The organism is Pseudomonas lini (genome assembly GCF_030812475.1).
In the GTDB taxonomy this organism is placed as follows: Bacteria; Pseudomonadota; Gammaproteobacteria; order Pseudomonadales; family Pseudomonadaceae; genus Aquipseudomonas; species Aquipseudomonas lini_A.
In genome coordinates, this window is sequence record NZ_JAUSSR010000022.1 from 1 (window position 1) to 57,087 (window position 57,087).

Consider the following 57,087-nt stretch of genomic DNA (forward strand, 5'->3'; position numbering starts at 1 on the left):
ATCTGCGGCTTGGGGGGGGGGCGCTGCCCCCGCCCCCCCCCGCCGCGCGCCCCGCGCCCCGGCCCCCCCCCCCCGGCGCCTCCCCCCCCCCCTGTGGGAGCGAGCCTGCTCGCGAAGGGGCCATCAGCCGCACAGCTGCATGACCCGATATCCCATAAACAAAAACGCCGCGATCTCTCGCGGCGTTTTTGTTTGTGTTGCTTCTTAGCCCAGGTTCTTGCCGAGCAGCGCGTGATACAACTCGCTGTCACCCAGGATCCCCACCACCTTGTTGTTATCGTGCAGCACCAGCTTGTTGCCGGTCTGGTAACGAATCTGCAGCGCATCGCGCATGCCGATGTTGGAGTCGACCAATGTCGGCCGACGGCCCAGGCCTTCCACCGCTTGCCCTGGAATCCAGTTCTGCAGGTCCAGGCTTGCACCGTTCTGGCGTGCGCCCTTGATGGTGTTGCCTTCGGCCAGGTCCAGCCACGAATCGCCACCTGGATCCAGGCATACCGAACCGTTGATGCGTTTGCAGTTGTCCAGGGTACGCATCAGGCTGCGGCCGCACAGCACGTTCAGCGGGTTGGTGTGGGCGACGAAGGTTCGCACGTAGTCGTCCGCCGGGTTGAGGACGATTTCCTCGGGTTTGCTGTACTGGATGATACGGCCGTCTTTCATGATCGCGATACGGGTGCCGAGCTTCAGGGCTTCATCGAGGTCGTGACTCACGAACACGATGGTTTTGCTGAGCTTGTTTTGCAGTTCCAGCAATTCGTCCTGCAGGCCCTGGCGGATCAGTGGGTCGAGGGCCGAGAAGGGTTCGTCCATCAGCAGAATGTCGGCGTCCATCGCCAGCGCGCGGGCCAGGCCCACACGTTGCTGCATGCCGCCGGACAGCTCGTCGGGCTTCTTGTTGCGCCACTGGGCCAGGCCCACCAGTTCGAGTTTTTCATCGACCAGTTTTCTCCGTTCCTTCTCCGGACGACCCTGCATTTCCAGACCGAAACTGATGTTCTCGCGAACGGTCAGCCAAGGCATCAGGGCGAACTTCTGGAACACCATCGCAATGCGCTTGGTGCGCATCATTTTCAGTTCCGCCGGGGTGCAGGAAGCGATGTCGATCTGCTTGCCTTCGTGCTCGACGAACAACTTGCCACGGCTGACGGTGTTGAGGCCGTTGATGCAGCGCAGCAGGCTGGACTTGCCGGAGCCGGACAGGCCCATCAATACGCAGATTTCACCTTTCTCGACGTCCAGGCTGGCCTTTTCGACCCCAACGATCTGCCCGGTCTTTTTCAGAATCTCGTTACGGGTCATGCCCTGATCCAGCAGCTTGAGTGCTTCGCGTGGATCCTTGGAGAAAATTACGTCGACGTTATCGAAGCGAATAATGCTCATGCGTCACCCCCTACTTTGGCGTCGGGTTGTTTGCAGATACGGTCGAGCATGATCGCCAGCAGTACGATCGCCAGGCCTGCTTCGAAGCCCAAGGCGATATCAGCAGTGTTCAGTGCGTTGACCACGGGTTTGCCCAGACCGTCGGCGCCCACCAGTGCCGCGATCACTACCATCGACAACGACAGCATGATGCACTGGGTGATACCGGCCGCGATGCTTGGCATGGCGTGAGGCAATTCAATCCGTGAGAGCAACTGACGTCGCGAGCAGCCAAAGGCCTTGCCAGCGTCCATCAATTCTTCCGGGACATCGCGAATGCCCAGGTAGGTCAGGCGGATGGGCGCGGCAATCGCGAACACCACCGTGGAGATCAGACCCGGGACCACACCCAGACCGAAGAGGGTCAGGGTAGGAATGAGGTAAACGAAGGTCGGCACGGTCTGCATCAGATCGAGTACCGGTCGCATCAGTGTGTAGAACATCGGCTTGTGCGCGGCGACGATGCCCAACGGCACGCCGATCAGTACGCAGACCAGGGTGGCGAACAGCACCTGGGCAAGGGTTTCCATGGTTTCCTGCCAGTACCCCAGGTTCAGGATCAGCAAGAAGGAAGCGATGACAAAAACGGTCAGCCCCCACTTTCGTTGGATGAAGTGTGCGATGAGCGCGATGAGGCCGATCAATGCCAGCGGGTTGAACCAGGTCAGCGCGAAAGTCACGCCGTGGATCATCGTTTCCAGTGACAAGGCGATGGCATCGAAGGTGCTGGCGCCGTTTTGCGTCAACCATTCAACAAAGCCTGCAATGTACTGGCCTAAAGGTATTTTCTGATCAATCAGCATGGTAGTGAACGTCCGCATGCAAGGAAATAAACAGCCCGGGGAAGTTACCTTCTCCGGCGTAAGCGATTACTGTGCGAGCTTGGCTTTGACGGCCTCCAGGCCTGGTTTACCGTCAATGGTGGTCACGCCAGCGAGCCAGGTATCGAGGACCTGTGGATTTTTTTTCAGCCAGGCCTTGGCGGCCGCGTCAGGCTTCATTTTGTCGTCCAGGACGTTGCCCATCAGCGTGCTTTCCATGTCGAGGGTAAACACCAGGTTTTTCAGCAACTGCCCCACGTTGCTGCATTCCTGAACGTAGCCCTTGCGGGTGTTCGTGTAGATGGTCGCCTGGCCGAAATTGGGGCCGAAGAACTCGTCGCCGCCGGTCAGGTACTTCATCTTGAATCGGGTATTCATCGGGTGCGGTTCCCAGCCCAGGAACACCACGGAGGTGTTGCGGCGCTGGGCGCGATCGACTTGCGAGAGCATGCCTGCCTCGCTGGATTCGACCACCTTGAAGCCGGCGTCTTTCAAGCCGAAGGCGTTCTTGTCGATCATGCTCTGAATCAGTCGGTTACCGTCGTTGCCCGGTTCGATGCCGTAGATCTTGCCGTCGAGTTCTTTCTTGAACTTGGCGATGTCGGCGAAATCCTTCAGACCCTTGTTATACAACTCTTCGGGGACGGCAAGTGTGTATTTTGCGTTTTCCAGGTTGGCGCGCACGGTGTCCACGGTGCCGGCATCACGGTAAGCCTTGATGTCGTTTTCCATGGTCGGCATCCAGTTACCCAGGAATATGTCCATGTTCTTGCCATCGGCCAGGGATTTGTAAGTCACTGGCACGGAAATCATCGTGGTCTTGGTCTTGTAGCCCAGGGCATCGAGCACGACGCTGGTGGTGGCGGTAGTCACGGTGATGTCAGTCCAGCCGACATCAGAGAAGTTTACGGTTTTGCACTGGGCCGGTTCTGCGGCTTGCGCCAGAAACGGCAGACTCAGCATGGCGGCCAACAACAACGGCGGGGAACCTTTCATGAATGGACTCCTTGGTGTTTTTTTTGGCAGTGTTCCGACTGGACCACCGCACTTAATTAGGTTGCGGTTGGATGGCGTTTTGGAGACATCTTTACCACGGTGCCTTGCAATCGAGTCGATACGATCATGTACCAGTGAAAATCTGACGCCTACAGGGTGCGTCGTATCCAGTACAGGGAGGGTCGCATCCAGTATCGGTGACGTCGCTTACAGCTTTTTTCAGCCCTGTTCGTTGCTTTGAACCGCAAAAAAACGGCGAAAACACAGCGTAAAACGCATGCGGCGTTGGTGGACAAGAGTACGTCGGTGTCAGACGTCGAATGACAAGGTAAAAGCCGGATGATGCAGCCATACCGGCGGATTGCAGCTTGAGCGTAGCAGCTCCGTCGCCAGGCGCTTTTGCGTCTGGAGTTGGCACATCCAGGAGTTCGGCAGTAATGGCTATCAGCGTTTTCGACCTGTTCAAAATCGGTATTGGCCCTTCCAGTTCGCACACCGTCGGACCCATGCGGGCCGCGGCGTTGTTCGTGCAAGGTTTGCGTGAGCAGGGGCTTTTGGAGCGAGTGCGGCGTGTGGAAGTCCAGCTGTACGGGTCGCTGTCGGCCACCGGCATCGGCCACGGCAGCGACAACGCAGTGATCATGGGGCTGATGGGCGAGTGGCCGGACGCGATCGATCCGTCGCAGATCGGACTCCACATTGCCAGCCTGCGCGAGTCCGATACGCTGTTGCTCGACGGGCGCTTGCCTGTGCCGTTCATCTGGGCGCGGGACATGCGCCTGATCGACGAAAACCTGCCATTCCACCCCAACGCCATGACCCTGGTTGCCGAAGGCGATGAGGGTGAGCTGCATCGCGATACCTACTATTCCATCGGCGGCGGGTTTGTCGTCGATGAAGCACAAGCCAGCAGCGGTGTGGTGGACCTGGATAGCACGGTGTTGCCGTACGACTTCTCCAGCGCCGCCGAGCTGCTCAGTCTGTGCAAGCAACACAACCTGCGTGTTGCCGAATTGATGATGGCCAACGAGAAGGTCTGGCGCAGCGAAGAAGAAATCCGCGCCGGCCTGATGAAACTTTGGCGCGCGATGCAAGATTGCGTCGAACAGGGCCTCAAACACGAAGGCATCTTGCCCGGCGGCCTGAACGTGCGTCGGCGCGCGGCCAAGCTGCACCGTAGCCTGCAGGAGTTGAACAAGCCTAACGTGATTGGCTCGACGCTGAGCGCCATGGAGTGGGTGAACCTGTTCGCCCTGGCGGTCAATGAAGAAAACGCCGCTGGCGGACGCATGGTCACGGCGCCGACCAACGGCGCGGCGGGAATCATTCCTGCGGTGCTGCATTACTTTATGAAGTTCAGCGAAGTGGTGACTGACGCCAACGTAGTCGACTATTTCCTTAGCGCGGCGGCGGTGGGGATTCTGTGCAAAAAGAATGCTTCGATTTCCGGCGCGGAAGTCGGGTGCCAGGGCGAGGTCGGCTCGGCTTGCGCCATGGCGGCGGCCGGGTTGGCGGAGATTCTCGGTGCCACGCCGGAGCAACTGTGCAACGCGGCGGAGATCGGTCTGGAACACAACCTTGGTCTGACCTGCGATCCGGTGGGTGGGCTGGTGCAGGTGCCGTGCATCGAGCGCAATGCGATTGCGGCGGTGAAGGCGATCAACGCGGCGCAGATGGCGCTGCGGGGTGACGGTCAGCACTTTATCTCGCTGGATCGGGTGATCCGGACCATGCGCGATACCGGGGCCGATATGCATGACAAATATAAAGAGACGTCGCGGGGTGGTTTGGCGGTCAGCGCCGTCGAGTGCTGACACGCCGCAACCCCCTGTAGGCGCTGCGGTGCGACGATTCGACTTGCCAGCGAAGAGGGTGTGTCAGTCGCTATTAATAGCGAATGTGCCGCCGCCTTCGCCGGCAAGCCGGCTCCTACAGGTGTAGGCGGTGTATCTGACACAACGCGCCGCCGGTTCGCCGGCAAGCCGGCTCCTACAGGTGTAGGCGGTGTATCTGACACAACGCGCCGCCGGTTCGCCGGCAAGCCGGCTCCTACAGGTGTAGGCGGTGTATCTGATACAACGCGCCGCCGGTTCGCCAGCAAGCCGGCTTCTGCAGATAGCGTCAGACCAGTCAAAATTGCTCGCAAAATGCACACACAAAGTTAAACGCGCCATTTTTTGGCGCGTCGCTTACAGATAAGTCGTCAACCCGAGAACCTGCTTCAAAACCAGCCCTGACCGCTCGTCACCTGTGCGTGTGGTGACACTCTCCCAAGCCCCGCCGCAGCCCTGTTCCCACAAGTGATACCGAACTGCTCACACGCAACCCTACGTAGCGCTTGCCGCCCTTGTTGGCACTAAAATCCCACATTCTATTTGCGTCATATGCAGACACATTCCGACGTCGTTTTCAGGATTTATTGAACGCGTATTCAATTTTAGGCATGACAATTGCTCTGTCATTACAAAGCCCGTCTCCCACGCGAGAACGATGGCAATAACAAGAGCCGCCTGAGGCCATCACCCGCTTTGTGTGAGGAGATACCGCGATGACGACGTTCAACTCCGGGGCCCAACCCCAGAACCGTGCGCCACAATCCATCGGCTTTCTGCTGCTGGACAATTTCACGCTTATTTCTTTGGCCTCCGCAGTAGAACCCCTGCGCATGGCCAACCAATTGTCCGGTCGCGAGCTGTATCGCTGGACCACGATCACCGTCGATGGCGGTCAGGTCTGGGCCAGTGACGGCCTGCAGATCACCCCTGATTGCTCCATGCACAAAGCGCCGCCTCTTGACACCATCATTGTCTGCGGCGGTATTGGCATCCAGCGCACCGTTACCCGCGAACATGTGTCGTGGCTGCAAAGCCAGGCGCGTCAGTCCCGCCGTCTCGGCGCGGTCTGCACCGGCAGTTGGGCCCTGGCCTGCGCTGGCCTGCTGGACGGCTTCGATTGCAGCGTGCATTGGGAATGCCTGGCCTCGATGCAGGAAGCCTTTCCGCGTGTCGCCATGAGTACGCGCCTGTTCACTCTCGACCGTAACCGTTTCACCAGTTCCGGCGGCACCGCGCCGCTGGACATGATGCTGCACCTGATCAGCCGCGATCACGGTCGTGAACTGTCGGCCGCGATCTCGGAAATGTTCGTCTACGAGCGCATTCGCAACGAGCAGGATCACCAGCGTGTACCGCTCAAGCACATGCTCGGCACCAACCAGCCGAAGCTGCAGGAAATCGTCGCGCTGATGGAAGCCAACCTGGAAGAGCCGATCGATCTCGACGAACTGGCGGTGTACGTCGCCGTGTCCCGTCGTCAGCTGGAGCGGCTGTTCCAGAAGTACCTGCACTGCTCGCCATCGCGTTACTACCTGAAACTACGCCTGATCCGCGCCCGGCAGCTGCTCAAGCAAACGCCGATGTCGATCATCGAAGTGGCATCGGTGTGTGGGTTCGTGTCTACGCCGCACTTCTCCAAGTGCTACCGCGAATACTTCGGCATTCCGCCACGCGACGAACGCGTCGGCTCCAACACCACGCAACAAGTGGCGATGATGCCGCTGCCGCAGGCACTGGTGCTGTCGCCATTATCCGGTCCGTTGTCGGCGTTGAGTCAGGCGCGCAACGAGTCGACTTTTGCCAGCGTAAGGCTCTAGTCCGAGGCGCCTGCATCGCGGGCAAGCCCGCTCCTACAGGTTGTGCGCCGATGCATCAATTGTGTGGACGACGCACAACCACTGCGGGAGACCGAGGCGCCTGCATCGCGGGCAGCCTGCTTCTACAAGTTGTGCGCCGATGCATCAATTGTGTGGACGACGCACAACCACTGTGGGAGCGGGCTTGCCCGCGAAGGCGTCCTGTCAGGCGCTACGGCTCTGTTGATATTCCGCCAATGCCGGCAGCAATTGCTTGTCGATAGCCTGGCGCACAGCCGGCAGGATGGTCGCGCTGCTGGTGTACATCTGTTTGACCATGGTCCGCAGCGTCATCGCCCGTTCATCGTTCAAACCCCGCACCGCACACTCGCAAGCCTGCTCTGCGGTGGAGCCGCTCGGTACGTTAAAACCCAACGACTTCAGTTGGCCCAACAGGTCTTCCTGGTCAATCAAATCGGTGTGCATCATGACGCAATCCTTCTTCGGGGAACGTGGTCTTGGCTCGATTCTGGTTGGGGCTCTGGGTGGCGGCAAGGGCAATTTGTCGCAATGACCGCAATGGCTATGAACATGTCGTTTTCGGCTAACTTGCCAATTAGCGGAGGAGGCACACTGGATTCAGCTGGCTACACGAAGGTTTGGTCACCCTCGCGCAACGGCTCCTCAACAGTTACCCACCTCTGCCCCGATCCTGTCACGGCTTGATCGGGGTTTTTTTTGTGTGTGAATCAGTAGGGAATTTGGTGTCTGGACTGACGCCTTCGCGAGCAGGCTCGCTCCCACAGGGGATTTGTGCACGACGCAAAACCACTGTGGGAGCGAGCCTGCTCGCGATGAACGATGAACGATGACGCGGTTTAACGTTGCAACACGAGGATTCGCGACAGCAGCTCATCCCGATCAACATAGCAACCCTGGAAATGCCGCGCGCCGGTGCCCGGATCGAAAGCATTGCGGGCATGGAGGGTACGGCGATTGTCGAAACACCACAGCTCCCCGGGATTGAGCCTTTGCATCAGTCTGAATCGAGGCTCACGGGTCATGGCAATGAACCGGCGATAAGCGCGATACAGCTTCGGCATCTGCTCCACCGATGCATCGAACGGACCGCGCAGGAAGTTCGCCATACGGATTTCCGACACCTGCCCACATGCGTCCAGCGCGATAATCGGCGCGAGGCGGCGGTAGTCGCTGTGACGATCCTTGTTGCGAAACTCCACGGGGATTTCACACAAGGCTTGAAACGCTTCGGGATCTTCCTGGCGCAGGGCTTCGGCGATGGCGAACCCGTCGACGAAAATACTCTCGCCACCCTCGGCGTCATTGACCAGGCAATGCAGGAATTGCAGCCCAGGTTGCAGCTCCCGGGTCGGCAGGTCGCTGTGCAGCGGCAGGTTGAAGGCGGTGTAGGCATTGCTGTCGGCATCAGCTTTGGATTGCACGTTGAACAAAACGCCGAAGTTGCTCTCGCGGATGAAGGAAATCCGCTGGGCAATCAGCTTCAGCGAGCCGGGTTCGGTGGGCACGCCACGGACCTGGGTCAGGCCGATGTCGCGTACCGCCAACAGCCACTGCAACAAGGCGTCGTTGTCGTTCATCAGCGCCGGGTAGTCGAACACCGGCAACGGTAAGTCGCCGTGCCAGAGCCTTGATTGCGGTTTGCTGGCGCGGCGTTCGGTACGGGACTCATCGTCATAGGCGTGGGCCCGTAGCCAGCCCGGATCGAAGCGGCTGCGGTGGCCGTCCTGCCATGCGACGCAGAGGCAGCCTTGGGCGTCGACGCTCGTCTCTGCAGCAACAAGATCTTCTTCCACGTCGACGATTTCCAGCACTTGCTCGCGGGTCACCGTGTAGACGCACAGCGGACACGGGCAATTGTCCCGCAGCCATTGGTGATGAAAGGGGCTGACACGGTCGTCGGCCCATTTCACCATGACGCGATCCGTCAGGGCTTGCACGCCAGCCAGCGCGCTGATCAGCGGGTAAGTACGGAAGTCGGCAAAAGCGGCGGCGGTGTTCAATGGCGATCTCCTTGGTCGGTGGTGGTTGTTCGGTGGAGGCTATTTTGCCTGTGGCAGCGCGATCACCCGCCCAATGCAGGCGGGGGCGGGCAAGTCGGCCTGCTCGGCGACGATGGCTTGCAGCTTGCTCAAGGTCTCTTCACTGAACGGCGCGGATCGCGGGCCGGCAAGGTCGACGTGCAGCAGCATTTGCTCATTGCCCGCCAGTTCCTTGTCATCGCCCGGCAGGTGCAGGCTGTGGTAGAGGTGCAGGCGTTTGCTGTCGTGGCCGATGATCTGTGTGTGCACTTCGACATCGGCATCGAGCTTCACTTCGTGCAGGTAATTGAGGTGCAGTTCGAGGGTGAACAGTGAGTTGCCGCTGGCTTCGCGGTTGTTGCTGTCCATCCCCAGGCGGTCCATCAAGGCGTCGGTGGCGTAGCTGAAAATCAACAGGTAGAAGGCATCGCGCAGGTGGCCGTTGTAGTCGACCCAGTCGGGGATGATTGTGGTCTGGTAGGTGGTGAGGGTGGGCATGATGATTGATCCAAGATGTGTGTTGACTGGACTGCCGTCTTCGCGAGCAGGCTCGCTCCCACAGTTGATTTGAGGTGTGAATACAATCTATCTCACCCAGCAAATCCCCTGTGGGAGCGAGCCTGCTCGCGATGAGGGCAGACCTGCTGGCCCATAAACGTGAGGGTTACTCGCTAAACGCCATCCCATGCTTCTCTTTGGTGGTTTTCACCGCCTCGAGCACCGCCAGCAGACAATCATCACGATAGCGCTCCAATGCCGAAATGCTGTGCGTGCCCAACTGATCACGGGTGCCATCCACCACATCATCGATCAACTTGTCTGTCAGTTCCGGCGCCGGCAAATAGGTCCACGGCAACTGCAATGCCGGACCGAACTGCGCCATGAAGTGGCGCATGCCCGCATCGCCACCCGCCAGGGTGTAAGTCAGGAACGTACCCATGAACGACCAGCGCAGGCCCGCGCCAAAACGAATGGCATCGTCTATTTCACCGGTGGTCGCCACGCCATCGTTGACCAGATGCAGGGCTTCACGCCACAGGGCTTCGAGCAGGCGGTCGGCGATAAATCCCGGCACTTCCTTGCGCACATGCAGCGGACGCATGCCTAAGGATTCGTAAACTTTCATCGCTGCCTGCACGGCTTCAGGTGCAGTGTGTTTGCCACCCACCACTTCGACCAACGGCAACAGATAAACCGGGTTGAACGGGTGCCCGACGACGCAGCGTTCCGGGTGGGTCGAGCTTTCGTAAAACTCACTCGGCAACAGCCCTGAGGTACTGGAGCCGATCAGGGCATTCGGTTTGGCTGCCGCGCTGATTCTGCTGTGCAGTTCCAGTTTCAGGTCCAGCCGCTCAGGGGCGCTTTCCTGAATGAAATCCGCGTCGCGAACGCACTCTTCAATGGTGGCGACAAAGCGCAAGCGATCCTGTGATGCGCCGGGTGCCAGGCCTTGTTGTTCCAGTGCGCCCCAGGCATTGGCGACGCGTTTGCGCAGGGCGGCTTCGGCACCGGGCGCCGGGTCCCAGGCCACCACATCGAGGCCGTGGGCCAGGGCGCGGGAGACCCAGCCGCTGCCGATGACACCGCTTCCGAGGGCGGCGAAAGTTTTGATATCAGTGATAAAGCTCATGGCAACTTCCTAAAGGGTTCGGTGATCCCTCTGTAGGAGCCGGCTTGCTGGCGTAGGCGATTTCAGCACCGCAGAAAGTTGCGGCGGATGTACCGGCCTCTTCGCTGGCAAGCCAGCTCCTACAGGGGTTTTGTGTGTGGGTTTAGCCGCGCTGGGTCAGGCCCATTTTTGCCCGGCCTTCAGCGGGGGTCAGCACGCGGGCGCCGAGGCGGCTGAGGATTTCCGAGGCGCGTTCGACCAATTGGCCGTTGGTCGCCAACACGCCCTTGTCCAGCCACAGGTTGTCTTCCAGACCGACCCGCACGTTGCCGCCGAGCAACACTGCTTGGGCGGCCATCGGCATCTGCATGCGACCGATGCCGAACCCGGCCCAGACCGCGTCGGCCGGCAGGTTGTCGACCATGGCTTTCATGGTGGTGGTGTCCGCCGGGGCCCCCCACGGGATGCCCAGGCAGAGCTGGAACAATGGGTTGTCCAGCAGGCCTTCCTTGATCATCTGCCTGGCGAACCACAGGTGACCGGTGTCGAAGATTTCCAGCTCAGGCTTCACGCCCAGCTCTTGAATGCGTTTGGCGCCAGCGCGCAGCTGCGCCGGGGTAGACACATAGATGGTGTCGCCGTCGCCGAAATTCAGGGTGCCGCAATCGAGGGTGCAGATTTCCGGCAGCAGTTCTTCAACATGGGCCAGGCGGGTCAGCGGGCCGACCAGGTCGGTATTGGGACCGAACTCCATCGGGTTCTCGCCCGCACCGATTTCCAGGTCGCCGCCCATGCCGGCGGTGAGGTTGACGATGATGTCGACGTCGGCCTCGCGGATGCGCTCCATCACTTCGCGATACAGCACGACGTCACGGCTGAATTTGCCTGTTTGCGGGTCGCGAACGTGGCAGTGAACCACGGTGGCACCAGCCTTGGCGGCTTCCACGGCCGCCGCGGCGATCTGTTTCGGGGTGACCGGCACGTGTGGGCTTCTGGCGGTCGTGTCGCCAGCACCGGTGAGTGCGCAGGTGATGATGACGTCGTGGTTCATGAGACGGGTTCCTTGCAGGCGTGATGATTCCGTTCGCAGCCCGGTGGGGCTGCGAATCGGTGGTTCAATCGGGTTTATTGAGTGGTCAGTTGCAGGTTTTCAGCTGCTGGTTTGCCATCGAAGGTGGTCACGCCTTCGAGCCAGCGTTGCTTGTCTTGCGGGTGATCCTTCAGCCATTGCCTGGCCGATTCGAAGGCGTCCTTGTGCTCCAGCAGCGGCTGCATCATCCGGCTCTCGTCTTCGGCGGTGAAGGTCAGGTTGCTCAGCAGACGACCGATGTTCGGGCACTGCTCGGCATAGTTCGGCGAGGTGACGGTCCAGACCGTGGCCATGCCTTCGTTCGGGCCCAGGGCGTCTTCGCTGCCAGTGAGATAAGTCATCTGCACGTTGACGTTCATCGGGTGCGGCGCCCAACCGAAGAACACCACCGCTTCCTTGCGCCGCACGGCCCGATCCACCGCGGCGAGCATGCCGGCCTCACTGGACTCGACCAGCTGGAACTTGCCCAGGCCAAACTGATTCTTGGCGATCATCGCCTTGATCTGGGTGTTGGCGCCCGAGCCGGGCTCGATGCCATAGATCTTGCCGCCCAGTTCTTTCTGGAACTTGGCGATGTCGGCAAAGGTTTTCAGGCCCTTGTCGGCGAGGTAAGTCGGAACGGCGAGGGTGGCGCGGGCATCTTTCAGGCTTGGGGCTTCCAGAACCTTGACTTGATTGGCCTGGACGAAAGGCGTGATGGTCTGGGTCATCAGCGGGTTCCAGTAGCCCAGGAACAGGTCCAGGCGCTGGTCGCGGATCCCGGCGAAGATGATTTGCTGGGACGCGCTGGTTTGTTTGGTGTCGTAGCCGAGGCCGTCGAGCAATACTTGGGTCATCGCACTGGTCGCAATCACGTCGGTCCAGTTCACTACGCCCATGCGCACGTTCTGGCACGCAGCGGGTTCGGCCGCCATGACACTGGCGCTCAAGAAGGCGGTACCGCTGAGTGCAAGAACACAGCTGCTGATCAGTCGTTTCATGTCGGGTTCCTCGGCAAACGTTATTGTGGGTTCCGGCATCTGCGTGCCGGTGATGCCAAGTTACGCAGCATGGCCCCCGTGAAAGCGCACTGCGGCGACCAGCTCTTGCACTGCGGCGACCTGTACTCTTGAATGCCGCGTGCAACTGGCGTATCAACGTTCAAACGCTTCCCGCCTCTCGTTACCTGCCAGTCGAGTGCGCTCCATGTCCCAGGATTTCTACTTCTTGTTGATGCCGGGTTTCTCGGCCATCGGGTTCATCTCGGCTATCGAGCCGTTGCGGGTCGCCAATCGCTTTCGCGGCGAGCTGTACCGCTGGCACGTGCTGAGCGCCGACGGTGGCGCGGTATTGGCCAGCAACGGCATGTCGGTCAATGCCGACGCAGCGCTGGAGCCGCTGAAAAAAGGTGCAACCCTATGGGTGGTCGCCGGTTTCGAACCGCTGAAATTCGCCACCCCGGCACTGGAACACTGGCTGCGCCGTCTGGACCACGAAGGCGTGACCCTCGGCGCCATCGACACCGGCAGCTTCGTCCTCGCCGAGGCCGGCCTGCTCGATGGTCATCGCCTGACCTTGCATTGGGAGGCCATTGACGCCTTCAAGGAGTCCTACCCGCAACTCAGCGTTACCCAGGAGCTGTTCGAGATCGACCGTCGCCGTATCACTTCAGCGGGCGGCACCGCTTCCATCGACCTGATGCTCGACCTCATCGCCCAGGCCCACGGTCCGGAGCTGGCGATCCAGGTCAGCGAACAATTCGTACTCGGCCGCATCCGCCCGCGCAAAGACCACCAGCGCATGGAAGTCGCCACGCGTTATGGCATCCGTAACAAGAAGCTGGTGCAGGTGATTGGCGAGATGGAGCAGCACAGTGAACCGCCGCTGAGTACGCTGGAACTGGCGGAGTCGATCAAAGTGACGCGCCGGCAGCTGGAACGCCTGTTTCGCCTGCATTTGAATGACACGCCGAGCAACTTCTACCTGCGCCTGCGGCTGGAAAAGGCCCGGCAGTTATTGCGTCAGACCGACATGAGCGTGCTGGAGGTGAGTATCGCGTGCGGATTTGAATCGCCGTCGTATTTCACCCGCAGTTATCGGGCGAAGTTTGAGCGGTGCCCGCGGGAAGACCGGCGACAAAGCCTGAAAGCATAACGCCGCTCCTGTAGGAGCCGGCTTGCCGGCGAAGGCGGCGTAACAGTCAACATTGATGTTGAATGTGATGGCCTCTTCGCTGGCAAGCCAGCTCCTACAGGATGTGTGTCATTACTTTTTCATCAGCGCCGAACACGCCGCCTTGTACGCCTCATGCTGATACTTGTTCAACGTCGCCGGCAGCTCAAAACCGAACTTCTTGTTCTGCGCATTGATCGTCTGCGGCGACAACAGCGTCACCTCGCAATTCTCCAGCATCTGGAAAACCCCTTCGATCTTGAACGTGGTCGGCCCACCGGCAAATTCGCCTTTCTTGCTGCGTTTCTTGATCGCGATCCGATCGATGGAGTTCTCGCGCACAAACGACGCCACTTGAGCCGCAAATACTTTGACGTTTGCCGCCTCGTCGTCATCCTCCAAGGCGATTTTCTTGGTGGCCAGGGCGACATGGCTCAGCGCCAGACCGTCGAGGGAGGCCACCGCGATAATCGCTTCGCTGCCTTTGATTTCGATGCCGCAGATGTTCATTTCAATCCCTTTTCCGATAGTGGCGCGCAGCTTACAGCTCTAACTGGTTGGCGGTGATGCCAAACGCCGCGGCAATTTTTTCTCGGGTCGTTCTGCGAGGCTTGGCGACGGTTTCTTGCTGAGCGAAGGCCGGCTGGGAAATGCCCATGCGTTTGGCCACTTCGTCCTGTGTGAGGCTGAGGTGTTCGCGCCAGGCGCGAATAGGCGTTGCACCGTCGACGATAAGACCGACTACTTCGTGTGGGATCAAATTATTCTCCATGCTTATGTTCTTACTCCTGCCCGATCGACTCCAGAAACTCCGACCGCTCATCACTCATCCGCGCCACGCAATCATTCTGCGCAATAGTGAAGGCCTTGCTGCCGCTGGTCGCCGGGAACGCCTCGACGGCGCAATCCGCATCCCGGGTTTTCAGCCACTGTTGCTGGGCCGCCTTGAGCTTGGCGGTGACGTCGGTCAGTTGCGCCGGGTTCTTGCCGTAGAGCACCTGCATGCGCTCGGTGAGGCTTTTGTAGTTCTCGCTGAGCAGATCTTCTGCAGCGGTTCTGCTGTAGGCCGAGCACTCCAGGGTCTGTATTGCGTTTTCGACGGCGTCGCAGGGGTTGTCATCGGCCTCTTCAGCCGCCTGCGCGCCGGTCGCTATCAGTGCCAAAGCCAGGAAGATCGATTTCATTGCGCCGCCGCCCCTAAATCCAGTGAAAAATCCAGTGATGCGAAGGATTCTGGCGCAAGCGGCCGGGCTTGAACAGGTGGGTTATCCGGCCAGTGGGCGACCCTTTGTCGCGGATTGACGCTTTCGGCAATTCCCTTGTCGTTTTTGCACCCGGCTGCCGGTGCACCGAGGCATATGCTGGCCCCAAAGCGCCGGCACACGATTCGGCGCATGAATCGCTAATAGGGGACAGCCTGATGAGCCCAGCCGAATTGCACGCCGACAGCATCGTTATCGACGGGCTGATTATTGCCAAGTGGAACCGCGAGTTGTTTGAAGACATGCGCAAGGGCGGCCTGACCGCGGCCAACTGCACCGTATCGGTGTGGGAGGGCTTCCAGGCCACCGTCAACAACATCGCCGCCAGCCAGAAATTGATCCGCGACAACAGCGACCTGGTGATTCCGGTGCGCACCACCGCCGACATCCGTAAAGCCAAGGAGCAGGGCAAGACCGGCATCCTCTTCGGTTTCCAGAATGCCCACGCCTTCGAAGACCAGATCGGCTATGTCGAAGTGTTCAAGCAACTGGGCGTCGGTATTGTGCAGATGTGCTACAACACCCAGAACCTGGTCGGTACCGGTTGCTACGAGCGTGATGGCGGCCTGTCGGGTTTCGGTCGCGAGATCGTTGCCGAAATGAACCGCGTCGGTGTCATGTGCGACCTGTCCCACGTCGGTTCCAAGACTTCCGAGGAAGTCATCCTCGAATCGAAGAAGCCGGTCTGCTACTCCCATTGCCTGCCGTCGGGCCTGAAAGTCCACCCGCGCAACAAGTCCGATGAAGAGCTGAAGTTCATTGCCGATCACGGCGGTTTCGTCGGCGTGACCATGTTCGCCCCGTTCCTGGCCAAGGGCATCGATTCGACCATCGACGATTACGCCGAAGCCATCGAATACACCATGAACATTGTCGGCGAAGACGCCATCGGCATCGGCACCGACTTCACCCAGGGCCATGGCCAGGATTTCTTCGAATACCTGACCCATGACAAGGGCTACGCCCGCCGACTGACCAGCTTCGGCAAGATCATCAACCCGCTGGGCATCCGCACCGTCGGCGAGTTCCCGAACCTGACCGAAACCCTGCTCAAGCGCGGCCATTCCGAGCGCGTGGTGCGCAAGATCATGGGCGAGAACTGGGTCAGCGTCTTGAAAGATGTCTGGGGCGAATAAGCCACCGCACCTCTGAATCCTTTCCCCCGGCCGTCCGCGCCGGGGGCAACACCAAAATTTTTCTGGAGTTAAGTTTCCATGGCCAAGATCGCCCCACAATTACCTATCGAAGTCGACAGCGAAACCGGTATCTGGACCTCCGACGCCCTGCCGATGCTGTATGTGCCGCGCCACTTCTTCGTCAACAACCACATGGGCATTGAGGAAGTGCTGGGCGCCGACGCCTACGCCGACATCCTCTACAAGGCCGGCTACAAGTCCGCCTGGCACTGGTGTGAAAAAGAAGCCGAGTGCCACGGCCTGGAAGGCGTCGCGGTATTCGAGCACTACATGAAGCGTCTGTCGCAACGGGGCTGGGGCCTGTTCAAGATCCAGGACATCGACCTCGACAAAGGCACGGCCAGCGTCAAGCTCGAACACTCCGCATTTGTCTATGTGTACGGCAAGGTCGGCCGCAAGGTCGATTACATGTTCACCGGCTGGTTTGCCGGTGCCATGGACCAGATCCTGGCTGCTCGCGGCAGCAAGATCCGCACGGTCGCCGAACAAGTCTACGGTGGCTCCGAAGAAGGCCACGACGACGGTTTGTTCACCGTCAAGCCGTTGTAAGTCGAGGATTCCGCCATGGCTTTCGAAGCAATGTTCCAGCCGATCCAGATCGGCAAACTGACCATCCGCAACCGCGTGCTCAGCACTGCGCACGCCGAGGTCTACGCGACCGACGGCGGCATGACCACCGATCGGTATGTCAAGTATTACGAAGAGAAAGCCAAGGGCGGGATCGGCCTGGCGATTTGCGGCGGTTCCTCCGTGGTGGCAATCGACAGCCCGCAAGAATGGTGGAGTTCGGTGAACCTCTCCACCGACCGCATCATTCCGCACTTCCAGAATCTCGCCGACGCCATGCACAAGCATGGCGCCAAGATCATGATCCAGATTACCCACATGGGTCGTCGGTCACGCTGGGACGGCTTTAACTGGCCAACGCTGATGTCGCCCTCGGGCGTGCGCGAGCCGGTGCACCGCGCTACCTGCAAAACCATCGAGCCGGAGGAAATCTGGCGGGTGATCGGTAACTACGCGCAGGCCGCGCGCCGGGCAAAGGCCGGTGGGCTGGACGGCGTCGAACTGTCCGCTGTGCACCAGCACATGATCGACCAGTTCTGGAGCCCGCGCGTCAACAAGCGTACCGATGAATGGGGCGGCAGTTTCGAAAACCGCATGCGGTTCGGCCTGGAAGTGCTCAAGGCCGTGCGGGCCGAAGTCGGGCCGGATTTCTGCGTCGGCATCCGTCTGTGCGGTGACGAATTCCACCCGGATGGCTTGTCCCACGAGGACATGAAACAGATCGCCAAGTATTACGACGATACCGGCATGCTGGACTTCATCGGCGTCGTGGGTTCGGGTTGCGACACCCACAACACCCTGGCCAACGTGATTCCGAACATGAGTTATCCACCGGAGCCGTTCCTGCACCTGGCGGCCGGTATCAAGGAAGTGGTCAAGGCACCGGTGTTGCACGCGCAGAACATCAAGGACCCGAACCAGGCGACCCGTATCCTGGAGGGCGGTTACGTCGACATGGTCGGTATGACACGTGCCCACATCGCCGACCCGCACCTGATCGCCAAGATCAAAATGGGCCAGATCGATCAGATCAAGCAATGTGTCGGCGCCAACTACTGCATCGACCGGCAATACCAGGGCCTGGATGTGTTGTGCATCCAGAACGCGGCGACATCCCGTGAGTACATGGGCCTGCCGCACATCATCGAAAAAACCACGGGCGTTAAACGCAAAGTCGTGGTGGTCGGTGCCGGCCCTGCCGGTATGGAAGCTGCTCGTGTGGCCGCCGAACGAGGCCACGACGTGACCCTGTTCGAGAAAAAGGAATTCATCGGCGGGCAGATCACCACTGCTTCGAAAGCACCGCAACGGGACCAGATCGCCGGTATCACCCGCTGGTATCAGCTGGAACTGGCGCGCTTGAAAGTCGACCTGCGCCTGGGCGTGGCGGCTGATGCGCCGGCCATTCTCGACCTGCGTCCGGACGTAGTCGTGCTCGCCGTCGGCGGTCATTCCTTCCTGGAGCAGAACGAGCACTGGGGCGCGGCCGAAGGCCTGGTGGTCAGCAGCTGGGACATTCTGGATGGCAAGGTGGCACCGGGCAAGAACGTGCTGGTCTACGACACCATTTGCGAATTCACCGGGATGTCGACGGCTGACTTCCTGGCCGACAAAGGCAGCCAGGTCGAGATCGTCACCGACGATATCAAGCCCGGCGTGGCGATTGGCGGCACATCGTTCCCGACGTACTACCGCAGCATGTATCCGAAAGAAGTGATCATGACCGGCGACATGATGCTGGAGAAGGTCTACCGCGAAGGCGACAAGCTGGTCGCGGTACTGGAAAACGAATACACCGGCGCCAAAGAGGAGCGGGTGGTGGACCAGGTGGTCGTGGAAAACGGCGTGCGTCCGGACGAAGAGATCTACTACGCGATGAAGGAAGGTTCACGCAACAAGGGCCAGATCGACGTCGAAGCCTTGTTCGCGATCAAGCCGCAACCTTCGTTGAGCCAACCGGGTGACGGTTACTTGCTGTTCCGCATTGGCGACTGTGTGGCTCAGCGCAACGTACACGCGGCGATCTACGACGCGCTGCGGCTCTGCAAGGATTTCTAAGAGCTTGTGGATAACCCTGTAGGAGCGAGCTTGCTCGCGATGACCGTGAACGATGACGCGTACAGTCTGATTTAACGCGGCGTTCTCCGGTTTTTCGCGAGCAAGCTCGCTCCCACACAGGGCATCGCGCAAGGCATCCAGGTAGTTTGGCCTGCAAGACCGTGCGGTCTTTGGGAGCTCCACCATGTTGAACACCCTTCTTCCAATCCTGTTGTTCGCTGCCCTGGGCCTGGCTGCCCTGGGCGCGTTGCGGCGGGTGGCTATGTGGCGCCGGGGCCGGGCTTCGAAAGTCGACCTGATTGGCGGCCTGTTCGCCATGCCCAAGCGTTACATGGTCGATTTGCACCACGTTGTCGCGCGGGACAAATACATCGCCAATACCCACGTCGCCACGGCTGGCGGCGCGGTGGCGTCCATTGTACTGGCGATTCTGGTTCACGGTTTCGGCCTGCATAACCGTATCCTCGGTTATGCACTGCTGTTGATGACGGCAGTGATGTTCGTCGGTGCGATATTTGTCTACCTGCGTCGCCGCAACCCACCGGCTCGCCTGTCAAAGGGCCCGTGGATGCGCTTGCCGAAAAGCCTGTTGGCATTCTCGGTCAGCTTCTTCCTGTTGACCCTGCCGGTCGCCGGCATCCTTCCGGAAAACTTCGGTGGCTGGGTAGTGGCAGCGATCCTCGGCCTCGGTGTGCTGTGGGGCGTTAGCGAACTGTTCTTCGGCATGACCTGGGGCGGACCGATGAAGCACGCCTTCGCCGGTGCCCTGCACCTGGCCTGGCACCGTCGCGCCGAGCGTTTTGGCGGCGGTCGTTCCACCGGCCTGAAACCGCTGGACCTGAACGACCCGAGCGCGCCACTGGGCGTGGAAAAACCCAAGGACTTTACCTGGAACCAGTTGCTCGGCTTCGACGCCTGCGTGCAGTGCGGTAAATGCGAAGCCGCGTGCCCGGCGTTCGCCGCCGGCCAGCCGCTGAACCCGAAAAAGCTGATTCAGGACATGGTGGTCGGACTGGCGGGTGGCACCGATGCCAAGTTCGCTGGCAGCCCTTATCCAGGCAAGCCAGTCGGGGAGCACGCCGGTAACCCGCATCAACCGATCGTCAACGGCCTGGTGGACGCTGAAACCCTGTGGTCCTGCACCACCTGCCGCGCCTGTGTCGAGGAATGCCCGATGATGATCGAGCACGTCGATGCGATCGTCGACATGCGCCGCCATCTGACCCTGGAAAAGGGCGCGACCCCGAACAAGGGCGCCGAAGTCCTGGAAAACCTGATCGCCACCGACAACCCGGGCGGTTTCGCCCCGGGCGGACGGATGAACTGGGCGGCGGACCTGAACCTGGACCTGCTCAGCGAGAAGAAAAAGGTCGACGTGCTGTTCTGGGTCGGCGACGGTGCGTTCGACATGCGCAACCAGCGCACCCTGCGCGCCTTCGTCAAAGTACTCAAAGCAGCCAAGGTCGACTTTGCGGTACTGGGCCTCGAAGAACGCGACAGCGGTGACGTGGCCCGACGCCTGGGCGACGAAGCGACCTTCCAGCTGCTGGCCAAACGCAACATCCAGACCCTGGCCAAATACAGCTTCAACCGCATCGTCACCTGCGATCCGCACAGCTTCCATGTGCTGAAAAACGAGTACGGCGCCTTCGACGGTAACTACCTCGTGCAGCATCACAGCACCTATATGGCGGAAATCATCGGCGCTGGCGCCCTGAATCTCGGCCAGCACAAAGGCAGCAGCGTGACGTATCACGACCCTTGCTACCTCGGCCGCTACAACGGCGAATACGAGGCGCCACGGGAAGTACTGCGCGCCCTCGGGATTGAAGTGAAAGAGATGGAACGCTCCGGTTTCCGCTCGCGCTGCTGCGGCGGCGGTGGCGGCGCGCCGATCACCGACATTCCGGGCAAGCAGCGGATCCCCGACATGCGCATGGAAGACATCCGCGAAACCGGCGCCGAACTGGTGGCCGTGGGTTGCCCGCAATGCACCGCGATGCTCGAAGGCGTGGTCGAACCCCGTCCGCTGATCAAGGACATTGCCGAACTGGTCGCGGATGCCTTGCTCGAAGAAGCTGCACCGAGCAAGCCCAATGCGCCGGCCAAACGTGTAGAACCTGCGGAGGCCCACTGATGAGCGACATTATCCGCCGCGATCCACGCGCCGAATGGATCGCCCGCAACCGCTTGCATCCGCTGCATGCGGCAATGCAACCGGTGCAACACAGCTGGATGGGGCCTAACGGCGTCATCCGCAAGAATCCCCATGGCATCGGTTTCATCGGTCCCAACGGCATCAAGCGCATCGACCGCAGCGGCGCTCAGCAGGGCGGGGCGAGCAAGCGCTCGGCCGCGGTTGAAGTGCAATTGCCGTTGCATCAGGTGCCTGCACCTGCGTTCTACATCAGCGTGGTGCCGGACATGGTCGGTGGCCGCTTGAGCAGCCATGACCGCGACCTGCTCGGTCTGGCGCATCAACTGGCCGGCAACGATGGCGCGGTATTGGCCGTAGTCTTTGGTGAACACAAGGAAAATGCTTTCGCCACCGCGGGCGTCGATCGCTTGCTGGTGCTCGATGGCGATGAATTCAGCGGTTATGCACCAGAACAACGTGTCCAGGGCCTGAGGGCTGTGGATAACCAATTCAGTCCGCGCCACTGGTTACTGCCGGACAGTCGCACCGGTGGCGGCGAACTGGGTCGACGCTTTGCTGCCGCACTGGGCGAACGCCCGGCCACGCGGGTCTGGCAGGTCAAGGACCAGGAATGCATCGGCCGCGCCGGTGCGGGATTGCAAGACCTTGCGCGCCCGGCGGCACGCCTGATTCTGGCCGCCGTGGAATGCGCCGAGCCGGTCAGCGAAACCCGTCACGAAGTATTGCCCGTGGAGTTATCCACAGATGTCGCCCGCAGTTTGTCGCGCATCGAAGACCTGGGCGCGGTGGCAGTCGATCCGGCCGCGATTCCGATGGCCGAAGCCGAGTTCATTTTCTCCGGCGGCAATGGGGTCAGGGACTGGGGACTTTTCCACAGGACCGCCGAAGCGTTGGGCGCGACCGAAGGTGCCTCCCGGGTGGCGGTGGATGACGGCTTCATGGCCCGCGACCGTCAGGTCGGCGCGTCCGGCACCTGGGTCACCGCTCGGGTCTATGTGGCGGTGGGGATTTCCGGGGCGATCCAGCACCTGCAAGGCATCGGTGCCTGCGACAAGGTGGTGGCGATCAACCTCGATCCGGGCTGCGACATGATCAAACGGGCCGACCTGTCGGTGATCGGCGAGAGCGCCGAGATACTTCAAGCCTTGATCGCGGCGGTAGAGGCCTACCGCAACGAAGCCAAGCGCGATGCGGCTTAAGGGAAGGAAAGGGTTATGAGCACGAAAATCATCAGCCTGGTGTCCATCGGCGCCCACCCGACCTCCGGCCGGCCACGTCGCGCGGAGCAGGATGCGCGAGCGGTGGAACTGGGCCTGCAACTGGCTGGGGATAACTTGCAAGTGCTGCATGCCGGCGATGTCGCAGAACCGGCATTGCGCGCTTATCTGGGCATGGGCCTGGAGGAGCTGTATGTGCTGGAACAACCGGTCGGCGCCGATGCGTTGCCCGCATTGACCGCCTATTTGCGCGACGCCGGCGCTCAGGTCGTGTTGACCGGCAGCCAGGCGGAAACCGGCGAAGGCTCGGGCATGCTGCCGTTCCTGCTGGCAGAAAGTCTTGGTTGGCCGCTGGTGGTGGGGCTGGCCCAGGTTGAATCCATCGACGGCAGCTCGGCCCTGGTGCTGCAAGCCTTGCCACGGGGTCAACGCCGTCGTCTGAAAGTGCGGTTGCCGTTTCTCGCGACTGTGGATAACGCCGCGCCGAAGCCTCGGCAGAGCGCCTACGGTCCGGCCCGGCGTGGTGTGTTGCAGGCTGAAGAAATTGAAGTGATTGACGATGAACTGCTGGCCGTTGCCACGCTGCAACCGGCCAAGCCACGACCTAAACGCTTGAAGGTGATCAAGGCCAAGAGCGGCGCGGACCGGATGAAGGCGGCCACGGCCAAGGCCAGTGGCGGTGGTGGACAGGTGCTCAAAGGGTTGAGCCCCGAAGCGGGGGCCGAGGCGATTCTCAAGCTGCTGATAGAAGAAGGCGTGGTCCGCTAGCGTTAAGTGTCCATCAGCAACAACCGGATATATAACTATCCCTCCGGCGCATTGTCGCGCTCCGAGCGTCCGTGTAAAAACGGACGCTCAATGTCCTGTGGAGTCAGGTAAATGGCAGTTGAGTTTCGGTCGGCCATGCGTGCGGATGCGCGTGAGATTGCTCGTTTGTTTCAGATCACATCAGAGGGCGCCGCGGATTACATCTGGAGCCAGTTGGCACAGTCCGGTCAGGATCTTCTGGAAGTCGGCACCCTTCGATACGCCCGCGACGACGTGGACTTCTCCTGGCAGAACTGCCTTATTGCAGAGGCGGACGGCCAGGTCATTGGCATGATGCACAGCTACGTGATGCGTCACGATCCGCTGGCAGAGCCGACAACCGACCCGGTGCTGGCGCCTTACGCGACGATGGAAATCCCCGACACCCTCTACATCTCCAGCCTGGCGCTGCATGAGGGCTGGCGCAATCAGGGCTTGGGCAAGCAATTCCTTGCCTATGCCTATGATCGCGCCAACCGGCTCGGCCTCAATGGCTTGAGCCTGATCGACTATGCGGCCAACACCGGCGCACGGCGGTTTTATGAGCGGCATGGCTTTCGTATCGTCGATACTTGCCAGATCGTGCCCCATCCGATGATTCGGGTGACGGGGGAGGCGTATCTGATGTATCGCCCGTAGGATCGGAGTCTGCGGTTTCCTTCGCCGGGTTTGAGGATGACCCTAGCAGAACTGCTAGTGTCGGTTTTGCTGGTGGTTTGTTAGGTTGATGGCTAGATGACGTCCGCTGACCCTGAGCAGCGTGGTCGCTCGATCAACCCGCGAATGTGCCGAAACACTGCGGGTCCATAACGCCAGCAAAAGGATGCTGTCGATGCCCGCTCCCCGTCTAACCCAAGGTCTTGTCCGCTCTCCTGCGGCAGCTTTTTCGCGAGTCCTGTTGCTGGCGCCTGATCAGCAACAGACGATCCTCGCTGAACTTGACCGTACTGGTCCGAATCGTCTTGCCTATACCCCCTATGGTTTCCAGAGCGGCCTGCTTGCAGCGCAAAGCAGGCTTGGCTTCAATGGACAGCTCAATGAGCGGCCAACGGGCTGGTATCACCTGGGAAATGGCCATCGTGTGTATAACCCGGTGCTGATGCGCTTTCACAGCCCGGATCGGTTGAGCCCATTTGGTAAGGGGGGAGTCAATGCCTATGCATACTGTGGCGGCTCTCCCATTAATCGGGTCGATCCGTCCGGACAATGGTGGGTTGCTGCCATTGGGCAGTTTGTCAGCGTTGGTGTGGGAATGTTATTTGCCACGGCAGCGACTGTTCGGACTGCAGTTGCAAAATATGTAACCAAAACGCCCCTACCCAGACCTTTGCAGGTAGCTAATACATTGAGCTTTTGGGGCGGCGTTGTTGCTGTTGGATTTCGTCCCGCGGGGATCCCAGGGGCTTTGACCTCTACAGCACCCGCTTTGACGCAGGGTATGGCCATCGGGGGCAATGCTGTGAGCCAGATCCTGACCTTTGGTGGTGGATTGACCACCACAGTGAGTCAGGTGAATCAAATAGTGGCGATATCTCGCAACGGGGGGCCATCCTTATTTCGAATGGCGTTGGAATCAGTCCAGGAGGTCAGTGGCCTCAATGCTGTGACGGGACCGGTTAGGCGTTTGCTGACCAGAGCCTCTGACGTTGTTCCAAATGTACCTCTTGAGAGCGTCCGTGTTGTAAGTAGCGAAATAAGAAATCCGGGTGCTTCGGCTTCACAACAGACTACTCGACTCTAGCCTGTGTATAAGTTTGCAGGATCATCGACACTTGCCCCCAATCTCTGTTGGCGCTTCTGTGGATAAGATGTTTGCTGTCGGCTGCAGGCCTTATAAGCCGGGCTTGTCAGGCGTCTGGTTAAAAAACAGCCAAATCAGCGTTTTATTCTGAAGAACCGGGCGAAAACCCCGATTTATCGCGGGCTTATGGGGTTTTCCACAGATCTGCCAGAGTTGCCCCCAAAGTCTGTTGGCGCTTCTGTGGATAAGGTGTTTGCCATCATCTGGGGGCTATATAAACCGTGGCTTACAGGCTTTAGATCAAAAAACAGCCAATGAGTGCCGGGAACCCTGATTCCGGATAAGTCACGTATTTTCTTCGCATTCTGTGAATAAAATTTCAACCGATTGCACACTTGTCCCCATTAGCTGTGGGTGGAGTTGTGGATAACTTGTTCGCCAAACCCTGCAAGCCACGTCGCGTATAGGCTTGAACGCAATAGATCAGATTTCATACAGTTATAAGGCTCTGCGCTTGTCTTTTCCAACACCGGCTTGCTGCCGCTGAGTTCACTCAATGGCCAGGTATTCATTCGCCCACCGAATGCAGGCAGCCGCAGGGTTGCCCTGGCTACCTGGCAGAAGACAAATCCCATGACACGGACAACGCCAGTGAGCTGAAGGGGCACTCGCGGGTGTTGTGGTCGGAAACGCAAAATGCGCGGGATGAGGCGTACCCGGATCGGGTGTTGAATGGTTATGTGAAGGTGCGGTTGGTGGGGGAGAGGATTATTGAGGAGTTTATCGGGGAGGATGGCAGTGTGCGGTGGTCTTCAAGCTGATCGGTGAATGTGATGGCCTCATCGCGGGCAAGCCCGCTCCCACAGTGATTGGGGGGTTCACAGTATTTGTGTACGCCGCCGATCCTTGTGGGAGCGGGCTTGCCCGCGATGCTGTTGCTGTTAGCCCTGAACCGGCACGCCCTTGAGGTATGGAGCAGGCTCTGCGCCCAGGTTGTTCAACATACGCTCGCTGTACCAGTCCACAAAGTTCACCACACCAAACTCATAGGTCTTGGAATAAGGCCCTGGCTGGTACGCGGTGGAGTTGATCCCGCGCTGGTTCTCTTCAGCCAGGCGACGGTCCTGGTCGTTGGTCGCATCCCAGACCTTGCGCATGCGCTCCACGTCGTAGTCCACGCCTTCGACCGCGTCCTTGTGCACGATCCACTTGGTGGTGACCATGGTTTCCTGGGCGCTGATCGGCCACACGGTGAAGACGATGATGTGATCGCCCATGCAGTGGTTCCAGGAATGCGGCAGGTGCAGGATGCGCATCGAGCCCAGGTCCGGGTTCTTGATGCGGCCCATGAGTTTGGCGCAACCCTGTTTGCCGTCCAGGGTCATGGACACGGTGCCCTTGAGCAGCGGCATGCGCACGATGCGGTTACGCAGGCCGAAGCTGGCGTGGGCGTAAGGAATCTTCTCGGCTTCCCAGGCAGCGGCCGAAGCAGCAACGTGGTCCTTGAAGGCCTGGTCGGCCCGCGGGTCGGTGACGTCATCCCATTCCAGCAAGGTTTTCAACAGTTCCGGGTGCGACGCGTTGCAGTGATAGCACTCGCGGTTGTTTTCCAGCACAAGCTTCCAGTTGGCCTTTTCGAACAAGGTGGTCTGGATCGCCACCTTGGTGTTCTCCATGTCGTACGGTTCCATGTAATGGTTCAGCGTCGACAGGAAGTCATCAATGGCCGGCGGGTTTTCCGACAGGCTGATGAAGATGTAACCGCCAGCGGTTTTCACATTCACCGGCTTGAGGCCGTACTGCTTCATGTCGAAGTCGGCGCCCATTTCGGTGCCGGCGAACAGCAGGCGACCGTCCAGCTCATACGTCCACTGGTGGTAGTGGCAGACCAGTTTGGCGACTTTGCCTTTTTCACTGGTGCACAGCCGTGAACCGCGGTGGCGGCAGACGTTGTGGAACGCATGGACCACGCCGTCTGCGCCACGAATCACGATGATCGGGTTCTTGCCGACTTGCAGGGTCAGGTAGTTGCCCTTTGCCGGGATTTCGCAGGTCATGCCGGCGATCAACCATTCTTTCTGGAAGATTTCCTGCATGTCGATATCAAATAGCCGCTCGTCAGAGTAAAACGGTTGCGGCAGCGAGAAAGTGCGTTCGCGCTCATGCAACATCTGCGCGGTAGCCTTGCGTGCGGGTTCCAGCGGATCGCCCAGGCTGATTTTTGCGGTGACGTCCATCGATTTGATCCTCATGGCCATTCTGTGTGGCCGGCGAATAGTGGCTGATACGGTTGCTACGCAAGACAGAAACAGCGTTTATCTGTTGGGGCGAGTGTGGGGCCGGCGCTTGCGGGAACCTTATCCATGGGCGACATGGCCAAATCTGTTCCCGACGCGTAACCCCCGGTAATTGGCGGCTGGTCGCGATAAGTATGTGAATGTCGCAGATAGGTAAATGGGTGATTCGCGGTATACGCAAAATCGCCAACATAAGGCCGACCATCGGCGGTGGAGAACAGCATGTCCAACAGCTTCCTGAATCCGGTAACCACCCAGACCTGGGCCAATGGCCGACACATCGTCCGTTGCGTCAAAGTCATCCAGGAAACCTGGGATGTGCGCACTTTCTGTTTTATGGCTGATCAGCCGATCCTGTTCTTTTTCAAGCCCGGGCAGTTTGTCACCCTGGAGCTTGAAATCGACGGCGTGCCGATCATGCGCTCCTACACCATTTCCAGCTCGCCATCGGTGCCGTACAGCTTTTCGGTGACCATCAAGCGCGTGCCGGGCGGCAAGGTTTCCAACTGGTTGCACGACACCCTGCACGAAGGTCAGGAACTGGCGGTGCACGGACCGGTCGGGCTGTTCAATGCCATGGACTTCACCGCGCCGAAGGTGCTTTACCTCAGCGGCGGCGTCGGCATCACGCCCGTCATGTCCATGGCGCGCTGGTTCTATGACACCAACGGCAACGTCGACATGGTGTTTATCCACAGCGCCCGTACACCCAAAGACATCATTTACCATCGCGAGCTGGAACACATGGCGTCGCGGATCGACAACTTCAGCCTGCACCTGATCTGCGAGAAGCATGGTCTGGGTGAGCCATGGGCCGGTTATCGCGGTTACCTGAACCAGAAGATGCTCGAGTTGATGGCGCCGGACTTCATGGAGCGCGAAGTATTCTGCTGCGGCCCGACGCCGTATATGAATGCAGTGAAGCGCATGCTGGAAACGATCGGCTTCGACATGTCGCGTTATCACGAGGAATCTTTCGGCGCCACGCCTGCGGAAGCCCGCGCCGATGCAGTGGAGCAAGCCGAAATCGCTGCAGACGCGCCGGACATTGATGCCGCGGATCTGCACCTGGTGGAGTTCACGGCGTCTGGCAAGAGCATTGGCGTTGCGCCGGGTGAGACCGTTCACGCCGCTGCTGCCAAGTTGGGCCTGTTGATTCCGAAGGCTTGCGGGATGGGGATCTGCGGGACCTGCAAGGTGTTGAAGCTGGGTGGCGAGGTCGAGATGGAGCACAACGGCGGCATCACCGAGGAAGACGAAGCCGAGGGGTTCATCCTGTCGTGCTGCAGCGTGCCGAAGGGCGATGTGCGGATCGAGTTTTAATACACGCCGCGCAACCTGTGGGAGCGAGCTTGCTCGCGATGACGGTGGTACATTCAACAGCTATGTTGGCTGACCTGCCGCTATCGCGAGCAAGCTCGCTCCCACAGGTTCCGCGGGGTCATGACTGACCGTTTTCAATCGATAAACAGAGCTTCAGTTCGATGATTTACGGCCTTTCTGAGAAGATCTCAATTTTGTAATTATTGGACATCTGTTGCACGTAAACCTTTTTGACAACAATGGATTCTGAGTTGTCGTGATGTTTAATTGTGTCGCCAATGTTCACATTTTTTAAAAATTCATCACGCTCAATTTCTTTGGCAGTACTTGTCAGAAACGCACCTTGTGATTGATCGCTCATTTTGATCGCTCTCTACTGGAATAGCGTTTGCGCCGAATGTTCGACGGGCCTTGTTCCTGAAAGACTGCGTAACCTTTTCAGGTGTTCCAACGATATGCCAGCGTGCCGAGCAGCTGAACTGTCAGAAATAACAGATCCGATGAGCGGCGCGGCGCACTCCGGACGCGCCTGCCGCTGCCCGTGCCGGATTCAGGCACTCATCACTTCACGAATATCTTTCGCCAATTCCCGCACACGTTCAATTTCGGTATCCCACGAACACATGAACCGTGCGCCGCCGTTGCCGATGAAGGTGTAGAAGCGCCAGCCCTTGGCGGTCAGTGCCGCGATCGCCGGTTCCGAGAGTTGCAGGAACACGCCGTTGGCCTGCACCGGAAACATCAGTTCCACGCCCGGAATGTCGCTGACCAGTTCCGCCAGTAATTGGGCGCAGTGGTTGGCGTGGTGGGCGTATTTGAGCCAGGCGTCGTTTTCCAGGATTCCGACCCACGGGGCTGAGAGGAAACGCATTTTGGAGGCCAGCTGGCCGGCCTGTTTGCAGCGATAGTCGAAGTCTTCGGCCAGTTTGTGGTTGAAGAACAGAATCGCTTCGCCCACCGCCATGCCGTTTTTCGTACCCCCAAAGCACAACACGTCGACCCCGGCCTTCCAGGTCAGGTCGGCGGGTGAGCAGCCAAGGAATGCGCAGGCATTGGAGAAGCGTGCGCCGTCCATGTGCAGGTTCAGGCGCAGTTCTTTGCAGGTGACGCTGATGGCGCGGATTTCTTCGGGGGTGTAGATGCTGCCGACTTCGGTGGCCTGGGTCAGGGTCACCACGCGGGGTTTCGGGTAGTGGATATCCTGGCGCTTGAGGGCGATTTCGCGGATTGATTCCGGGGTCAGCTTGCCATTTTCGGTGCGGGCGACGAGCAATTTGGAGCCGTTGGAGAAGAACTCCGGTGCGCCGCATTCATCGGTTTCCACGTGGGCGGTTTCCGAGCAGATCACGCTGTGGTAACTCTGGCACAGCGACGACAGGGCCAGGGAGTTGGCGGCGGTGCCATTGAAAGCGAAAAACACTTCGCAGTCGGTTTCGAACAGTTTGCGGAATTGATCCGCCGCGCGGGCGGTCCATTCATCGTCGCCATAGGCGCGCTGGTGGCCATGGTTGGCCTGTTCCATGGCCGCCCAGGCTTCAGGGCAGATACCGGAGTAGTTGTCGCTGGCGAATTGTTGGCTCTTGTCGGTCATGGCCGGCTTCCGTGATCGAAACTTCTTATGGTGAAGAGTCTCGTGGTCAATGATGGTGCGCACTTTACCGAAGGTCGTCCGGGGAGCGCACGGGATCTTTCTGTCAGAAAAATACAGGGCAATTATGCACATGACTCAACGGGACGGGGCACTGGATCTGCTGAAGTGGTTGGCCCTGGTGAGCATGGTGGTCGATCATCTGCGATATGTCGGTTATTCCGTCGATATCCTGTATGTGCCCGGTCGGCTGGCGTTTCCGTGGTTCTGTCTGGCGATGGCGGCCAATCTGTCGCGCACCCGAAGCGTCAGCCGCGATACTCAATGGCGTTATCTGGGGTGGTTACTGCTGTTTAGCGCCATCAGTGAAATCCCCTACCGAATGTTCATTCCTGATCCCGACACCTTCAATGTGTTACCCACGCTGGCCCTGGGCCTGTTGGTGGCGCGTGGCTGGCAGCAACCGCTGCTGCAATCACGACTGCTGGCGACCGCTGCAGTGGTGCTGGCGGCACTGTTTGCGGAGCGACTGATGTTCGGTTTTTTCGGGGTGTTGTTGCCGTTGATGATGTTGCTGGTCATCAGGCGGCCCTGGTATTTCAGCCTGCTGCCGGGGTTGGTGTGCCTGGCGGCCAATCAGTGGGAAGTCCTGTATCACTCGGCCCGGTTCGGCAACCTTGCAGCCAGCCTCGGCATCGCCGTTTGTCTGATCGCGCCATGGCTGGGCCTGGTCTTGTTGCGACACGCCCGGCATTTAAAGCCGCCGCCGATGCGGCGCTGGGCGTACGCCTTGTATCCACTGCATTTCCTGCTGCTGCTACTCATCCGCAAGCTCGCCAGCTGACCCTGTAGGAGCTGGCTTGCCAGCGAAAGCGGTGTGTCAGTTAGTACATGTGTCGACTGATACACCGCCTTCGCCGGCAAGCCAGCTCCTACAGGGTTCTCCGCTGAATTGGAGATTGTGTTCAGTGTGCCATTTCAGGCTATGTCGTAAACGCACCTTTGCGTGGCGCCCGTAGGCATTTGGCCTCTCTGCGCCGGCCATACCATCGCATTCAAAGGGCACTGCCGAAAACGCCAGTGCCTCACCGAGACGAATGGCGCACCACCGCCGCTGGGAGAGACGCGATGTTCAGCAAGCAAGACCAGATCAAAGGCTACGACGATGCACTGCTGGCGGCGATGAATGCCGAGGAGCAACGCCAGGAAGATCACATCGAGCTGATCGCGTCAGAGAACTACACCAGCAAACGCGTCATGGAAGCGCAAGGTAGTGGCCTGACCAACAAATACGCCGAAGGCTATCCGGGCAAGCGCTACTATGGTGGCTGCGAGCACGTTGATAAAGTTGAAGCGCTGGCCATCGAACGCGCCAAGCAACTGTTCGGCGCCGATTACGCCAACGTGCAGCCGCACTCCGGCTCCTCGGCCAACAGCGCCGTTTACCTGGCCCTGCTGCAAGCCGGTGACACCATTCTCGGCATGAGCCTGGCCCATGGCGGTCACCTGACGCACGGCGCCAAGGTTTCGTCCTCGGGCAAGCTGTACAACGCCGTGCAGTATGGCATTGACACCAAGACCGGGTTGATTGACTACGACGAAGTCGAGCGTCTGGCCGTCGAATCCAAGCCGAAAATGATCGTTGCCGGCTTCTCTGCCTACTCCAAGACCCTCGACTTCCCGCGTTTCCGTCAGATCGCCGACAAGGTTGGCGCGCTGCTGTTCGTCGACATGGCTCACGTCGCCGGTCTGGTCGCTGCAGGCCTGTACCCGAATCCGCTGCCGTACGCCGATGTGGTCACTACGACTACCCACAAGACCCTGCGCGGTCCACGTGGCGGCTTGATCCTGTGCAAGTCCAACGAAGAAATCGAGAAGAAGCTCAACGCGGCAGTCTTCCCGGGTGCCCAGGGCGGCCCGCTGATGCACGTGATCGCTGGTAAAGCGGTGTGCTTCAAGGAAGCTTTGGAGCCTGGTTTCAAGGCCTACCAACAACAAGTGATCGATAACGCCCAGGCCATGGCCGGCGTATTTATCAAACGCGGCTACGATGTAGTGTCCGGCGGTACCGATAACCACCTGTTCCTGGTCAGCCTGATCCGTCAGGGCCTTACCGGCAAAGAGGCGGACGCAGCACTCGGTCGCGCCCACATCACCGTGAACAAGAACGCTGTCCCGAACGATCCACAGTCGCCGTTCGTCACCTCCGGTCTGCGCATCGGCACCCCGGCGGTCACCACCCGCGGCTTCAAGGTGACCCAGTGCGTGGATCTGGCCGGCTGGATCTGCGACATCCTCGACAACCTCGGCGACGCCGACGTGGAAGCGAATGTTGCACAGCAAGTGTCGGCACTGTGCGCGGACTTCCCGGTTTATCGCTGAGCGCGGTTTTGGAGTAAATGACTATGCAACGCTACTCAGGCTTCGGCCTCTTCAAACACTCCCTCAGCCACCACGAAAACTGGCAGCGGATGTGGCGCACGCCGACCCCGAAAAAGGTCTATGACGTGGTCATCGTCGGCGGTGGCGGGCATGGTCTGGCGACCGCCTACTACCTGGCAAAAGAGCACGGCATCACCAACGTGGCCGTGGTCGAGAAAGGCTGGCTGGGCGGCGGTAACACCGCGCGCAACACCACCATCGTTCGCTCCAACTACCTGTGGGACGAGTCGGCGCACCTGTACGAACACGCCATGAAGCTGTGGGAAGGCCTGTCCCAGGACCTGAACTACAACGTGATGTTCTCCCAGCGCGGCGTCTACAACCTGTGCCACACCCTGCAGGACATCCGTGATTCCGAGCGTCGGGTCAGCGCCAACCGCCTCAACGGCGTGGACGGCGAGCTGCTCGACGCCAAGCAAGTGGCCGACGAGATTCCTTATCTGGACTGCTCCAAGAACACCCGCTACCCGGTAATGGGCGCAACCGTCCAGCGTCGCGGCGGCGTGGCCCGTCACGATGCCGTGGCCTGGGGCTTTGCCCGTGCCGCCGACGCCTTGGGCGTGGACCTGATCCAGCAGACCGAAGTGATCGGCTTCCGCAAGGAAAACGGCGTGTGCATCGGTGTCGAAACCAACAAGGGCTTCATCGGCGCCAAGCGCGTCGGCGTGGTCACGGCCGGTAACTCCGGTCACATGGCCAAGCTCGCCGGTTTCCGTCTGCCGATCGAATCCCACCCGCTGCAAGCGTTGGTGTCCGAGCCGATCAAGCCGATTATCGACAGCGTGATCATGTCCAACGCCGTACACGGTTACATCAGCCAGTCCGACAAGGGCGACCTGGTGATCGGCGCCGGTATCGACGGCTACAACGGCTACGGCCAGCGTGGTTCGTACCCGGTGATCGAGCACACTGTCCAGGCCATCGTCGAGATGTTCCCGGTGCTGTCGCGCGTACGCATGAACCGGCAGTGGGGCGGCATCGTCGACACCACGCCGGATGCCTGCCCGATCATCTCCAAGACGCCGGTACCGAACATGTTCTTCAACTGCGGTTGGGGCACCGGCGGCTTCAAGGCGACACCTGGCTCGGGCAACGTATTTGCCGCAAGCCTGGCCAAGGGTGAAATGCACCCGTTGGCTGCACCTTTCTCCATCGACCGTTTCCACAACGGTGCGTTGATCGACGAACACGGCGCTGCAGCAGTCGCCCACTAACAGGAGAAATCCCTATGTTGCATATCTTCTGTCCTCACTGTGGCGAACTGCGCTCCGAAGAGGAATTCCACGCATCCGGCCAGGCGCACATCCCGCGCCCGCTGGATCCGAACAGCTGCACCGACGAGGAGTGGGGCGACTACATGTTCTTCCGCGATAACCCTCGCGGCCTGCACCACGAGCTGTGGGATCACGTCGCCGGTTGCCGTCAGTACTTCAACGCCACCCGTGACACCGTGACCTACGAGATTCTCGAAACCTACAAGATCGGCACCAAGCCACAATTTACCGACAAGACCGACAGCCCGAAAGCGGCCGCCACGGCTCTGGGAGAGAAGGTATGAGCCAGATCAATCGCCTGTCCAACGGCGGACGGATCGACCGCAACAAAGTGTTGAGCTTCACCTTCAACGGCCAGAGCTACAAAGGTTTTGAAGGCGACTCCCTGGCCGCTGCCCTGATCGCCAACGGTGTGGACATCATCGGTCGCAGCTTCAAGTATTCGCGTCCGCGCGGCATCTTCGCCGCCGGTGCCGAAGAGCCGAACGCGGTGCTGCAGATCGGCGCCACCGAAGCCACCCAGATTCCGAACGTGCGCGCCACGCAACAGGCGCTGTATCAAGGCCTGGTCGCCACCAGCACCAACGGCTGGCCAAGCGTCAACAACGACATGATGGGGATTCTCGGCAAGGTCGGCGGCAAGCTGATGCCACCGGGTTTCTACTACAAAACCTTCATGTACCCGCAATCGTTCTGGATGACTTACGAGAAGTACATCCGTAAGGCCGCAGGCCTGGGTCGCTCGCCGACCGAGAACGATCCGGACACCTACGACTACATGAACCAGCACTGCGACGTACTGATCGTCGGCGCTGGCCCTGCTGGTCTGGCCGCTGCACTGGCCGCTGCCCGCAGCGGTGCCCGCGTGATTCTTGCCGATGAGCAGGAAGAGTTCGGCGGCAGTCTGCTCGATTCTCGCGAAAGCCTCGACGGCAAGCCTGCCGTGGAATGGGTCGCCAGCGTCATCGCCGAACTGAAAAATACCCCGGACGTGGTGCTGTTGCCGCGCGCCACGGTCAATGGTTACCACGACCACAACTTCCTGACCATTCACGAGCGCCTGACCGATCACCTCGGCGACCGCGCACCGATTGGCCAGGTGCGTCAACGCATCCACCGGGTTCGCGCCAAGCGTGTTGTGCTGGCGACCGGCGCTCACGAGCGTCCACTGGTCTATGGCAACAACGACGTGCCGGGCAACATGCTCGCCGGCGCGGTGTCGACTTACGTGCGCCGTTACGGCGTGGCACCTGGCAAAAAACTGGTGCTGTCGACCAACAACGACCACGCATACCGCGTTGCCCTGGATTGGCTCGACGCCAGCCTGCAAGTGGTGGCCATCGCCGACGCCCGCAGCAATCCGCGCGGTGCACTGGTTGAAGAAGCTCGCGCCAAAGGCATCCGCATCCTGACCGGCAGCGCCGTGATCGAAGCCCGCGGCAGCAAGCGCGTGACCGCTGCTCGCGTTGCCGCGATCGATGTCAAGGCGCACGCCGTCACCAGCCCCGGTGAGTGGCTCGACTGCGACCTGATCGCCAGCTCCGGCGGTTACAGCCCGGTGGTTCACCTGGCCTCGCACTTGGGCGGCAAGCCGATCTGGCGCGACGATATCCTCGGTTTCGTGCCGGGTGAAGCACCGCAGAAACGCGTGTGTGTCGGTGGCATCAACGGTGTCTACGGTCTCGGCGATTCCCTGGCCGATGGTTTCGAAGGTGGCGCCCGCGCGGCCAGCGAAGCCGGTTTCAGTGGCGTCGCAGGCACCTTGCCCAAAGCCCTGAGCCGTGTCGAAGAACCGACGCTGGCGCTGTTCCAGGTGCCGCATGAAAAGAACTCTGCACGAGCGCCGAAGCAATTCGTCGACTTCCAGAACGACGTCACCGCCGGCGGCATCGAACTGGCAACCCGCGAAGGCTTCGAATCGGTCGAGCACGTCAAACGCTACACCGCACTGGGCTTCGGCACTGACCAGGGCAAGCTGGGTAACGTCAACGGCCTGGCCATCGCCGCCCGCTCGCTGAACGTGACCATCCCGCAGATGGGCACCACCATGTTCCGTCCGAACTACACGCCGGTGACCTTCGGCGCCGTGGCCGGTCGTCACTGTGGGCACATCTTCGAGCCGGTTCGCTTCACCGCGCTGCATCACTGGCACGTGAAGAATGGCGCCGAGTTCGAAGACGTCGGTCAGTGGAAACGTCCATGGTACTTCCCGAAAAACGGCGAAGACCTGCACACTGCCGTGAAACGCGAATGCAAAGCCGTGCGCGACAGCGTCGGCCTGCTGGACGCTTCGACCCTGGGCAAGATCGACATCCAGGGCCCGGACTCCCGTGAGTTCCTCAATCGCATCTACACCAACGCCTGGACCAAGCTCGACGTGGGCAAGGCGCGCTACGGCCTGATGTGCAAAGAAGACGGCATGGTGTTCGACGACGGCGTGACTGCATGCCTGGCCGACAACCATTTCGTGATGACCACCACCACCGGCGGCGCTGCGCGCGTGCTGCAATGGCTGGAAATCTACCACCAGACCGAATGGCCAGACCTGAAGGTGTACTTCACGTCCGTGACGGACCACTGGGCAACCATGACCCTGTCCGGGCCGAACAGCCGCAAGCTGCTGGCCGAAGTCACCGACATCGATATCAGTAACGAAGCCTTCCCGTTCATGACCTGGAAAGAAGGTCTGGTCGGTGGTGTGCCGGCGCGGGTATTCCGGATTTCGTTTACCGGTGAGCTGTCGTACGAAGTCAACGTGCAGGCCGACTACGCCATGGGCGTGCTCGAGAAAATCGTCGATGCTGGCAAGAAGTACAACCTGACGCCATATGGCACCGAAACCATGCACGTGCTGCGGGCCGAGAAGGGCTTCATCATCGTCGGTCAGGACACTGACAGTTCGATGACCCCGGACGACCTGAACATGGGCTGGTGTGTGGGTCGCACCAAACCGTTCTCGTGGATCGGCTGGCGTGGCATGAACCGCGAAGACTGCGTGCGTGATCAACGCAAACAGCTGGTCGGTCTGAAGCCGATCGATCCGACCAAGTGGCTGCCGGAAGGTGCGCAACTGGTGTTCAACACCAAGCAAACCATCCCGATGACCATGGTTGGTCACGTGACTTCCAGTTACCTGCACAACTCCCTCGGCTATTCGTTTGCCATGGGTGTGGTCAAGGGCGGCTTGAAGCGCATGGGTGAGCGCGTGTTCGCACCGCTGGCCGACGGCAGCGTGATCGAGGCGGAAATCGTTTCTTCGGTGTTCTTCGATCCGAAAGGCGATCGCCAGAACGTGTGATTGCCGGGTGCGGTTACCCCTGTAGGAGCTGGCTTGCCAGCGAAGGCGTCAGTCCGGACACCGAGTCGTCTGGATCGCCAGCAAGCCGGCTCCTACAGGCTCAGCAACCACACCATCAACAGAATTCAGGAACAGGTGCTTTATGACCGCAGCCAATGTGTACCAACAACGCCCAACCACCGGGGCAAAGGCCGAGTCGTCGCTGCATCATGCCGACCTCGCCAGCCTGGTGGGCAAGGGCCGTAAAAGCGCCGGCGTGATCGTGCGCGAGAAAAAACTCCTCGGCCACCTGACCATTCGTGGTGATGGCCACGATGCAGCGTTCGCCGCTGGCGTGCACAAAGCCTTGGGCATCGAATTGCCAGGCGCGCTGAGCGTCATCGTCAAAGGCGAAACCAGCCTGCAATGGATGGGGCCGGATGAGTGGTTGCTGATCGTTCCGACCGGCGAAGAATTCGCCGCCGAGCAAAAACTGCGTAAAGCGCTGGGCGACCTGCATATCGCCATCGTCAACGTCAGCGGCGGCCAGCAGCTTCTCGAACTGAGCGGCCCGAATGTGCGCCAGGTGCTGATGAAATCCACCAGCTACGACGTGCACCCCAACAGTTTCCCCGTAGGCAAGGCGGTGGGCACAGTGTTTGCCAAATCGCAATTGATGATCCGCCACACTGCCGAAGACACCTGGGAACTGCTGATCCGTCGCAGCTTCTCGGATTACTGGTGGTTGTGGTTGCAGGATGCGTCCGCTGAATTCGGGCTTAGCGTCCAGGCCTGATTACAACCCGTGATGACTGCGATCACCTGTGGGAGCGAGCTTGCTCGCGATGGACTTGAGGACGACGTGTTAAACCAGAAAGCACGCGTAATCGTTGACGTCCATCGCGAGCAAGCTCGCTCCCACAGAAGGCAGCCTCTTCTACAGATGTCTTAGGAGTCACTATGAGCCGCGCCCCAGACACATGGATTCTGACCGCCGATTGCCCCAGCGTCCTCGGCACTGTGGACGCGGTGACCCGCTTTCTGTTCGAGCAGGGCTGCTACGTCACCGAACACCACTCCTTCGATGACCGGCTCTCGGGCCGTTTCTTCATTCGCGTGGAATTTCGCCAGCCCGATGGCTTCGACGAACTGGCCTTCCGCGCCGGCCTTGAAGAGCGTGGCCAGGCTTTCGGCATGATCTTCGAATTGACGGCGCCGAACTACCGACCGAAAGTGGTGATCATGGTCTCCAAGGCCGATCACTGCCTCAACGATTTGCTTTACCGCCAGCGCATCGGCCAGTTGTCCATGGACGTGGCTGCCGTGGTGTCTAATCACCCCGACCTCAAGCCGTTGGCGGACTGGCACCAGATTCCCTACTACCATTTCCCGCTGGACCCGAACGACAAGCCCTCCCAGGAGCGCCAGGTCTGGCAAGTGATCGAAGAGTCCGGCGCCGAGCTGGTCATTCTCGCTCGTTACATGCAGGTCCTATCGCCAGAGCTGTGCCGCAAACTCGACGGCAAGGCGATCAACATTCACCACTCCCTGCTGCCGGGTTTCAAGGGCGCCAAGCCTTACCACCAGGCCTACAACAAGGGCGTGAAACTGGTCGGTGCCACCGCGCACTACATTAATAACGACCTGGACGAAGGCCCGATCATCGCCCAGGGCGTGGAGGCGGTGGATCACAGCCACTATCCCGAAGACCTGATTGCCAAAGGCCGGGATATCGAAGGACTGACCCTGGCGCGAGCCGTGGGTTACCACATTGAGCGGCGCGTGTTTTTGAACGCCAATCGCACCGTCGTTCTTTAGATTGCCATCGCGAGCAGGCTCGCTCCCACAGTGGGCGGTGGTGCGCCCGAGATCTGTGAACGACATAAAACCCTGTGGGAGCGAGCCTGCTCGCGAAGAGGCCCTCCCAGGCAACACAAAAACACACAAGCAACAACCCGAGCAATCAACGCGCCGCCGATCCCGGGCGACGCGACAGCTACATAAAAAAAACAGTGAGGTGAAAGCATGTCTGGCAATCGTGGTGTGGTGTATCTCGGCAATGGCCAGGTCGAGGTGCAAAAAATCGACTATCCAAAAATGCAGGACCCGCGCGGCAGGAAGATTAACCACGCTGTCATCTTGCGTGTGGTCTCCACCAATATCTGTGGTTCCGACCAGCACATGGTGCGCGGCCGCACCACGGCGCAGACCGGCCTGGTGCTGGGCCACGAGATCACTGGTGAAGTGATCGAGAAGGGCAGCGATGTCGAAAACCTGCAAATCGGCGACCTGGTCTCGGTCCCGTTCAACGTTGCTTGCGGGCGCTGCCGTTCCTGCAAGGAAATGCACACTGGTGTCTGCCTCAGCGTTAACCCGGCGCGTCCGGGCGGTGCCTATGGTTATGTCGACATGGGCGACTGGACCGGTGGCCAGGCAGAATACGCCATGGTGCCGTACGCCGACTTCAACCTGCTGAAACTGCCGGATCGCGATCGCGCCATGGAAAAAATCCGTGACCTGACCTGCCTCTCCGACATCCTGCCTACCGGTTACCACGGCGCAGTCACCGCCGGCGTTGGCCCGGGCAGCTCCGTGTACATCGCGGGCGCCGGCCCCGTTGGTCTGGCCGCCGCCGCATCCGCTCGCCTGCTGGGCGCGGCCGTGGTCATCGTCGGTGACGTCAACACCGTCCGCCTGGCACACGCCAAGGCCCAAGGGTTCGAAATCGCCGACTTGTCCCTGGACACCCCGCTGCACGAACAGATCGCTGCACTGCTGGGCGAGCCGGAAGTGGACTGCGCCATCGACGCCGTAGGCTTCGAAGCGCGCGGCCACGGCCATGACGGCGTGAAACACGAGGCTCCGGCCACCGTGCTCAACTCGTTGATGGGCGTAGTCCGGGTGGCTGGCAAGATCGGTATCCCTGGCTTGTACGTGACTGAAGATCCAGGTGCAGTGGACGCCGCCGCGAAAATGGGCGCCCTGAGCATTCGTTTCGGTCTGGGCTGGGCTAAATCCCACAGCTTCCACACCGGGCAGACGCCGGTGATGAAGTACAACCGTCAGCTGATGCAGGCGATCATGTGGGACCGTATCAACATCGCCGAAGTGGTGGGCGTTCAGGTCATCAGCCTGGATCAGGCACCTCAGGGGTATGGCGAGTTTGATGCAGGTGTGCCGAAGAAGTTTGTGATCGATCCGCACAAAATGTTTAGTGCTGCATAAACGCTGTACAAAAAAAGGGCGATCTTGAATCGCCCTTTTTTTTCGCTGTCGCGGGATTTACTTTCCTGTTTGTCACGCTCTTTCAGAGCGATGCATGCAGGTTATTTCCTGGATGGCGCAGCCGACAGCGAAGAGTATTCGAAAACACACTTCCCCTGATCATTGGATGTACAGGTTTCCACGTGCTGGGCGTTCTTGTTGGCAAGGAGCGCTTGTCTGTTCACTTCGCGTTTCCAAAGCGTATCGGTGGCAGGTTTCCAGTCATTGAAGGAATACAGCGTCAAGCGCGTGAACGCGAGAAACTCATCTCCTTCGTAGTCGCACGACACCACAAACTTATTGCCCTCCGAACTGATATCCCGGTACAGCCCTCCGGTGAATTCAAACGTCTCGATGTGATGCTCCTCAGCATAGGGGTTGGAGCCAACCCATACACGTTCATCAGGTCCAGGGGCGAAATATTCATAGCCTCCTTCCTGTTCATCTTTGACTTGTGTTATGTCGCTGACGGTCGGGCAGACAGTGCTTGCGGCATAAGCGTTTCCGATGGTCATTAATGTAATGAGCAGACTGGTTGTAATGGTTGATCGCATGATTGACACTCCATTGTTTGGGAGTGGTCATTTTTGCGGGCTACAGTCTTTAGTGCTACTGTCACTTTTGATAGTAGTTGTAACCAATTGAAAGCCTATTGAACATATCAGTGCTCAGAAAGCGGCCAGCAAGGGCCGGCCAGAAAGGGATAAATTTATAATGGGTATTTTTGGCCTCTACGTCACCGGAAAATTCGAGTATCTGGGTACTGTCGCGAAAATGGGCAGCCTGAGCATTCGTTTCGGCCCAGGCTGCGCTAAATGCCATAGCTTTCACACGGGCCAGACGCCGGTGATGAAGTACAACTGCCAGCTGATGCGGGCGATCATGCGCAACGATAAAACTTAAAAAGGAGCTTCCAGCGCCCTGGGGGTACTTTTTTTGTGGCTGGAATTAGAGCCGAGCGCTCTGATTGAGGCAGCCCTTATTCGGTGGGGTTTAATGACCATCTCCATAGTCAGCGAGGGATTTATATCATGGTGTTTGAAGTCATAGTCTATGCCCGGCTTCATCCCTGGAAAATTATTTATGTAGACCTCGACAACCTGACCACGATTATTACTACTCAGTCCTGCATATTTCTGTGCAACAGCTAAATTTGGAGAGACATAAAATCCAAGACCAAAACTTGTGCTTTTGAAAAATGCTGGGTTAACACCTTCATTCAGCAAGCGGTTGGCTGAAGCGTCATCGGTTCCATGGTAACCCACGAAATAAGGTTTCGCTGAGGTCATTTCACGCTCCGGGAGCGAATGACGTCTATTCATTCTTTGATAGGAAACGGTTTCAGTTGCGCGCCTTTCACTCCAACGTGTTGTCGCCTGGCGGTTGGAACCACCATATTGAAAAATGTTGTATGAACTCGGTTTTGTGGGTTTCGGTGTTCTATAAAAAAAATTTGAAAGGAAGTCAAATCGACCATGGCCTGTAGGATCAGAGTACTTTATTGGATTGCCCCCCGCATATGAATAAGCATTCAGGTCTCCTTTTCCAAACGGGCTCCAACTGTCCGGACTGATAAACCGCATCAATACCGGGTTAAGCGCTCGATAACCATTGCCCAACAAATAGTGCCTGGTCACCGGTTCCCGTCGTTCGCCGTTGAAACCGAGCAGGCTGAGTAGATCGCTACTCGGTGAAGAGTGTCCGTAAGGTGTGTAGACAATTGATCGAGGCCTGCCCGCATCAAGCGTGTTCAACACCGACCGCTGTTGATCGGTGATAAGCAGGCTTGTTTCTGCGGCGCCAGTCTTCTGATTTTGTTGCGCCAGTAGTTGCTCCTCATGCTGCATAATCGAACGATGTATCGAGCCACTGATCTCTGTGACGAGGCGATTTTTTTGATAAAAGCGCCGGGTACTTTCCTGCTCTGACAGTGTGAAGTGGACAAGCCGATCCAGAGGGTCGTATTGATAATGGCAAAGCAGATTTTTCTCGTTGCTCTGCATGCAGCCGCTCCGTTGAAAATAAATTCGATTCAGGGGCAACAATGACGCAATTTGCCAATGCTGCCTACTGGCAGAACTGATAGGGCAGGGCGCTTTGTGAGTATTCCAGCCGCCCCCCAAGATCTATTTATCGCGTTGTTTGCCGGGTTTCACGAATTACCGACTTGAACCGGGTGAAAATGGGCGCAGCATCAAGGAACATGACGACGAATACCCGGTCAAACCGGCAGTTTTTCCGTCTATAAACAGACGGTTTTTCATGACACAAGAGGATGTCTGAATGAAGATTACACGCGGTTTTGCACTGGCATCGCTCATGACCCTGGCCACCAGCCCGGTCTTTGCTCAATTCAGCCTGAACGATGCAGCCAATGCCATTTCCGGCATGAAAGGCGATAACGCCGCTGCGGCCGCACCGACTTCCGAGACGGCCGGCCTGCTGAGTGCGCTCAGCCAATTGAACGTCACGCCACAACAAGCCGTTGGCGGCACCAGTGCGATGCTGGGGCTGGCGAAGAATCAATTGAGTTCGACCGACTATTCCGAGCTGGCCAAAAGCGTACCGGGCATCGACAAGCTGTCGGGTGGTGGTGAACTGGGCGCGCTCGCCGGTTTGCTCGGCTCGTCCGGCAAGATGGCTGGCCTGGACAACGCCTTGGGCGCCGTCAAGGACACCAACGACTTGAACAATGCGTTCAGCGCCTTGGGCATGGACACTGGCATGATCGCCCAGTTTGCCCCGCTCATCCTGCAATACTTCGGACAGCAGGGCGTCGGCGGTTCGTTGCTGCAAAGCCTGGGCGGAATCTGGGGCGCCGGCACCGGCATCGGTAGCTGATTCAGCGGCGCTCGGCGCGCAAGGCGTCGATGCGCTGGTCCTTTTCGATCCAGAGCTGGTTGACCCAGTTCTGGACGGTTTGGCGAAACTCCGGATCATTTTCATAATCACCCTGCCATAGCGCCGGGTCGAGTTCGCGGGTCTTGATGTCGACGATCACCCGTGGCACGTTGCCGCTGATCAAATCCCAGAACCCCGGAATTGGCTGCCGCGGATACACCACTGTCACATCGAGAATGGCGTCCAGCTGTTCGCCCATCGCCGCCAGCACGAACGCCACGCCACCCGCCTTGGGTTTTAGCAGGTGGGTGAAGGGTGATTGCTGCAGGGTGCTTTTCGTGGCAGTGAACCGGGTGCCTTCCAGATAGTTGACCACCGTTACTGGCTGCCGCTTGAACAGCTCGCACGCGGCTTTGGTGATCTGCAGATCCTTGCCCGCCAGCTCCGGGTTCTTCGCCAGGAATGCTTTGGTGTAGCGTTTCATGAACGGGTAATCCAACGCCCACCAGGCCAATCCCAGGAATGGCACCCAGATCAATTCTTTCTTGAGGAAGAATTTGAAGAAGGGCGTGCGTCGATTCAGGGTCTGGATCAGGGCCGGGATATCGACCCAGGATTGATGATTGCTGATCACCAGATACGAGGTGTCGCGGCGCAGGTCATCACCACCGCGAATGTCCCACAGGGTGGGGATACACAGGCGGAAAATCAGCTTGTCGATCTCGGCCCAGGTCTCGGCGATCCACATCACCGTCCATGAAGCGTAATCGCGCAGACGCCCGGGCAGGACCAGCTTGAGCAGGGCGAACACCATCAGCGGCCCGAACAGGACCAGGGTGTTGAGCAATAGCAGAAGGGTAACGAAACAGCCGGTGAGCAGGCGGCGCATAAGTCACTCTTGAAAACGTTTGGGCGCGCCATGATAGGCAGCTTCGGCCGAGAGGCCAAATCGGCGGTAAAGAATGTTTCACCTTTGATTGGGTAGGCTGAGGCAGCTCGCAGGCTCGGGTATCTAGAGTGATTGATCTGGCCTCTTCGCGGGCAAGCCACGTTCCCACAGTGTATGGCGGTGTACCCAAGGTTTGTGAAACCACCAAACCCTGTGGGAGCGTGGCTTGCCCGCGAAGCGATCTCAGGAATGAACGAATGACTTGCTGGCGGTCTAAAATTCCGCTGCCCATACTTAAAGGAAGCCCGTTACGTGAAATCCCTCCTTGCACTGCTTTCCCTGGTGGCCCTGCCAATCCTGGCCGCCGAGCCGACCCTGTACGGGCGCTACGAATACATCGCGCTGCCGGAAATCGGCGGCGAAGTGCTCAAGGCCAAAATGGACACCGGCGCCCTGACCGCGTCTCTATCGGCCAAGGACATCGAAACTTTCACCCGCGACGGCGACGAGTGGGTGCGCTTCCGCCTCGGCACCAAGGACGCGAGCAACAAGGTTTACGAACACAAGGTTGCGCGGATCAGCAAGATCAAGACCCGCTCCGAAGAAGGCGACGATGATGACGAAGATGTCGCACCCACCAAGCGGCCAGTGGTTGATCTGGAGCTGTGCCTGGGTAACGTCAAACGCACGGTTGAGGTGAATCTGACCGACCGCAGCAGCTTTAACTATCCATTGCTGATTGGGGCGAAGGCGTTGCGTGAGTTTGGGGCGGCAGTGAATCCGGCTCGGCGCTTTACGGCGGACAAGCCGGATTGTTGAGCGAGCGTTTTCGTCCTTTTGTGAGCGTCATATGGTTATTGGAGAATTGGGGTCGCGAACCTGACTCATTTGTTTCTTGAGTTTGGCAATGTCGCTATTGATGTAGTGCAGCATGACTAGACGTTTCTCGTGACCGGGATTGGAGTCGAGTCTTCTGGATGTATTAGTTCTGGCGGATTCAAGGTTGGCCAGCGTTTTGTCAGGGGTATCGAGTTTCGCTCGGAAAAAGGGAAGTTTCAGCTGTTCGGTGTTTACAGGACGGGAAACGGTTTGTTTGAAATTCAGTTCTATCTCAGCAGGGCTTAACGCATTCCAGTCAAACTCTTTGGCGTCATCCAATGCGTTCACTTGCCGTGGTTTCGATGAGGTCGATTGGACGCTTATTGGAGATTTTATAGTGTCGCTGTGTTTAGATGACGACTTTTTGATATCAAATTTGCTAGGCGTTCTGACTCCAATCCGATTTTTAAACCCTTTCCACCAGTTTTTTCCAAACAATCTTGTGAAAGCGTGTCCCGTTGCATCTGTCCCAAGCACCGGATTTCCCTCCGCATACGCATACGCATTTAATCCCCCCTCGCCAAACGGACTCCAACTGTCCGGGCTGTTAAACCGCATCAACACCGGGTTGAACTGCCGATACCCATTGCCCAAATGATAATGTCCGGTCACCGGGTCCAGACGTTCGCCATTGAAGCCGAGCAGGCTTAGCAAGCCATTTTCTCGTGGACGATGTCCGTAGGGCGAGTAGGCAAGGGCATTGGGTCGAGTCGCGTCCAGGGCATTCAACACCGAACGTTGTGGGTCGGTGGCCAGCAACTTGGCTGCGACCTTGTCGCCCTCTCGCTGTTGCTGCGCCAACAGCAAGTCATCGTGCTGCACGATAGTGCGTTGCACCGCACCTTGTATTTCGGTGGACAGGCGTGTCTTGCAGTAATAGCGCTGAATAGTCTCCTGATCGAATAGCGCGCAATCGATCAGGCGATCAAGTGGGTCGTAATGGTATCGACCCAAGAAGGTTTCGCGAGTAGAGGCAGGCATGGCTGAGTTCCGGGCAAGGTTCAGAAAACGGAGCTATCAGCATCATTCCTTTTTCAGGCGTTGCCTACTATCAGAACTGTTAGGATTTCGCAGTTCTGCTCCCTCTTCATAGGAAATCTCTATCCTCAAAAAGTAAGTTTTCCTACAGGAAAAACTGGCCTCCTACAGGTCTAATCCCTTCCTTTTGCAGGACGTTTCCTAGATTATTCCGCACGCTTGCGCCGACAGATTTCCGTGCCTAGTCTTCGTCCGTCACTGCTTATCAGTGATCGGGTTTAGTCGCCCGGATTCCGTCGGGCGCACAGCGTCACCTCTTCTCAGGTGTTTTTTATCGCCTGAAATATATGGTGGCTGTGCGCAGGGCACCTTCGGGTGCGCCGGTTTTGCCTGACGGCCGGTCGACTAACCTGTGTGCAGCCGCCACCTTGATTCGTTTAGTCGCGATTTCGGTTGGCTCCATTCATGTTCAGGAGTTTTACCAATGAAAAAGGCAGTCCCCGATCCACCTCCCGAAACGTCCACCCAAGGCAAACCCACCGACGATCCGCCAAGAGACCGTTCCGCCCTTTATCGTGCGATCGATTTCTACCTCACCGGAGAACAGCCTTCGGCACCCGATGAGCTGCGGTTCTACAACGTCAGCAAAGACGTGAGTTTTGAGGACACCCAACTCTACGTCGCGGACCTGCTGCGCTGCGCTTCGGTCACAGCGTATCAGTGTGGCGATCACCTCAAAGGTGCGGACCGGGCCATGGTGTTCTCGGTTTGGCATTTGCTGGAGATTGCCAAGGCCATGGTTGATCGGTCGATTGATTGTCTGGGGATGAAGAACGCTGGGGCTGATCCGAGTCATTAGGCGCCAGTAATATCGCCATCGCGAGCAAGCTCGCTCCCACAGGGAATTTGAGGCGAGTACAAAAAATAATTACAGGAAAGGACAATTTTTGAAGTTACAAAGCGGGACAGTTTAGTTTGGTTCAAATCAGTCCCGCTGTTTACGCTCATCAGTACATCTGCCCTTGCTGGAGTCAAACCTTCGGCATCGTCGCCAGCATCGAAGCCCGCTGGCTCACCTCGAAATACCAGCCCGCCAGCTGTGGATTTGCCTCACGCCATTCCAGATCCGGGTGGCGCAAGTCCAGATAACCCAACGCACAGGCCACGCTGATTGCTGCTACATCGAAGTGACTGGTCAGCTCGGCGATCGCGTCTTTTTCCAGCAGCGCCAGGGCGCGGCGGATCTTGTCGCGTTGGCCGTCCAGCCATTCAGCCCAGTGTTTCTCCGGGGCGCGCAGGGCCACTTCGTAGCGAGTCAGTACGGCGGCGTCCATGATCCCGTCGGCGATGGACGCCAGGGTCATGCGCCGCCAGCGGGCCGAGCCGTCTCGGGGGATCAGCGGGTTGCCGACGTGCTGGTGATCGAGGTAGTCGAGGATCACCCGGCTGTCATGGATGACGTTGCCGTCGGCCAGGCGCAGGGCCGGGATTTTGCCCAGGGGGTTGTCGTCGATAAGCGCAAGGTCCGGGTCGACTGGCGTCAGCACGCAGTTTTGCAGGGCCACGCGGTTTTGTTGGCCGGTTTCGTGGAGCAGGACCATGACTTTGCGAACGAAAGGCGATAGGGGGTTGTGGTAGAGGGTCATGCTCGGGGTGGACATGGCGGCGTCTCGGTCAATGGCGGTGTCGGCAGCATAGCGCGTAATTTTCGCGAACCGAACTCTGTAGGAGCCGGCTTGCCGGCGAAGGCGTCTTCGAATCTTGTGCCAGGCTTGAGGGCGCCTTCGCCGGCAAGCCGGCTCCTACAGGGGGGATGTGATGACCCACATAACGTCAGCCGCATTGCAGCAGCCCGCGCAGGGCGAGGATTGCGGGAACACCCAGGCCCAGCCAGCTCAAGGCATCCCATACGCCATCGCCCAGCAACGCGGCGAACAATCCTGCGCCGCTGAGCAGGGCGATGACGGTCGGGGTGGCGAAGACTTTCCAGAAGTTCGATTGCCGCGGCTTCATGCTTGAGCCTGCGCGTTTTCAAGAACAGGTTTTGCAGCCTTGCGCCGAACGACCCACAGGTAAACCCCGCTGCCGAGGACGATGATGGTCAGCACATCGAGGGTCGCCCAGAGGATTTTCATCGGCATGCCGCCGTAATCACCGAAGTGCAGCGGCTGCGACATGCCCATGGCGTCCATGTACCACGGCCGTTCGGCCACGGCAGTGACTTGCAGGGTGCTGGCGTCGATCAGCACCGGCGTCAGCAGATGCGAGGTCAGGTGCGTGCTGCCTTTCATGAACACCGCGTAATGGTGCTCGCTGGAAAACCGGGTGCCGGGGAAGGCGATGAAGTCCGGTTGCATGCCGGGCGCGACGTCTTTGGCGATGTCGAGCAAACGCGTCGCTGGCGCCAGCTGCGTCAGCGGTGGTGCGTCGCGGTACGGCGCGACCATGGCGCTGAGGCTGTCGTTGCGCCACGCCGCGATCAACAGGTCGGCGCAGGCGCTGATGACGCCGGTCACGCCGACCACTAGGGCCCAGGTCAGGGTGACCACGCCGATCAGGTTATGCAGGTCGAGCCAGCGCAGGCGGGTGGATTTGTCCTGGCGCACGGTGGCGAATTTCAAGCGACGCATGAACGGCAGATAAAGCACGGTACCGGAGACGATCGCGACCACGAACAGCAGTCCCATGAAGGCCAGCAGCAACTTGCCCGGGAGGCCGGCGAACATGTCCACGTGCAGGCGCAGCATCACCATCATGAAGCCGCCATTGGCCGACGGCATCTCCAGCGCTTCACCGGTGCGAGCGTCGAGCATGAAGGTGTGCGACGAATTCGGTTCGGTACCGGCGGTGGCCGCCATGATCGCGATCGCGGCGTTGGGCTCGTCTTCTTCGAAGCCGAAGTACTGCATGACTTCGCCGGGACGATGTTTTTCCGCTGCCTGCACCAATTGCTGCAGATTCAGCTGCGGGGTGTCCGCCGGCATTTCCTTCAACTCGGCAGCATCGCCCAACAGGTGGTCAATCTCGTGATGGAAGATCAACGGCAGACCGGTCAGCGCCAGCATCAGCAGGAACAGGGTACAGATCAGGCTGGTCCAGGTATGGACGAAGGACCAGCGGCGAATTGTTTTACTTTTCATTTCATGGCCTTCAGAAATACCAAAGCCGTCCTCGAAGGACGGCCAGGGTATCGAGCGTGTCAGATCAAGCGATTACCACTTGTAAGTGGCACTGGCGACGACACTGCGTTGGTCGCCGTAGTAGCAATAAAAACTGTCGCAGGTCGAGATGTAGTCCTTGTCGAACAGGTTGGTCGCGTTGAGTCCCAGGGAGGCGCCTTTCAGGCTGTTGTCCAGCCGCCCCAGGTCGTAATGAACCGCCGCGTCGAACACGGTGTAGGCGTCGGCCTTGCCCAGCCAGGTGTTGCCCTGATCGCCATAAGTATTGCCGGTGTAACGCGCGCCGGCGCCGATACCGAAGCCATCGAGCACGCCGTTGTGCCAGGTGTAATCAGCCCACAACGAAGCCTGTTGGTTGGGCATCAGTTGCAGGCGGTTGCCTTTGAAGTCGCCTTTTTGCACTTCGGACTTGGCCAGGGTGTAGGCGGCGATGACCTTGAGGTTTTCGGTCACGTCGGAAACGGCTTCCAGTTCCAGGCCTTTGACTTTGACTTCGCCGGTCTGGCTGGTGATTGCAACGTTGTTCGAGTTGGTGGTGGTGACGGAGACGTTTTTCTGGGTCAGGTTGTACACGGCAGCGGTCAGCAGGGTGTTGCTGCCAGGCGGTTGGTATTTGATGCCCAGTTCCCATTGCTTGCCCTCGGTCGGCTTGAACGAATCGGTTGGCGACGCGGTGGCGTTGCTGGTTGGCTGGAACGATTCGGCGTAGGACAGGTAGGGCACGAAGCCGGAGTCGAACACATAGCTGATCGCCGCGTTGCCGCTGAATTTCTTGTCGCGCTCGGTGTTGGTGGCATCGCCTTTGTTAAAAAATTTGGTACCGGTGTGGACCCAATCCTCGCGACCACCCACGGTCAGACGCCATTGGTCGAGGGCCATCTGGTCCTGGATGTACAGACCGGTCTGACGAGTTTTTTGGTCGTAGTCATAGAATGCGGCGGAGCGTGGTGGGCGTGTGATCGGCAAGCCGTATTCAGGGCGATTGACGTTGATGCTCGGGGCGGAACCAAAGATCGAAGTGTAATTGGTGTTGTTACGCTGGTGGTCGAGCCCGATCAGCAGGGTGTGTTGGATATCGCCAGTGGTGAAGTCGCCCTGGAAATTGTTATCCACCGCGAACTGACTGATATCTTCGTCCACATTGGTAGTGCCCCGCCCGGTATTGCCTTCATCGTCGACGACCATTCCGAACTCTGGGAAGTAGCTGTTGACGGTAATTGTCTGGAACGACAGGTCAGACTTGGTGTAGCGCAGGTTTTGCCGGAACTGCCATACATCGTTCAGCCGATGTTCGAAGGCGTAGCCCAGTGCGTAGTAGGTGCGGTCGTAGTATTCGTAGTTCGGATCTCCCAGATTCTTGTGATGGGAGATCTTGCCGAATGGCATGTCGATTTTGGTGCCCTGAATGGGGTAGAACTGGCTGGTATTCCCCGTATCGTCACGGGTGAACTGCGTGAGCAGGGTCAATCGGGTGTCGTCGTCGATGTTCCAGGTCAGGCTCGGCGCAATGTTGTAGCGCTGGTTGTCGACGTGGTCGATCTGGGTGCCGCTGTCGCGTATCACGCCGCTCAGGCCGTAGAGGAAACGACCTTCCTCGTCGATCTTGCCGGTGCTGGCGAAGTTGATCTGGCGATGGTTGTCGCTGCCGTATTGCACCTGGATTTCATGGCTCGACTCGGCACTGGGGCGGCGGCTGACCATGTCCAGCAAGCCGCCGGGCGGGGTCTGGCCGTACACCGACGAAGCCGGGCCGCGCAGCAGGGCGAGGCGATCCAGGTTCCAGGTTTCCTGTTTCGGGTTGGCGTACACGCCTTTGGGCAGCGGCAAGCCGTCAAGGAATTGCGTCGGTTCGAAACCGCGCACCCGCAGCCAGTCGGCGCGGGTGTCACTGCCGTAGCTGCTGGCGGTAATGCCGGGCATGTAGCGCACGGCATCATCGATGTTCTGCACTTTGCGGTCGTCCATCTGCTGCCGGGTGGCGACCGAAATCGACCGAGGAGCTTCGACCAGGGCGGTGTCGGTCTTGGTGCCGGCGGCGGTGCGAGTGGCCAGGTAGCCTTCTACCGGACCCCAGGCGCTTTCAATGTTTTGCACGCCGAGGACGGCGGTTTCCGGTAGCGCCATCACGCCTTCGGGCACGGCCACCAGGGTGTAGGTGCCGGCGCTGCTCTGTTCCAGTTGCAGGCCGGTGCCGCGCAGGGCTTCGCGCAGGGCGCCGGCAGCGTCGAACTGGCCTTGGACCGGAGCCGAAGTTTTGCCTGCCGCCAGGGCTGGATTCAGCGACAGTGCCAGGCCCGCCTGGCTGGCGATCTGGTTCAGCGTGCTGGCCAGGGGCGCGGCCGGCAAGTTATAGGCGCGAACGCTGGACGCCTGCTCGGCGGCGATCAGTTTACCGCAGGCCAGCGGGGCACAGAGGGCTATGGCGACGGCCAGCAAACCGGGGCGCAACAAGGTGTCTAGCGAGCGGGACATACGGCGGCTCCTGAAGGGGAATATTTCTCAATTGCCTGGGTGCCGAACGAGACTGCAAAAGTGATAGGGATGGATGAAAATAATTCGTTTCATTATTTGCGGTGATGCTGGCGGCTTCTTCGCGGGCAGCCACGCTCCCACAGGTTCTGTGGTGTTCACAGCGTTACTGTTCTACGCAAAACCCTGTAGGAGCTGGCTTGCCAGCGAAGGCGGCCTCGAGCCTTGCATAGCCAATGAGGACGCCTTCGCCGGCAAGCCGGCTCCTACAGGTTCGGTGTTGACCGCAAGACACAAGCGGCTTGGCAGGCACAACATTCCTCAGGGCTTGGCTTGGGCCTTTGCCACCGTCACCCACCACGGCGTGTGCTGTTCGATCTGCACCGGCAGGGTCGGCAGCAGGGCGCTCAGTGCCAGGTCGGTGTCGTGCAGCGGGAAACTGCCGGTGATTCGCAGGTCAGCAATCTCGGGTGAAACCCCCAGATGTCCGCGGCGATAACGGCCAAGTTCCGTGATCAAATCTTCCAGCCTCGCGTTATCCACCACCAGCATGCCGCGGGTCCAGGCATCGGCACCGAGCTTGAGGGCGATGGCGGGGCCGAGGCCGTTGTCGCGCATCAGCACTTGCTGACCTTCGCGCAAAATCTGCTCTTCAGGGCTTGATTGCGGGTGCGCGGCCACCGCCGATTGCAGCACGCTCAAGCGCGTACCGTTTTCTTCGCGCTTGACCAGAAACCGGGTGCCCAGTGCGCGCATGCTGCCTTCGCGGGTTTCGACGATGAACGGCCGGGTATCGCCATGCCCGGTTTCGACGAGGATCTCCCCTTCCTGCAGAATGATCAGCCGCTGCTTTTCGTCGAAGCGAACGTCCACGGCACTGTGGGTGTTGAGGTTGACCAGCGTTCCGTCGCTCAGGCGCAGGGTGCGTTGCTCGCCGGTGGCGGTGCGCTCGTCGGCCAGCCAGTAGTCGAGCGGGAGATAACGATCACCGGCGAATAGCGCCAGGCCGATTACCGCAACGATGCTCGCCACACCGCTGCCCAGTTTGCGCACCTGTCGGCGAATGCTTTCGTGCGATTGCTGCAAGGCTGCGCGGGCCGGACCGCTGGCAACGCTGAAGCGTGCATCGAGCATGCCCAGTTGGCGCCAGGCCCGGGCATGTTCTTCGTGGGCGGCATGCCACTTGGCGAATTCTTCGCGATCGACCGGGTTGCCCGAATCCAGGGTCAGCTGCCAGGCGATGGCGGCATCCAGCACCTGCGCCGACACCGGTCGGGAGCTGGCCGGTCTCATACCGGCTCACCATACAGCGCGATGTAGCACTGACGAATGCCCTGGGCCAGGTATTGACGAACCCGGGGCACCGACACGCCCAGGCGCTCGGCAATCTGCGCGTGACCGAGGCCGTCAAGTCGGTTATAGAAAAACGCTGCACGGGCCTTGCTCGAGAGCTGGCCGAGCAGGCGGTCGATGTTTTTCAGGTCTTCCAGAATCAGTTGCTGCTCTTGCACTGAAGGTTGTTCGGCTTCGGGGATCAGCATCAGTTCGGTCAGGTAGGCCTGTTCCAGCGCGGCGCGGCGGAAATAGTCGAACAGCAGGCCCTTGGCGATCGCCACCAGAAACGCCCGAGGCTCGCGAGGTTGCTTGAGTTCATCACGGCCCAGCAGGCGGACGAAGGTGTCCTGGCTGAGGTCTTCCGCCCGTTGCGGGCAGGCCACGTTGCGCCGTAGCCAGGCCAATAGCCAGCTGCGATGGTCGCGATACAACGCACCAACGAGCTCACTCCGGGGGCTTGGAACTGACGGCACGCCATATCACCGATTGGGAAGTGTTAACTAACGAGAATTGTTCGCGATTGTGGCAGAGGCGGGGGAGGTAAGCAATTGGCCACTGGTCGGGTGGTTTTGATGGGAGGGCGTTCAGTCAGACCGCGTCATCGTTCTTCGCTGGCAAGCCAGCTCCCACAGGGTTTTGTGTCGCTCACGAAATTGGCGAACGACACAAAACCCTGTAGGAGCTGGCTGGCCAGCGAAGAGGCCGGAACAGGCGCCGCAGATCTAGAAGGAAGGCGCGCGCTGCCTGCGTTTCCACTGCCTCAACCGCTGCTGCAATTCCAGCGGACTATGGATCTGCTGCTGCCGCGCCCGACTGAACAGGATCAGCGCCAGTTCTGCCGTGGCCAGCGCGTCGGCACTGGCATTATGTCGCTCGAACACCTCCAGCTTGAACCAGTCGATCCACTCATCCAGCCCGGCCTCGCGAATAGACGCCTGAGGACACAGCATCGGCGCAATATCCGCGACATCAAGAAACAGATGTTGCAACTTGTAGCCCAGGTGATCTTTCAATGCGCGCCTGAGCATGTGCTGGTCGAACGGCGCATGAAAGGCCAGCACGGGACTGTCACAGACAAACTCCATGAAGTCGAGCAAGGCCAGGGCCGGGTCGCTGCCGGCGGCGATTGCGCTCGGGCCCAGCCCATGAATCAGTACGCTGGGGCCGAGTTTGAGCTCGCTGCACTGCAAGGTGCGTTCGAATTGCTGGCTGAAGTCGATCGCTCCGTCTTCGATCACCACCGCGCCGATGGACAGTACTCGATCCTTGTTCAGGTTCAGCCCGGTGGTTTCCAGGTCGAGCACCACCCATCGTTGTTCGCGCAGGCTGCATTCACCCGGCTCGGCGGCCGTCGGCAAGCGTTGCAAACGCAGTTGAAGGTCGCCGGGCAGCATCGGGCCTGAAGGGCGCAACCATGAAAACAGGCTCATAGCTGATACCGCAGGGCCAGGCTGCTTTGCAGGCGTTGAGCCTGACGCAGGGATTCACGCAGGATCCGTCGGTCAAGATGATTGAGACTGTCCGGATCGACCCGATTGGAGTGGGGCAGATTCTCCCGGGTCTGTAGCTGATGCTGCTGCATGCGGGTTTGCTGAATGAAGTGATAAGCCTCTTCGTACGCCGCACCGTCCAGCCGTTCGATGACCCCTTTGTCCACCAGTTGGCGGAAGCGCTCCAGGGTATTGTTCGCTTCGATCCCGTGGGCCAGTGCCAGCAAGCGGGCACCGTCGACAAACGGCGTCAGGCCCTGGATTTTCAGGTCCAGCGTGGCTTTCTCGCCGTTCTTGCGCGCCAGCACGAAATCCCGGAAACGGCCTACGGGCGGACGATTGCGCAGGGCGTTCTCGGCCAGCATGCGCTGGAACAACCGGTTGTCGTCAACCTGGTCGAGAATCCCCCGGCGCAGCTGCTCACAGCCCTGCTCATCACCCCAGACCACGCGCAGGTCGAAGTAAATGCTCGAACCCAGCAGGTTCTCCGGCGTTGCTTCACGGATAAAGGCCGCGAAGCGCCGCGCCCATTCCGCCCGGGAAAGACACAGCTCGGGATTGCCGGCCATGATGTTGCCTTTGCACAGGGTAAAGCCGCAGAGCGCCAGGCTCTGGTTGATCTGCTGGGCGATGGGCAACAGCTTGCCGCGAATCTCGGCGGCATGGGCCGCGTCCCGGGCTTCGAACAGAATGCCGTTGTCCTGATCGGTGTGCAGCGTCTGCTCGCGGCGGCCTTCGCTGCCGAAACACAGCCAGCTGAACGCAATGCCAGGGTCGCCTTTCTCGGCGAGCGTCAGTTCGATGACCCGACACACGGTATGGTCGTTGAGCAGGGTGATGATGTGGGTGATCTGGGTCGACGACGCGCCGTGGGCCAGCATGCGCTCCACCAGTTGGCCAATTTCGCCGCGCAGTGCCACCAGGTTTTCCACGCGCTGGGCGCTGCGGATGGTCCGTGCCAGATGCACCAGATCGACCCGCTGCAGGGAAAACAGATCCCGCTCGGACACTACGCCGCACAGGCGATGGTCCTTGACCAGGCAGACATGGGCAATGTGCCGCTCGGTCATGGCGATCGCCGCGTCGAACGCGCTGTGGTCCGGCGACAGGTAAAAAGGCGCCTGGGTCATGTGACGTTCAATGGCTTCGTTGAAGTCGTCCGTGCCGTCGGCCACGACATGGCGCAGGTCGCGCAGGGTGAAAATACCCAGTGGGGCTTTTTGCTCGTCGACGATGACGATGCTGCCGACTTGCTGCTCGTGCATCAGGGTCACGGCTTCACGCAGGGGTGTGGCGGGGCTGCAGGTCACCGGGTGGCGCATCGCCAGTTCACCCAGCCGGGTGTTCAGTGAGTACTGGGTGCCCAGGGTTTCCACGGCTTTTTGCTGGACTTGCTGGTTGACCTGATCCAGCAGGCTGCTGACACCGCGCAGGGCAAAGTCACGAAACGCATTGGACAGCGCGAACAGTTTGATGAACGCCAACTTGTTCAGCTGTAGGCAAAAGGTGTCTTCGGCGGCCCGGTGTTCGGTGCGGGTCGCACGCTCGCCCAGTAGCGCGGCGAGGGGAAAACACTCACCGGTGGTAATTTCGAAGGTGGTTTCGGTCCCGCCCTTGGCCGTGTGGGGACGCTCACCAACGACCTGACCTTGTTTGACGATGTAGAAATGTTCAACCGGGCCATCGGCGGGCTTGATGATGCTCTCGCCGGGCGCGTAAAAACGTAGCTGACATTGCTCGACCAGGTACGCCAGGTGTGCGTGTTCCATTTGATTGAAGGGCGGGAAGCGCTGAAGAAATTGCAAAGTGCCCTGTATGTTCTGCAACACCGCGGTTTTCCCTGCCTTGGTGAAGGCGTCCGCTTTACTCATAACCATTACCGCAGTCTTTTTGAATTGTTGTTGTCGGATGACTGAGCCATGGTCGGCCTCTGCGCCCTGGGTGCCCATTGGACGTAAGTCTAGGTCGGCAAGCGCAACGGGTGGAAGTTAGGAAATATCTGACGCAACTTTCAGAAAAGCCTCCTACATTGGCTATAGGAGATCTTTCCGACGAAGGGCACATTGAAGGTCTTGCTGGCGATGTCTGACGAATGAGTCAGGTGATTGAATTCGAACTGTAGAGTAAGCCATGTCCGACCACGATATTTTGAGTGACGCCGAGCGCGAGGCGTTGAGTGCGGTCATGCTCGAACCTGACTTGCCGCCGCAGCGGGTGCTGATCGTTGACGACGATAAAGACGCCCGTGAGCTGTTGTCAGAGATTCTGGGTCTGGATGGCATTCGGTGCATGACCGCAGCCAGTGGGGAAACGGCACTCAAGATGTTGAGCGAAAAGCCGTCGATCGGCCTGGTGATCACTGATTTGCGAATGGGACATGTCGATGGCCTGGACTTGATCCGCCAGGTGCGTGAATCGGTACGGGCGGCCATGCCGTTCATCATCGTCTCCGGCGATGCCGACGTGAAAGACGCGATTGCCGCCATGCATTTGAGTGTGGTGGATTTTCTCCTCAAGCCTGTCGACACCGGAGTTTTACTTGCACTGGTAAAGCGTGAATTGGGAATTGAATAAATGATTTTCGAAAGGGTCGATGGTCCGAATACCGGTATGACTGTATGCGAATGTGTTGGCTTGTAATAAATATTGTCTGTTGTGGAGTTTCGCTGTAATAAGATCTTTCGGTTTTGCTCAAGAAATGTTAGTTCACAAATAACTGATACTGGTCGCTTAAGTTTAAGTTATCTTTTTTGGACCTGAAGCGTAGGGGCGTTGG

General features: G+C 59.4%; 50 protein-coding genes and 3 pseudogenes. 26 read left to right on the plus strand and 27 right to left on the minus strand.

Features of this window, described 5'->3' with window-relative positions; genetic code table 11:
• Positions 1-204: 204 nt before the first annotated feature.
• The 3 genes from choV to J2W17_RS29430 form a co-directional block, all read right to left on the minus strand.
• Complete coding sequence (gene choV, locus J2W17_RS29420) at positions 205-1,383, minus strand: choline ABC transporter ATP-binding protein (RefSeq protein WP_307343275.1); 1,179 nt, start codon at positions 1,381-1,383, stop codon at positions 205-207.
• The gene (gene choW, locus J2W17_RS29425) at positions 1,380-2,225 is read right to left on the minus strand and encodes a choline ABC transporter permease subunit (protein WP_307343278.1); all 846 of its coding nucleotides are present in this window, start codon (positions 2,223-2,225) and stop codon (positions 1,380-1,382) included. Before choW ends, choV begins: the two co-directional genes overlap by 4 nt.
• A gap of 66 nt (positions 2,226-2,291) precedes the next feature.
• The gene (locus J2W17_RS29430) at positions 2,292-3,239 is read right to left on the minus strand and encodes a choline ABC transporter substrate-binding protein (RefSeq protein WP_307343281.1); all 948 of its coding nucleotides are present in this window, start codon (positions 3,237-3,239) and stop codon (positions 2,292-2,294) included.
• Between the two features lie 437 nt (positions 3,240-3,676).
• Here J2W17_RS29430 and J2W17_RS29435 point away from each other — a divergent pair, with 437 nt between their 5' ends.
• Complete coding sequence (locus tag J2W17_RS29435; RefSeq protein WP_307343284.1) at positions 3,677-5,053, plus strand: L-serine ammonia-lyase; 1,377 nt, start codon at positions 3,677-3,679, stop codon at positions 5,051-5,053.
• Between the two features lie 734 nt (positions 5,054-5,787).
• A complete protein-coding gene (locus tag J2W17_RS29440; protein WP_307343287.1) occupies positions 5,788-6,891 on the plus strand; it encodes a GlxA family transcriptional regulator in 1,104 nt (367 codons plus the stop codon).
• Positions 6,892-7,095: 204 nt separating this feature from the next.
• On the opposite strand, the gene J2W17_RS29445 is transcribed toward J2W17_RS29440, so the two are convergent.
• The 6 genes from J2W17_RS29445 to J2W17_RS29470 form a co-directional block, all read right to left on the minus strand.
• The gene (locus J2W17_RS29445) at positions 7,096-7,359 is read right to left on the minus strand and encodes a hypothetical protein (protein ID WP_307343289.1); all 264 of its coding nucleotides are present in this window, start codon (positions 7,357-7,359) and stop codon (positions 7,096-7,098) included.
• A 389-nt stretch (positions 7,360-7,748) separates the two neighbouring features.
• Positions 7,749-8,912 (minus strand): gamma-butyrobetaine dioxygenase, encoded by a 1,164-nt coding sequence (locus J2W17_RS29450; RefSeq protein WP_307343292.1) that lies wholly within the window; start codon positions 8,910-8,912, stop codon positions 7,749-7,751.
• 39 nt (positions 8,913-8,951) lie between these two features.
• Positions 8,952-9,428, minus strand: a complete 477-nt coding sequence (locus J2W17_RS29455; RefSeq protein WP_307343295.1) for a thioesterase family protein — start codon at positions 9,426-9,428, stop codon at positions 8,952-8,954.
• Between the two features lie 166 nt (positions 9,429-9,594).
• Positions 9,595-10,560 carry an L-carnitine dehydrogenase gene (locus J2W17_RS29460; protein WP_307343298.1) on the minus strand — a complete coding sequence of 322 codons (966 nt, stop codon included), beginning with the start codon at positions 10,558-10,560 and terminating at the stop codon, positions 9,595-9,597.
• 142 nt (positions 10,561-10,702) lie between these two features.
• A complete protein-coding gene (locus tag J2W17_RS29465) occupies positions 10,703-11,590 on the minus strand; it encodes a 3-keto-5-aminohexanoate cleavage protein (protein WP_307343301.1) in 888 nt (295 codons plus the stop codon).
• Between the two features lie 74 nt (positions 11,591-11,664).
• Positions 11,665-12,609 carry a choline ABC transporter substrate-binding protein gene (locus J2W17_RS29470; RefSeq protein WP_307343304.1) on the minus strand — a complete coding sequence of 315 codons (945 nt, stop codon included), beginning with the start codon at positions 12,607-12,609 and terminating at the stop codon, positions 11,665-11,667.
• Positions 12,610-12,814: 205 nt separating this feature from the next.
• On the opposite strand from J2W17_RS29470, the gene J2W17_RS29475 reads away from it, so the two are divergent.
• Positions 12,815-13,762: a GlxA family transcriptional regulator gene (locus J2W17_RS29475; RefSeq protein WP_307343307.1), complete on the plus strand. Its 948-nt coding sequence runs from the start codon at positions 12,815-12,817 to the stop codon at positions 13,760-13,762.
• A gap of 111 nt (positions 13,763-13,873) precedes the next feature.
• Here J2W17_RS29475 and J2W17_RS29480 read toward each other — a convergent pair whose 3' ends face one another.
• The 3 genes and pseudogenes from J2W17_RS29480 to J2W17_RS29490 all read right to left on the minus strand — a co-directional run bounded on the left by J2W17_RS29480 (position 13,874) and on the right by J2W17_RS29490 (position 14,964).
• Positions 13,874-14,290, minus strand: a complete 417-nt coding sequence (locus tag J2W17_RS29480) for a DUF3010 family protein (protein WP_307343310.1) — start codon at positions 14,288-14,290, stop codon at positions 13,874-13,876.
• Between the two features lie 31 nt (positions 14,291-14,321).
• A pseudogene (locus J2W17_RS29485) lies at positions 14,322-14,552 on the minus strand (helix-turn-helix domain-containing protein); the annotation flags it as partial.
• A gap of 10 nt (positions 14,553-14,562) precedes the next feature.
• On the minus strand, positions 14,563-14,964 hold the full coding sequence (locus J2W17_RS29490; protein ID WP_307343312.1) for a lysozyme inhibitor LprI family protein: 402 nt from the start codon (positions 14,962-14,964) through the stop codon (positions 14,563-14,565).
• A 236-nt stretch (positions 14,965-15,200) separates the two neighbouring features.
• Between J2W17_RS29490 and J2W17_RS29495 the strand changes: the two genes are divergently transcribed.
• From J2W17_RS29495 to J2W17_RS29535, 9 genes and pseudogenes are all read left to right on the plus strand, one after another.
• The gene (locus J2W17_RS29495; RefSeq protein WP_307343314.1) at positions 15,201-16,178 is read left to right on the plus strand and encodes a dipeptidase; all 978 of its coding nucleotides are present in this window, start codon (positions 15,201-15,203) and stop codon (positions 16,176-16,178) included.
• Positions 16,179-16,256: 78 nt separating this feature from the next.
• Complete coding sequence (locus J2W17_RS29500) at positions 16,257-16,787, plus strand: DUF5943 domain-containing protein (RefSeq protein WP_307343317.1); 531 nt, start codon at positions 16,257-16,259, stop codon at positions 16,785-16,787.
• A 15-nt stretch (positions 16,788-16,802) separates the two neighbouring features.
• Complete coding sequence (gene dgcA / locus J2W17_RS29505; protein ID WP_307343320.1) at positions 16,803-18,863, plus strand: dimethylglycine demethylation protein DgcA; 2,061 nt, start codon at positions 16,803-16,805, stop codon at positions 18,861-18,863.
• 184 nt (positions 18,864-19,047) lie between these two features.
• The gene (gene dgcB, locus J2W17_RS29510) at positions 19,048-21,000 is read left to right on the plus strand and encodes a dimethylglycine demethylation protein DgcB (protein ID WP_307343324.1); all 1,953 of its coding nucleotides are present in this window, start codon (positions 19,048-19,050) and stop codon (positions 20,998-21,000) included.
• Positions 21,000-22,220, plus strand: coding sequence for an electron transfer flavoprotein subunit alpha (etfA, locus tag J2W17_RS29515; RefSeq protein WP_307343327.1), 1,221 nt, complete (start codon positions 21,000-21,002; stop codon positions 22,218-22,220). Before dgcB ends, etfA begins: the two co-directional genes overlap by 1 nt.
• Positions 22,221-22,235: 15 nt before the next feature.
• Positions 22,236-23,006, plus strand: coding sequence for an electron transfer flavoprotein subunit beta (etfB, locus tag J2W17_RS29520; RefSeq protein ID WP_307343329.1), 771 nt, complete (start codon positions 22,236-22,238; stop codon positions 23,004-23,006).
• Positions 23,007-23,117: 111 nt separating this feature from the next.
• Entirely contained in the window at positions 23,118-23,684 is a 567-nt protein-coding gene (locus J2W17_RS29525; RefSeq protein WP_307343331.1) for a GNAT family N-acetyltransferase, read from the plus strand.
• Between the two features lie 193 nt (positions 23,685-23,877).
• Positions 23,878-24,786 carry an RHS repeat-associated core domain-containing protein gene (locus J2W17_RS29530; RefSeq protein WP_307343334.1) on the plus strand — a complete coding sequence of 303 codons (909 nt, stop codon included), beginning with the start codon at positions 23,878-23,880 and terminating at the stop codon, positions 24,784-24,786.
• Between the two features lie 641 nt (positions 24,787-25,427).
• Positions 25,428-25,607, plus strand: a pseudogene (locus tag J2W17_RS29535) (metallophosphoesterase); the annotation flags it as partial.
• A 120-nt stretch (positions 25,608-25,727) separates the two neighbouring features.
• On the opposite strand, the gene gbcA reads toward J2W17_RS29535, so the two are convergent.
• A complete protein-coding gene (gbcA, locus tag J2W17_RS29540; RefSeq protein WP_307343337.1) occupies positions 25,728-27,023 on the minus strand; it encodes a glycine-betaine demethylase subunit GbcA in 1,296 nt (431 codons plus the stop codon).
• A gap of 282 nt (positions 27,024-27,305) precedes the next feature.
• On the opposite strand from gbcA, the gene gbcB reads away from it, so the two are divergent.
• A complete protein-coding gene (gene gbcB, locus J2W17_RS29545) occupies positions 27,306-28,406 on the plus strand; it encodes a glycine-betaine demethylase subunit GbcB (protein ID WP_307343339.1) in 1,101 nt (366 codons plus the stop codon).
• Between the two features lie 166 nt (positions 28,407-28,572).
• Here the strand turns inward: gbcB and J2W17_RS29550 are convergent, their stop codons facing one another.
• Positions 28,573-28,767, minus strand: coding sequence for a hypothetical protein (locus J2W17_RS29550; protein WP_307343341.1), 195 nt, complete (start codon positions 28,765-28,767; stop codon positions 28,573-28,575).
• A gap of 189 nt (positions 28,768-28,956) precedes the next feature.
• Complete coding sequence (locus tag J2W17_RS29555; RefSeq protein ID WP_307343344.1) at positions 28,957-29,997, minus strand: threonine aldolase family protein; 1,041 nt, start codon at positions 29,995-29,997, stop codon at positions 28,957-28,959.
• A 124-nt stretch (positions 29,998-30,121) separates the two neighbouring features.
• Between J2W17_RS29555 and J2W17_RS29560 the strand changes: the two genes are divergently transcribed.
• The 8 genes from J2W17_RS29560 (at position 30,122) to fdhA (ending at position 40,212) form a co-directional block, all read left to right on the plus strand.
• Positions 30,122-30,838 carry a TraX family protein gene (locus tag J2W17_RS29560; protein WP_307343346.1) on the plus strand — a complete coding sequence of 239 codons (717 nt, stop codon included), beginning with the start codon at positions 30,122-30,124 and terminating at the stop codon, positions 30,836-30,838.
• 284 nt (positions 30,839-31,122) lie between these two features.
• A complete protein-coding gene (glyA, locus tag J2W17_RS29565) occupies positions 31,123-32,376 on the plus strand; it encodes a serine hydroxymethyltransferase (RefSeq protein WP_307343350.1) in 1,254 nt (417 codons plus the stop codon).
• A gap of 23 nt (positions 32,377-32,399) precedes the next feature.
• A complete protein-coding gene (locus J2W17_RS29570) occupies positions 32,400-33,650 on the plus strand; it encodes a sarcosine oxidase subunit beta (RefSeq protein WP_008057117.1) in 1,251 nt (416 codons plus the stop codon).
• Positions 33,651-33,664: 14 nt separating this feature from the next.
• Complete coding sequence (locus J2W17_RS29575; protein ID WP_046818244.1) at positions 33,665-33,994, plus strand: sarcosine oxidase subunit delta; 330 nt, start codon at positions 33,665-33,667, stop codon at positions 33,992-33,994.
• Positions 33,991-37,008: a sarcosine oxidase subunit alpha gene (locus J2W17_RS29580; RefSeq protein WP_307343355.1), complete on the plus strand. Its 3,018-nt coding sequence runs from the start codon at positions 33,991-33,993 to the stop codon at positions 37,006-37,008. The genes J2W17_RS29575 and J2W17_RS29580 overlap by 4 nt, the downstream gene beginning before the upstream one ends.
• Before the next feature lie 142 nt (positions 37,009-37,150).
• A complete protein-coding gene (locus J2W17_RS29585; RefSeq protein ID WP_307343359.1) occupies positions 37,151-37,783 on the plus strand; it encodes a sarcosine oxidase subunit gamma in 633 nt (210 codons plus the stop codon).
• A 164-nt stretch (positions 37,784-37,947) separates the two neighbouring features.
• The gene (gene purU, locus J2W17_RS29590) at positions 37,948-38,805 is read left to right on the plus strand and encodes a formyltetrahydrofolate deformylase (RefSeq protein WP_307343361.1); all 858 of its coding nucleotides are present in this window, start codon (positions 37,948-37,950) and stop codon (positions 38,803-38,805) included.
• A 207-nt stretch (positions 38,806-39,012) separates the two neighbouring features.
• Complete coding sequence (gene fdhA / locus J2W17_RS29595; RefSeq protein WP_307343365.1) at positions 39,013-40,212, plus strand: formaldehyde dehydrogenase, glutathione-independent; 1,200 nt, start codon at positions 39,013-39,015, stop codon at positions 40,210-40,212.
• Positions 40,213-40,313: 101 nt separating this feature from the next.
• On the opposite strand, the gene J2W17_RS29600 is transcribed toward fdhA, so the two are convergent.
• Positions 40,314-40,805 (minus strand): hypothetical protein, encoded by a 492-nt coding sequence (locus tag J2W17_RS29600; RefSeq protein ID WP_307343368.1) that lies wholly within the window; start codon positions 40,803-40,805, stop codon positions 40,314-40,316.
• Positions 40,806-40,965: 160 nt separating this feature from the next.
• Between J2W17_RS29600 and J2W17_RS29605 the strand changes: the two are divergent.
• Positions 40,966-41,136, plus strand: a pseudogene (locus J2W17_RS29605) (formaldehyde dehydrogenase, glutathione-independent); the annotation flags it as partial.
• Positions 41,137-41,150: 14 nt separating this feature from the next.
• Here the strand turns inward: J2W17_RS29605 and J2W17_RS29610 are convergent.
• Entirely contained in the window at positions 41,151-42,254 is a 1,104-nt protein-coding gene (locus J2W17_RS29610) for an RHS repeat-associated core domain-containing protein (RefSeq protein WP_307343371.1), read from the minus strand.
• Between the two features lie 280 nt (positions 42,255-42,534).
• Between J2W17_RS29610 and J2W17_RS29615 the strand changes: the two genes are divergently transcribed.
• Positions 42,535-43,092: a DUF2780 domain-containing protein gene (locus tag J2W17_RS29615; RefSeq protein WP_307343374.1), complete on the plus strand. Its 558-nt coding sequence runs from the start codon at positions 42,535-42,537 to the stop codon at positions 43,090-43,092.
• Position 43,093: 1 nt separating this feature from the next.
• Here J2W17_RS29615 and J2W17_RS29620 read toward each other — a convergent pair whose 3' ends face one another.
• A complete protein-coding gene (locus J2W17_RS29620) occupies positions 43,094-43,981 on the minus strand; it encodes an acyltransferase (RefSeq protein WP_307343377.1) in 888 nt (295 codons plus the stop codon).
• A 312-nt stretch (positions 43,982-44,293) separates the two neighbouring features.
• On the opposite strand from J2W17_RS29620, the gene rloA2 reads away from it, so the two are divergent.
• Complete coding sequence (gene rloA2, locus J2W17_RS29625) at positions 44,294-44,800, plus strand: retropepsin-like aspartic peptidase RloA2 (protein ID WP_064680154.1); 507 nt, start codon at positions 44,294-44,296, stop codon at positions 44,798-44,800.
• A 27-nt stretch (positions 44,801-44,827) separates the two neighbouring features.
• On the opposite strand, the gene J2W17_RS29630 is transcribed toward rloA2, so the two are convergent.
• On the minus strand, positions 44,828-45,841 hold the full coding sequence (locus J2W17_RS29630; RefSeq protein ID WP_307343382.1) for an RHS repeat-associated core domain-containing protein: 1,014 nt from the start codon (positions 45,839-45,841) through the stop codon (positions 44,828-44,830).
• Positions 45,842-46,322: 481 nt separating this feature from the next.
• On the opposite strand from J2W17_RS29630, the gene J2W17_RS29635 reads away from it, so the two are divergent.
• Complete coding sequence (locus J2W17_RS29635) at positions 46,323-46,697, plus strand: DUF6124 family protein (protein WP_307343385.1); 375 nt, start codon at positions 46,323-46,325, stop codon at positions 46,695-46,697.
• Between the two features lie 172 nt (positions 46,698-46,869).
• Here the strand turns inward: J2W17_RS29635 and J2W17_RS29640 are convergent, their stop codons facing one another.
• The 8 genes from J2W17_RS29640 to J2W17_RS29675 form a co-directional block, all read right to left on the minus strand.
• Positions 46,870-47,499 carry a glutathione S-transferase gene (locus J2W17_RS29640; RefSeq protein ID WP_307343387.1) on the minus strand — a complete coding sequence of 210 codons (630 nt, stop codon included), beginning with the start codon at positions 47,497-47,499 and terminating at the stop codon, positions 46,870-46,872.
• Positions 47,500-47,671: 172 nt separating this feature from the next.
• Positions 47,672-47,851: a hypothetical protein gene (locus J2W17_RS29645; protein WP_307343391.1), complete on the minus strand. Its 180-nt coding sequence runs from the start codon at positions 47,849-47,851 to the stop codon at positions 47,672-47,674.
• A complete protein-coding gene (locus J2W17_RS29650) occupies positions 47,848-48,978 on the minus strand; it encodes a PepSY-associated TM helix domain-containing protein (protein WP_307343393.1) in 1,131 nt (376 codons plus the stop codon). The genes J2W17_RS29645 and J2W17_RS29650 overlap by 4 nt, the downstream gene beginning before the upstream one ends.
• Positions 48,979-49,050: 72 nt before the next feature.
• Positions 49,051-51,489: a TonB-dependent siderophore receptor gene (locus J2W17_RS29655; RefSeq protein WP_307343396.1), complete on the minus strand. Its 2,439-nt coding sequence runs from the start codon at positions 51,487-51,489 to the stop codon at positions 49,051-49,053.
• A gap of 318 nt (positions 51,490-51,807) precedes the next feature.
• Entirely contained in the window at positions 51,808-52,779 is a 972-nt protein-coding gene (locus J2W17_RS29660) for a FecR domain-containing protein (protein ID WP_307343399.1), read from the minus strand.
• Positions 52,776-53,294 carry an RNA polymerase sigma factor gene (locus J2W17_RS29665; RefSeq protein ID WP_307343402.1) on the minus strand — a complete coding sequence of 173 codons (519 nt, stop codon included), beginning with the start codon at positions 53,292-53,294 and terminating at the stop codon, positions 52,776-52,778. The genes J2W17_RS29660 and J2W17_RS29665 overlap by 4 nt, the downstream gene beginning before the upstream one ends.
• A gap of 249 nt (positions 53,295-53,543) precedes the next feature.
• The gene (locus J2W17_RS29670) at positions 53,544-54,251 is read right to left on the minus strand and encodes a 3'-5' exonuclease (protein WP_307343405.1); all 708 of its coding nucleotides are present in this window, start codon (positions 54,249-54,251) and stop codon (positions 53,544-53,546) included.
• Positions 54,248-56,182, minus strand: a complete 1,935-nt coding sequence (locus tag J2W17_RS29675) for a putative nucleotidyltransferase substrate binding domain-containing protein (RefSeq protein ID WP_307343408.1) — start codon at positions 56,180-56,182, stop codon at positions 54,248-54,250. Before J2W17_RS29675 ends, J2W17_RS29670 begins: the two co-directional genes overlap by 4 nt.
• Positions 56,183-56,441: 259 nt before the next feature.
• Here J2W17_RS29675 and J2W17_RS29680 point away from each other — a divergent pair, with 259 nt between their 5' ends.
• Complete coding sequence (locus tag J2W17_RS29680; protein ID WP_307343411.1) at positions 56,442-56,885, plus strand: response regulator; 444 nt, start codon at positions 56,442-56,444, stop codon at positions 56,883-56,885.
• Positions 56,886-57,087: the final 202 nt, after the last annotated feature.

Bases quoted from the DNA above. Each gene is read 5' to 3' on its own strand.
- J2W17_RS29530 (WP_307343334.1), top strand. From the start codon at position 23,878: ATGCCCGCTCCCCGTCTAACCCAAGGTCTTGTCCGCTCTCCTGCGGCA.
- J2W17_RS29600 (WP_307343368.1), bottom strand. From the start codon at position 40,805: ATGCGATCAACCATTACAACCAGTCTGCTCATTACATTAATGACCATC.
- J2W17_RS29575 (WP_046818244.1), top strand. From the start codon at position 33,665: ATGTTGCATATCTTCTGTCCTCACTGTGGCGAACTGCGCTCCGAAGAG.
- J2W17_RS29620 (WP_307343377.1), bottom strand. From the start codon at position 43,981: ATGCGCCGCCTGCTCACCGGCTGTTTCGTTACCCTTCTGCTATTGCTC.
- J2W17_RS29460 (WP_307343298.1), bottom strand. From the start codon at position 10,560: ATGAGCTTTATCACTGATATCAAAACTTTCGCCGCCCTCGGAAGCGGT.
- J2W17_RS29430 (WP_307343281.1), bottom strand. From the start codon at position 3,239: ATGAAAGGTTCCCCGCCGTTGTTGTTGGCCGCCATGCTGAGTCTGCCG.
- choV (WP_307343275.1), bottom strand. From the start codon at position 1,383: ATGAGCATTATTCGCTTCGATAACGTCGACGTAATTTTCTCCAAGGAT.
- J2W17_RS29465 (WP_307343301.1), bottom strand. From the start codon at position 11,590: ATGAACCACGACGTCATCATCACCTGCGCACTCACCGGTGCTGGCGAC.
- J2W17_RS29555 (WP_307343344.1), bottom strand. From the start codon at position 29,997: ATGACCGACAAGAGCCAACAATTCGCCAGCGACAACTACTCCGGTATC.
- J2W17_RS29675 (WP_307343408.1), bottom strand. From the start codon at position 56,182: ATGAGTAAAGCGGACGCCTTCACCAAGGCAGGGAAAACCGCGGTGTTG.
- choW (WP_307343278.1), bottom strand. From the start codon at position 2,225: ATGCTGATTGATCAGAAAATACCTTTAGGCCAGTACATTGCAGGCTTT.
- J2W17_RS29550 (WP_307343341.1), bottom strand. From the start codon at position 28,767: ATGAGCGATCAATCACAAGGTGCGTTTCTGACAAGTACTGCCAAAGAA.
- J2W17_RS29480 (WP_307343310.1), bottom strand. From the start codon at position 14,290: ATGAACATCTGCGGCATCGAAATCAAAGGCAGCGAAGCGATTATCGCG.
- J2W17_RS29435 (WP_307343284.1), top strand. From the start codon at position 3,677: ATGGCTATCAGCGTTTTCGACCTGTTCAAAATCGGTATTGGCCCTTCC.
- dgcA (WP_307343320.1), top strand. From the start codon at position 16,803: ATGGCTTTCGAAGCAATGTTCCAGCCGATCCAGATCGGCAAACTGACC.
- J2W17_RS29645 (WP_307343391.1), bottom strand. From the start codon at position 47,851: ATGAAGCCGCGGCAATCGAACTTCTGGAAAGTCTTCGCCACCCCGACC.
- J2W17_RS29680 (WP_307343411.1), top strand. From the start codon at position 56,442: ATGTCCGACCACGATATTTTGAGTGACGCCGAGCGCGAGGCGTTGAGT.
- etfA (WP_307343327.1), top strand. From the start codon at position 21,000: ATGAGCGACATTATCCGCCGCGATCCACGCGCCGAATGGATCGCCCGC.
- J2W17_RS29660 (WP_307343399.1), bottom strand. From the start codon at position 52,779: ATGAGACCGGCCAGCTCCCGACCGGTGTCGGCGCAGGTGCTGGATGCC.
- etfB (WP_307343329.1), top strand. From the start codon at position 22,236: ATGAGCACGAAAATCATCAGCCTGGTGTCCATCGGCGCCCACCCGACC.
- J2W17_RS29525 (WP_307343331.1), top strand. From the start codon at position 23,118: ATGGCAGTTGAGTTTCGGTCGGCCATGCGTGCGGATGCGCGTGAGATT.
- J2W17_RS29470 (WP_307343304.1), bottom strand. From the start codon at position 12,609: ATGAAACGACTGATCAGCAGCTGTGTTCTTGCACTCAGCGGTACCGCC.
- J2W17_RS29495 (WP_307343314.1), top strand. From the start codon at position 15,201: ATGAGCCCAGCCGAATTGCACGCCGACAGCATCGTTATCGACGGGCTG.
- J2W17_RS29455 (WP_307343295.1), bottom strand. From the start codon at position 9,428: ATGCCCACCCTCACCACCTACCAGACCACAATCATCCCCGACTGGGTC.
- J2W17_RS29615 (WP_307343374.1), top strand. From the start codon at position 42,535: ATGAAGATTACACGCGGTTTTGCACTGGCATCGCTCATGACCCTGGCC.
- J2W17_RS29440 (WP_307343287.1), top strand. From the start codon at position 5,788: ATGACGACGTTCAACTCCGGGGCCCAACCCCAGAACCGTGCGCCACAA.
- J2W17_RS29640 (WP_307343387.1), bottom strand. From the start codon at position 47,499: ATGTCCACCCCGAGCATGACCCTCTACCACAACCCCCTATCGCCTTTC.
- fdhA (WP_307343365.1), top strand. From the start codon at position 39,013: ATGTCTGGCAATCGTGGTGTGGTGTATCTCGGCAATGGCCAGGTCGAG.
- glyA (WP_307343350.1), top strand. From the start codon at position 31,123: ATGTTCAGCAAGCAAGACCAGATCAAAGGCTACGACGATGCACTGCTG.
- J2W17_RS29635 (WP_307343385.1), top strand. From the start codon at position 46,323: ATGAAAAAGGCAGTCCCCGATCCACCTCCCGAAACGTCCACCCAAGGC.
- gbcB (WP_307343339.1), top strand. From the start codon at position 27,306: ATGTCCAACAGCTTCCTGAATCCGGTAACCACCCAGACCTGGGCCAAT.
- purU (WP_307343361.1), top strand. From the start codon at position 37,948: ATGAGCCGCGCCCCAGACACATGGATTCTGACCGCCGATTGCCCCAGC.
- gbcA (WP_307343337.1), bottom strand. From the start codon at position 27,023: ATGGACGTCACCGCAAAAATCAGCCTGGGCGATCCGCTGGAACCCGCA.
- J2W17_RS29610 (WP_307343371.1), bottom strand. From the start codon at position 42,254: ATGCAGAGCAACGAGAAAAATCTGCTTTGCCATTATCAATACGACCCT.
- J2W17_RS29500 (WP_307343317.1), top strand. From the start codon at position 16,257: ATGGCCAAGATCGCCCCACAATTACCTATCGAAGTCGACAGCGAAACC.
- J2W17_RS29490 (WP_307343312.1), bottom strand. From the start codon at position 14,964: ATGAAATCGATCTTCCTGGCTTTGGCACTGATAGCGACCGGCGCGCAG.
- J2W17_RS29630 (WP_307343382.1), bottom strand. From the start codon at position 45,841: ATGCCTGCCTCTACTCGCGAAACCTTCTTGGGTCGATACCATTACGAC.
- J2W17_RS29585 (WP_307343359.1), top strand. From the start codon at position 37,151: ATGACCGCAGCCAATGTGTACCAACAACGCCCAACCACCGGGGCAAAG.
- J2W17_RS29570 (WP_008057117.1), top strand. From the start codon at position 32,400: ATGCAACGCTACTCAGGCTTCGGCCTCTTCAAACACTCCCTCAGCCAC.
- J2W17_RS29670 (WP_307343405.1), bottom strand. From the start codon at position 54,251: ATGAGCCTGTTTTCATGGTTGCGCCCTTCAGGCCCGATGCTGCCCGGC.
- J2W17_RS29655 (WP_307343396.1), bottom strand. From the start codon at position 51,489: ATGTCCCGCTCGCTAGACACCTTGTTGCGCCCCGGTTTGCTGGCCGTC.
- J2W17_RS29445 (WP_307343289.1), bottom strand. From the start codon at position 7,359: ATGATGCACACCGATTTGATTGACCAGGAAGACCTGTTGGGCCAACTG.
- J2W17_RS29475 (WP_307343307.1), top strand. From the start codon at position 12,815: ATGTCCCAGGATTTCTACTTCTTGTTGATGCCGGGTTTCTCGGCCATC.
- J2W17_RS29650 (WP_307343393.1), bottom strand. From the start codon at position 48,978: ATGAAAAGTAAAACAATTCGCCGCTGGTCCTTCGTCCATACCTGGACC.
- J2W17_RS29560 (WP_307343346.1), top strand. From the start codon at position 30,122: ATGCACATGACTCAACGGGACGGGGCACTGGATCTGCTGAAGTGGTTG.
- dgcB (WP_307343324.1), top strand. From the start codon at position 19,048: ATGTTGAACACCCTTCTTCCAATCCTGTTGTTCGCTGCCCTGGGCCTG.
- J2W17_RS29580 (WP_307343355.1), top strand. From the start codon at position 33,991: ATGAGCCAGATCAATCGCCTGTCCAACGGCGGACGGATCGACCGCAAC.